The sequence below is a fragment of the Streptococcus azizii genome, from assembly GCF_001984715.1.
Classification (GTDB): domain Bacteria; phylum Bacillota; class Bacilli; order Lactobacillales; family Streptococcaceae; genus Streptococcus; species Streptococcus azizii.
Genome location: NZ_MSPR01000004.1, coordinates 1 through 57,671, shown reverse-complemented (window position 1 = coordinate 57,671; position 57,671 = coordinate 1). Strand labels below are relative to the sequence as shown.

Genomic DNA, 57,671 nt, shown 5'->3' with positions numbered 1-57,671 from the left:
ATTTTCCCGAGTGGAAGAAGCGGTAAATAGCAATCCTGCTGACACCATTCTCGCCTTTTTTGACCTCGGTAGCGCTCGCATGAATATGGAAATGGTGGCAGACTTTTCGGACAAGAATATTCACATCCAATCTGTTTCTGTCGTGGAAGGTAGCTACACCGCAGCAGCCCTTCTTCAGGCTGGTGCTTCCCTTGAAGCCACCCTTGAACAACTAGCGGCATTACAGATTACTAAATAAAAAGATACTGGATTCTTATCCAGCATCTTTTTATTTAGTGATTGGTTAGTATTTTCAGGGTTTCAAGCAACTGATCTGCATGGACTTCAACGCTATCTCCTGTTCCCTTGATTTTGACTTCAACAATACCATCTGCTGCCTTTTTCCCCACTGTCACCCGGACAGGCAAACCGATTAGATCGCTATCTGAGAATTTCACTCCCGCTCGCTCATTGCGGTCATCTGTCAAGACTTCATAACCAGCTGCGATCAGGTGATCCTCAATCGATTGGGTCAAACTCATCGTCACATCGTCCTTGACATTGACGGGAATCAGATGTACATCAAACGGCGCTAATTCTTTCGGGAAGTGAATCCCCCACGCAAAGCGATAATCGCCTTTAGGTGTTTTATTCACAAAAAGACGGGCATGCTGCTCTAAGACGGCAGATAAGAGGCGACTAACTCCAATACCATAGCAGCCCATAATAATTGGAACAGCGCGACCATTTTCATCCAAGACAGTCGCATTCATACTATCAGAATAACGCGTCCCCAATTTGAAAATATGGCCGATTTCAATGCCTCGGGCAAACTGTAATGTCCCTTTGCCATCTGGCGAAAGCTCTCCCTCTTTAACCTCACGAATATCAACATATTCTGTCACTTGATAATCACGACCAACATTGGCACCAGTATAGTGGAAGCCATCTTCATTGGCACCAACTATGGTATTTTTCAACCCCTCCACCTTGCTATCTGCAATGATGGTAATCTCTTCTTTCAGTCCGACCGGACCTAGTGAGCCAATGTTTGCCCCAAAGACCGCAAAGACCTCTTCTGGGGTTGCGACATCAAGAAAATCAGCTCCCAAATGATTTTTTAATTTTACATCATTGACCTGATCATTTCCGACAAGAAGCGCCACAACAGGCTTACCGTCTACCATAAAGAGCATGGTTTTAATCGTTTGCTCTTCTGGAACATCCAAGAAAGATACCACTTCATCGATCGTCTTGCTGTCTGGCGTTGCCACTTTCACCAAGTCTTCTTCTGCTACGACAAGGTTGCGCGGCTGATGCTTACTGGTGGCCATTTCAAGATTGGCTGCATAGCCCGACTCCGTTGAATAGACAATCGTATCTTCACCCGATACCAACCAAGCAGCCAGCTCTTCTTTGATGGCTACTAGGACATCTTCTGGAAGCTCCTCAAAGGAGGCGACTGATTTATCCAAAACGACCCAGCGCTCAAGCTCTGTACGATCTGGTGTAATCGCCATAAATTCCTGGCTATCTTTTCCTCCCATGGCACCACCGTCTCCAATGATTGCCTTAAATTCTAAGCCTGCACGAGTAAAGATTGCTTCATAGGCTGCCTTGTAATCGTCATAGGTTTGATCCAGACTATCATAGCTAGCATGGAAACTATAGCCATCTTTCATGATAAACTCACGACCACGGAGCAAGCCATTACGTGGTCGCTTCTCATCGCGGTATTTAGGCTGAATCTGATAGATATTGAGGGGTAATTGCTTATAAGATTGAATCGCCTCTCGAGCCAGCAGGGTAACGGTTTCTTCATGGGTAGGTCCCAAAATAAAGTCAGAACCTTCCCGATTTTTCAGTTTGTAAAGGTCATCACCATAGGTGTCGTAGCGTCCCGACTCACGCCAAATATCTGCCGATAAGAGAGCCGGCGCTAAAAATTCCACCGCACCAATCTTGTCAAATTCCTGGCGCATGATTTTTTTGGCTTTTTCAATCACACGGTTAGCAAGTGGCAAATAGCTGTAAATGCCTGCTGAGACCTGGCGGACGTAGCCTGCGCGCACCATCAAGGCATGGCTAATTACCTGCGCGTCAGAGGGCATTTCCCGTAGGGTTGGGATTATCATTTTGGACTGTTTCATAAAAATTTTTCTCTCCTTTCGCTCAATCTTTTAAAAAAAGACACGTAAAATATCATTCCAGGTGACCGCAATCATCAGAATGACCATAACGGCTACGCCTGCGAGGGTAATATAGGATTCTGTTTCTTGTTTGAGGGGCTTTCTACGAATGGCTTCGATGAGGTTGATAACAATTTTTCCACCATCAAGAGCAGGAATCGGAATGAGGTTAAAAATCCCCAGGTTAATCGACAGCATCGCAAGCAAACGCAAGACGGAACCCCATCCATTATCGGCTGCTTGAGAACTAATCTGATAAATAGCAACCGGGCCACCCAACTTGTTTAAATCAAACTGGGCAATGATATTTTTCAACGCCCGAACAACCAATAGACTGGTAGAAATGGTTTCCTTGAAGCCTCCAACAACTTTATCGACAAAGCCTGTCTTTAAGATTGGCGAAACTCCCAGATAGTAACGTCCATCCTGCTCTTGGGTCGTCACATGCACAGTCCTTTTTTCTTTCTCATGACTGACTTCAAGTGCTAAAGTCGGCGCCTCTTTTACATCCTGGCTGGCCTTTGCGATAGCAGTCGTAATCGCATCATAGTCGCTGACCTTTTCACCATTGATGGCAAGGATCTGATCTCCTGTAACAAGACCGGATTGCTGGGCAGCACTACCTTCTACGACGGTCACATGATTAGTCGTATAATCCGGCACCCCTCCTTGTAAGAAAAAAAAGAGAACGAAGGCGACAAATCCCAGGATGAAATTGTTCATCGGACCTGCAAAATTGGTTATCAAGCGCCCCCATATAGAAGCATTTTGATACTGGACATCCAGCGGCGCAATCCGAACTTCTGTCCCATCTTCTTCCACAATGGTCGCATCGTGATCTACTGAGAAGCTCTTACTTTCATCTAATACTAGACCTGTAATTTCGAGCCTTTCTTCAACATCATAGGCTGTCACATTCATCGGAAGCCCAGCATCATCTAAGATTTTTTGAGATAGATTGATTCGAGTGACAATCCCTTCTTTATCAAGACTGAGCGTGACTGGAGTCCCTGTCTTAATCTCTGTCTTATCTTCACCCCATCCTGCCATGCGAACATAGCCTCCTAGAGGAAGAATCCGAATGGTATAGGCTGTCCCATCCTTACCAATGTGGGCAAAAATTTTCGGCCCCATCCCAATCGCAAACTCACGGACAAGAATCCCTGATTTCTTAGCAAAATAGAAATGTCCGAACTCATGGACAATCACAATGACTCCAAAAATAAAAATAAACGCTATAATTCCCTTCATCATTCCTCCTTAGAACAAACCAAAAAAGTGCATGATTGGAAAGACAAAAATCAAACTATCAAAACGGTCTAAAATGCCCCCGTGTCCTGGAATGACTCTTCCAGAGTCCTTCACCCCGAAGCGACGTTTAATAGCACTTTCGACCAAGTCTCCAAACTGGGCAAAAATAGAAAAAAGAACCACTAAAACTAGCATGGTTACAAGTGAGTAACCCGATGTCACATCCTTATCTATCCAGATAAAGAGGGTCGAAACAATAAGAGCTGAGACAATCCCGCCGAGGCTTCCTTCTAGCGTCTTGTTCGGCGATACTCTAGGCATAAGTCTATGTCGCCCGATTCGACTACCGACCATATAAGCTCCTATATCTGTCGCCCAGACAATGAACAAGGCAAAGAGTACCTTATCTAAACCATTCATACGCGCTAAAATCAGATGATGAAAACCAATCCCGACATAAAAACTAGAAGCAATGGGAAAGGCAACTTCTGCATAGGAGTACTGGCGAATATTAAAAACCGTTGAAGCTAGTAAGCAAAGCACCACAATGGCATAGGCAGTATAATTCCCATCTGTCGGTAGGAAAGTCACGTAATTTTCCAGCGGTAAAGTCAAGACTACACTCCCTAGCATAGTCAATAGCCCTTCAATCGAATTGGGCAACAGACCATGCATTCTGATCAATTCAGCAGTCGCCATCATAGCTAACAGGCCAATAAAGAGTTGAAAAGGCACTCCTCCCTTTAGTAAAAAAGGAATAAAGATGGCTAGGGCCACTCCACCAAAAATTACTCGTTTCTGTAAATCCTTTGTCATAAATTCTCCCTTTTAGATACCACCGAAACGTCTGTGGCGTCTATTGTATTCTTTTATCGCTTCATGAAGCGCTTTTTCATCAAAATCAGGCCAGGCAATATCCGTAAAGTACAGTTCGCTATAAGCCGCTTGCCAAGGTAAAAAATTACTCAAGCGCAATTCACCACTCGTTCTAATCACTAGGTCAGGATCACGTAGACTAGCTGGCAACTTATTCGTATAGAGGTAATCAGCAATCAACTGTTCATCAATATCTCCAGGATTAAAAGCAGAGTTCAAGACGGCTTGTGCAATATCTTTGACCGCATGAGTCAGTTCAGCACGTCCTCCATAATTCAAGGCAAAGTTCAAAATCAAACCTGTATTATGCCTGGTCTTTTGCACTGCACGTTCCATCGCTTTTTTAGTCGCTTCTGGCAGACGTGAATGCTCCCCAATCATCTGGATTTTCACATTATTGGCATGGAGGTCAGGCACATACTTGTCATAAAATTCAACCGGCAAATTCATAATAAAGGTGACTTCTTTTTCCGGCCGAGTCCAATTTTCTGTCGAAAAAGCATAGACTGTCAGTACCTTGACTCCCATATCAGAAGCTGATTTCGTTATTTTTTGCAGGGCATCCATGCCAGCCTTGTGCCCCATGATACGTGGCTGCATACGTTTTTTGGCCCAACGACCATTGCCATCCATGATGATGGCAATGTGCTTAGGGACTTGAATAGCAGTTTCAATCATTTCTTTTTTCTTAAATGGAAAACGGAACATCTTTTATCCTCACATTATAATCAGTTCATTATATCATATTTTGCTAAAAATGCGAAAGTACGAGGGTTTTGTTCGTAAACACCATCTATTTACCGAAAAATAAGAAGCACCAAACGATGCTTCCTGTATGATTATTCTTCTATTACAGCAACTTCTTCCTTATCCGATTCTTCGCTCACTGCCTCCACTGCAGCTGTTTGGTTCACTCGACCACGAATCGCTGAACGTTCAAAAGTCAAATAGACACCATCTACATCCAAGACAACTGTTTGGTCATTGATTTCATCAACAATTCCATACAAACCACCAATCGTAATAATCTCATCCCCTTTTTTAATTTGGTTGAGCGTCTCCATACGATTCTTTTGTTGCTTGCGCTGAGAGAAAATCATAAACCCTAACATAGCCACCATCAACAGTGGAATTAAAAATTGACCCATAGTATCACTCCTTTTCAAATATAACCCATTATAACAAAAGATTCTTCAAAAAGAAAGATGTTGGAAATAAAATGATGGAGCGTCGCAGGCAGAACATTCCTGCACTTTATGGAAGAGATAGCAATAGTCCCTCCCCTGACTATTGCTACTTGGACCTAAAAACCACGGAATAAAGAGAGGCAGGGGAGCGACTATCTCTAACTGAGCTTAAAAACGAAAACAAGTTTCTAGTCCCCCCGCTGAATATTTGCCATCATAAATGTGGATTTCCAACCTCTCTACTGCGCTCTCATGTTGCTATGCGCAGGCTGAAACAGTTCACTGAACTGTTTCACTCCACTGGACTGAACCATCTGAAGATTTGCTAGCGCAATTAAGGATTTCCAACCTATCTACTGCGCCCTCATGTTGCTATGCGCAGGCTGAAACAGTTCACTGAACTGTTTCACTCCACTGGACTGTTTTAACCCCATACACTCTCTAAGATGTTGGTTTGTTCGCGGCCTGGGCCTACAGAGAAGGTTGAGATGCGAACGCCTACAAGTTCGCTGATACGGCGAACGTAGTTTCTAGCATTTTCTGGAAGGTCTTCTAGACTGCGAACACCTGTGATATCTTCTGACCAGCCTGGTAGTTCTTCATAAATTGGTTGGCAACGGTTGAGTTCTTCCAAACTCGCTGGATAGTGGTCAATACGCTTGCCATCTAGGTCATAGGCCACACATATTTTCACAGTTTCGAGTCCTGAAAGAACATCGATGGAGTTCAACGATAGATTGGTAATTCCTGATACGCGACGGCTATGGCGCATAACAACTGAATCAAACCAACCAACACGGCGCGGACGACCTGTCGTTGTCCCATACTCATGACCGACTTCACGGATGCGATCTCCGACTGCATCAAACAGTTCGGTTGGGAATGGCCCATCTCCTACACGGCTGGTGTAGGCCTTGCATACCCCGACCACCTTATCAATCTTACTTGGTCCAACACCGGAACCAATCGTCACACCACCTGCAACTGGATTTGATGAGGTCACAAATGGGTAGGTTCCTTGATCAATGTCCAGCATGACACCTTGGGCTCCCTCAAAGAGGACACGCTTACCTTGATCGAGAGCATCGTTCAAAATAACCGATGTATCTGTCACATATTGCTTGATTTGCTGACCATATTCGTAGTATTCTTCAAAAATGTCGTCAAACGCAATAGCTGTACTGTCGTACAATTTCTCAAATAGGCGATTTTTTTCTGCCAAATTGCGCTCCAAGCGCTCTTTGAAAATCTCACGATCGAGGAGATCTGCAATGCGGATTCCCACACGAGCAGCCTTATCCATATAAGCAGGCCCTATTCCTTTAATAGTCGTACCAATTTTATGATCGCCCTTTGCTTCTTCCTGCAACTGATCTAGTTTAATATGGTAGGGCAAAATCACATGCGCTCGGTCTGAAATCCGGAGGTTATCTGTCTTTACACCTTCTTCGTGCAAATAGTTCAACTCCTTGACCAAGGATTTAGGATTGACTACCATACCATTGCCAATGACAGAGATTTTTTCTGGAAAGAAAATTCCTGACGGAATCAAGTGTAGCTTGTATTTTTTCCCATCAATGACGATGGTATGACCTGCATTATCACCACCTTGGTAACGTGCAATCACTTCTGCATTAGCAGACAAAAAGTCTGTAATCTTTCCTTTACCTTCATCTCCCCACTGGGTTCCTACAACAACAACTGATGTCATATCTTTTACTTATCTCATAGCAGAGCAAGGTCTGCTTCCTTTCTTCACGCACGGCAGGATTCTCACCTACGAGTTTTTCTTACAATCCATTATAGCCGATTTTAACGAGTTTTTCAAGATTTGATCCCAGTATTGTCCGTAAACTCCTCGACTAGACTTTTAAAAAGAATCCTATTGTTTATAAAAGCTGAACAATCCGAAACTTCTCCAGCCATTGTCCCTTGATAACTCTTGGGCTACCTACTTGAAAAATAAGATACTCAATAAGCTCAAAATAGCCGGACCTCCCTGTTTCAATAGGATAGCCTTATTGGATGTAAACGCTCCATATACCGCTGCCCCGATGACATACAAAACAAAAATTGTCACGATTTCTAAATTGTGAGACAGGAAAATCCCATAGAGGAGAAAGAGGCCCAACAGACCATTATAAATCCCTTGATTTTTAAAAAGAGTCTGAACAGAACTACGGGTCAACTCTTCCTTATTCATATGAAAGGTCTGGCTAGTCTTATCCGATACTGTCGCAATCGTCTCAAGGTAGAAGATGTAAAGATGCTCAAGAGCAACAACTGTAGCTAAAATAGTCGTCATAAGTGACATAATCATTCCTTCTTTCTAGTCGTTATCAATCGCAATCGTTTCTAAACCGCTTATCAACTTCTCTAGCAAGTCTCTTAGGATGACACTTTCCTCAGGCGATAAGATCCCCTCCATCTGCTCCTTCACCAGCCTGTGGTGTTGTGGAGGAGAAATGATTAGCTGCTCTCTGGCAAAGTCGGTCAACTCAACCATGATCTCCCGCTGATTCTTAGGATTACGCTTCCTTGTAATATAGCCATTTTCTTCTAAAATCTTAAAATGGCGAGTTAAGGCAGCCTGATCAATTTTTAAGACTTCCTGCACTCGAATCTGGTTACAGGGAGCAAACTCAAGTAAAAATTGCAAGAGTTCATACCGCGTCAAGCTAATCCCCAAACGTTTTTCAAACAACTGAGTCATGGTCTGATCGGTGATGTGCAGTTGATAAAGTAGGTGGTCAATGGCAATCATAACGACTCCTTTTATAATTGACTTATCAATAGTTGATAAGTCAATTATAAAACTATCAAATGAAAAAATCAAGCCCTTAACTTGAATTTTTCATTTTCAAAAATCTGTATCACCTAGTGCTATTGGACGAGCGATTGGCATAGTAAGTCCAATCAATGCCACGAGCCCGGCACCAAGCCTCCACCGTAGGCGCTAGCACCAAATCGGTCTGGCGCAAGGAGGCTACATTACAAGCTCCAAGCAGGGCCATAATGGCTACAATACCCTCACAAAAAGCCTGAACTTCTTCAACTGCCTGGTCGACAGATTGCCTGTCTTTCACCACTTGTAAAAAGCGATTGGATAGTCCCACTGTGTCTGCTCCTAAAGCCAGCAATTTCACAATATCTAAAGGATTTTTGACCCCACCTGATGCAATGACTTGCGGACGACGATTAACAGGGAGGCTCATCGCCTCTACCATGGAAATGATGGTCGATTGCCCCCAGCCATATAGATAGTCGTAACTGTTTTTTGTGCGCCGGGCATCTTCGATCTTTGCAAAGTCTGTCCCCCCTACTCCAGAAATATCGACTGTCTCCACACCGATGGATGCCAGCTGCACAATGGTTTCCCGACTCATCCCAAATCCAACTTCTTTGACAATGACCGGCACCTCAAGATCACGGACCAGAATCTCTATATTTTTCAGCCACATGGAAAAATCGCGGTCTCCTTCTGGCATGACGATTTCTTGAGGGGCATTCAAATGAATCTGTAAGGCATCTGCCTCTAGTAAATCAACGGCTCTTTTAGCATTTTCTATATCATGGTGGGCTCCTAGATTAGCGAAAATGATGCCTCGGGGATTCTCCTTGCGCATAATGGAAAAGGTAGAAGCCACACTTGGATCTGTAAGAGCTGCACTGACCGATCCCGTCGCCACAGGAATATTGGTTTCATGACCAAGTATGCCTAGTAGCTGATTGATTTCACCAGTTTTCTTGCTTCCCCCAGTCATCGCATTGATGAAAAAGGGCATCGCACACTCTAGGCCCGCCACGGATGTCTTTAGACTAACATCTGCCACCTTTATCTCTGGAAGAGAGTGATGGATAAAACGAGTTTGCTCCATATCTCTGGCTGATTCTATTGTAAATTGTTGATTGGCCAAGGCGACATGCTGGTCTTTGCGATTTGGACCAACAACTTTTTTTCCCAACATGATTTCTCCTATTCTCTATAAGCGATCGCAAGCGGCAAGGGAACAATTCCTGCTCCTTCCCAAGCCCTTGCAATCCTTTCTTTTTGCGCAGGGGAGTCCACTATACAGATACCGCAATCACCACCACCAGCACCTGAGGACTTAGCAACAGCTCCTTCTTTTACGGCCAACTGACTCAGTCGGAGCAGGGACGGAGTTTCAATCACCATTCCCATGCCAACAGATAAATCTTGTAACTGTTGACGATTCAAGGCAATCGCTTCTCTGACCCTTCTCCCATCATCTTCTTGACAGGCATGGATCAGCTGCTCTAAACAAATACGATTTTCCTGTAAAAATCGACGGTGAACGGCGTCTTTTTCTTCTTGATTGAGTTGAGCTTGTATACTTGTCACCAGTTGGTCGGTTGAGGCCGCAGTTCCTGTCCAGCCAACCAATACATCCAGCCCAGCTGGCAACTCAAGCTCTTGGATTGCTAAATCTTTCCAGTCTTGCACTGTCAACTCAAGAATTGACAGACTAGCCATCTCTGTCTTGAGCCAGTGTCTATCCACAGAATAATAAGCTACCATGCCTCCAAAGCTAGAGGCTGCTAGGTCTCCAAACGATCCTACCATTCCGATTTTCAACTGGGCAAGCACTGCCAACTTGTAGACCAGCATCGGTGTCACCTCCTGCCGATAATAGGCTAGTAAGACCTTGACTACTGCAACTGTTACGGCTCCTGATGAACCGAGTCCATACTTAATACCGGACTGTTCATCATCTAAATCTGAGCGAATTTCAAGACGGTAGAGTCCATCAGCTGCCACACCTACGGCACGGACATAGTCTTCAACCACCTGCATACTACTGATAATCAAGCGATAGGGATTTGACGATTCCGCACAAATCTGATTGCCTAGGCGCGACCAAAGTACCTCAAGTTCAGGCTGCTGCGTCGAGTAAACACTCCCTGCCTCTGCCTGCTCTAGCTGCACAAACAAATACTGATTGACCGCTATGATGACTGCTGGATACCCCGCTTCAACGACTGCATATTCCCCCGCTAGATACAATTTCCCCGGTGCGCTTGCTTCAATCATGATGCTCACCCCTTGAAAAAGCAACTTGTGAGGCCTGCCAGTCTGCTTCTGATAAGATATAGGTACCAGGTCCCGAAAGGCTGGTCAAGACTTGCTCTGCTGGTAGATACTCTTTTAAGCCCTTGACTAGACGCCCCATATCACTCGCCCGGCACAAAACCTTGACATTGGGACCTGCGTCCATGGTCATATAAGCAGGTACCCCAAACTCTTCCCTCACCTGACGGACCGCTGCTTGCGCCTTCATGGTAGCTGCTGTCCAGTAAGTAAAGGGGGGATTGGCAGATAGGGTGGTCGCATGCATCTTCATTCCATTATGCTCGGTGATTTGTCCTAGTCTTTCAAAATCCTGCTGGATAATCGCAGCCTTCATCTCTTGTAAATCCTGGGCTGCCGTTTCTACCCACATAGGATAAAATGGAGATGTCTGCACAGTATGCTCCATCCCAACTCGGCTGGCAATCTTTTTCTTACCCGTATCCACTGCCAGAATGATCATCCCTATATTCCAAGCGGCATCATCAACTGGGTGCGCCATCGAGTCAGCTGAGCCAGTCCCCATATCCCATTCAACAAAGCCACCGAATAGGCTACGAGTACTAGAACCCGAACCTCGTCGGGCAAAGGTCGATAATTCCTCACGAGACATCTCTAGCCCCAAGGCAGTTGCAGTCGCTAAGGCCAAGGCCGCAAAGGCTGAGGCCGAACTAGCAAGACCTGCCGCCGTAGGTACAAAGTTCAAACTCTCGACGCAGACAAATCCCTTTTCACCTGTATATTCGCGAAATAAATCCAAAAATTGTGAAATCTTTTCAAGTTCTTTTGAAGATTGTTTTTCCTTATTTAGATAAAAAACATCTGCCGACAAGGAATCATCAAAAATGACCCTAGTATCTGTATAAAAAGCATCCAGTGTCAGTGATAAACTTGAGTTCATGGGCAAAAACAAGTCCCTGTCCCGCTTCCCCCAATATTTAATTAAGGCAATATTGGTATGGGCTCGTGCGATTCCTACTCTCTTACTCATCTCATTCTCCTAAGTATTGTGTCCATGTTTGGCTAGCACCCGCTCCTGCTAAGGCTTGGGCAATTTCTTTCGCTTCTTCCTTGGTATTTGCAAGAGCAATCATACAGCCGCCCCTGCCACCACCTGTTAACTTAGCTCCCAAGGCACCTGTTGCTCGGGCAATCTCTACTAGCCTATCCAAGCTCTCATCTGATACCCCCAAGTTTTGCAGATGGGTATGAGCTTGATTCATTACCTGCCCCAGCAATGCAGCCTGATTATGCACTAAGTAGTCTCTAGCACGATAGGTCAAGTCTCCGATAGCTTGCACCCAACTTTCTACCTCACTACGGCCTTGATAAAGCAATGCTACATCGGTGATGGCTTCAAGCGTATTTCCCGTTTTCCCTGTATCTGCGACGACCAGATAGGCATCTAAGGAGAGGTCAACTGGCTCAATCGCCTGTCCCTTGATGAAAAAGACGGGACCTGTCCCTGTCACTGTTGTTGCATCAATTCCTGATGGATTGCCGTGGGCAATTTTTTCAGATGTCTGGACAATATCCCACAAGTCCTCATCCGACAATGGTCTTTGATAGAAGGAAAATAGCGCCCGTGCCACCGCTGTAGCCACTGCTGCGCTTGACCCCATTCCCCGTTCTGCTGGAATGGTGGAGCTAATTTCTATATGAATAGCAGGATCTGTTGGAGCCCCAATCCGATAGAGGGAAAAGCGGATGGCATGTTTCAAACTTTCCCATATTTTTGGCATTTCATGAACCAACCCCTGGTAAAAATCACAACTAACTGAAAGAGCCTGCCCCTCTTTTCTAACCTCTGCTGTAATTTGGACAGCAGAAAAAGGCATGGCAATGGCTGGCTGACCGTACACCACCGCATGCTCTCCCATTAAAATAATCTTTCCTGTTGATGTTCCTATTGCAACCATGATTTCTCCTTTTGCAGCTTCTATTATACCATGTTTCAAGGAAAAGCTTCTACTATTTTACACCTCCCCTGTCAGCCAGTAGCTCGCTTATTCGTAGCAAAAATTTGTTTTTCAATTTTAAAATCGCTACAATATTAGTATTATATAGTCGTTTAGTTTATACCTAAAGGTAGCCACAGCTGTAATTGACTAAATCTGAAACAGCTGCGTCTCTTTTATTACTTCGACGAGTGAAAAGCTCCAGTGGAGGTTTTCACTCACCGAGACTCTTGACAAGGTATCCTTTTGATTTTTAAAGAGTATTAGATACGATGAGGAATCCAGTTATGCACATCAACCACTTATTACAACAAGCACCGAAAACCCTTCCCATTCTTCAGGCCTCTTTTGGACTAGAACGCGAGTCCTTACGCATGAATGCGGCACATCAGATTGCTCAAACTCCACATCCCAAAAAGCTCGGTTCTCGCAATTTCCATCCCTACATTCAAACGGATTACAGCGAGTCCCAACTAGAATTGATCACCCCTGTTAGCCCTTCAACACGGAAAGTCCGCCAAGTGCTGGGAGCCTGTACCGAAGTTGCCTACCGTTCAATGAATCCAGACGAATACCTCTGGCCCTTATCCATGCCCCCTTATGCTAGTGAGGATGACATCCGCATTGCCCGGCTAGAGGACGTCCACGAATACCAGTACCGAGAAGGACTCGGTCAACGCTATGGCAAGCTCCTTCAATCCATGTCTGGGATTCACTACAATATGGAATTGGGGGCAGGCCTCATCCAGCAATTATTTGAAGCAAGTACCTACAACTCGCTGATAGAATTTACCAACGATCTCTACCTTAAAGTCGCCCAACAATTCCTGCGTTTCCGCTGGTTGTTGACCTATCTATACGGCGCAAGTCCCATTGCTGAAAAGGGATTTTTAAAGGAAGACTTGGACCAGCCCGTACGCTCCCTGCGCAATAGTTCCTACGGTTATCGCAATGCCGATGATATTCACGTCTCCTTTGCCAGTTTGGAACACTACGTTTGCGATATTGAAGGCTATGTCGCAACAGGCCAACTTTCTGCCGAAAAAGAGTTTTACTCAGCCGTTCGTTTACGTGGTCACAAACACAATCGAGACTATCTCACAAAAGGGATTCGCTATTTAGAGTTTCGCTGCTTTGACCTAAATCCTTTTGATTTTCTCGCAATTAGTCAGGAGACGCTAGATACCGTCCATCTCTTTGTCCTTGCCTTGCTGTGGCTCGATAGCCCCGAAGATGTAGATGGAACCTTGACAACAGCCACAGCACTCAATGACCGAATTGCTCTATCCCACCCCCTTTCTCCCCTACCTACGGAGGCTGAAACCCAGACCATTCTTGAGGCAATGGAAGCTGTCACCTCTCATTTCCAGTTAGGCGAAACATACCGAGGGCTTGTAGACAAGGTCAAGCAACAAGTGTCCCAACCAGAATTGACCTTGTCAGGACAATTAGTAGGCCATCTAGCACACCACTCCTTGCAGGCTTTTGGTCGCAAGCAGGGACAGACCTTCCATGACTACGCCTGGACTGCACCCTATGCTCTCAAGGGGTTCGAACATATGGAACTCTCTACCCAGATGCTGATGTTTGATGCTATTCAAAAAGGAGTCAATCTGGAAATTCTTGACGAGGACGATCAATTCCTCAAACTCTGGCACAAAGACCATATCGAGTATGTCAAAAACGGAAACATGACATCTAAAGATAGCTACGTCGTCCCCCTTGCCATGGCCAACAAAACAGTTACGAAAAAAATCCTCGCAGCAGCAGGATTTCCTGTTCCAGCAGGAGCAGAATTTTCAAGCAAGAAGGAAGCCTTGCGCTACTATGGAGAGATTGAGAAGCAAGCCATTGTCGTCAAGCCAAAGTCAACCAACTTTGGTCTAGGAATTTCCATTTTTCAAGACGGACTCTGTCAAAAAGACTATGAAAAGGCTCTTGACATCGCCTTTGCCGAGGACAAGCAAGTTTTGGTCGAAGAATTTATCCAAGGGACCGAATATCGCTTCTTTGTTCTTGACGGAAAATGCGAGGCTGTATTGCTACGCGTCGCTGCAAATGTAGTTGGGGATGGGATTCATACAATCAGTGAATTGGTCGACCTCAAAAACCAGAACCCCTTGCGTGGTCGAGATCACCGTTCTCCGCTTGAAATCATCCATCTAGGTGACCTAGAAATCCTCATGCTTGACCAGCAAGGCTACAGACCAGACACCATTTTAAAAGCAGGTCAAAAAGCCGAATTGCGAGGTAACTCTAATATCTCAACAGGTGGCGACTCGATCGATGTGACTGAGCAAATGGATGATAGCTATAAACAACTGGCTGCTGAGATGGCAAGTGCTATCGGAGCCTGGGTGTGTGGGGTGGACTTAATTATTCCCGATTCTACAGTCCCCTCTAGTAAAGAGCAGCCCAACTGTACCTGTATCGAGCTGAATTTCAACCCGTCCATGTATATGCACACTTACTGCTATCAAGGACCTGGACAGGCCTTAACTCCAAAAATTATCGCCAAACTATTCCCTGAAATCACTGACGAGAGTGCAGAAACAGCACGCAACTAGAAGCAAGAGAGTTTCACACTAGGTATATACTCTACCGATTCGATAACCTAAAAACCAAATCATGACCATCCGTTTGACGGGTGGTCATAATTTCTAACATTAAGCTAACGAAAACCTGTAAAGAATGAGGCTGGTCTATTGACCCAGCCTCCCCTTCTTATCGCTACTCATTCATACCCCTCATCTTTTTCAAGCTGATTCCAAATCGGTCTATGATTGATTAAATCATCAATGGTCCCGATTTTATGACCTTTTGAGTAGTAGCCATCTAAAATGCCTAATTTTTGGAAAATCGTTTGTTTATAGGCAATTTCTGCATTCCATTCCACTGTATCCAGAATTTGAAGAGCCTTATTCAAGGCTTCTTCCCCATCAGCGCCCGAGGTTAAAATCAATACCCCGTGGCTATCTAATAGATATTCTTTTGGTAACTTTCCATCTGAATGCAGCAACTCTTGACGGACAATTTCTGCTAGCTCAGGGGTCGTATTAGGAGCAAAATCTAGCACCTTAATTCGTTCGACTTTCTGCGTTGACTCTGTCACATTTGGCATGTCCAGATGGCTCGTTGCCCAGAACATAGCATTTGGTGCATGCGCATGGAAAACACACTTGATGTCAGGATTTGTACGATAGCAAGCAAAGTGCATGTTAATCTCACGCGTTACTTTCCCCTCACCAGCAACGACTTCCTCTGTATCATAATCCACAACTAAGACTTGTGATGGACTAATCTTTCCATGGTAAGCCTCTGACATCATTGACGGTGTCATGATAATGTATTCCTTACCATTTTTATCAACTGTTTTGAAGGAGAAATTCCCTCCAGCTGTATTTGTATTCTTACGGTGATACGTTAAATATACCGCATCTGCGAGAGCCTTTCTTTCTTCTGAAAATAGAATTTTTCCACTCGTCATCTACTCTTCCCCTTTCTTTTTTCCTTGGCGTAAGGCAGCATAAATTTTTTCTGCTGTTTCACGTTTTTCTTTTTGACTGTCATCATATTCTTTAAATAATTCATCGTATCCTTTGCGATAGACAATAAAACTTAGCACAATCGCTACGAGATTATAGAGATAGTAACCCGTATTGAGACCAAGCAAGAACAAGATGACAGCAACCAACAATAGCATTAGCCAAAAGGCTTTTTTAGTTTTCATAACGTTTTGACGGTACTTCTTGTTGCACCATGGTTTTGTATAGCCATCCAAACAAGATGAGAAATAAGACCGCCCCTCCAATCGCAAATAGGTTGATATTAAAGGCCTCAGCAAACAGTATCCGAAGTTCTGGTGCCTCGATAGTAGACCATGTGATTAGTTTTCCTTTTTCGACATCAACGGCACCAGTCTGGTTTGCGAGACCTGTTAAAATCGGTGCAAAGTATGTTGCACTGTAAAGATAGAGTGGTAGGTAGATAACACCTAAAATCGTCATCCGTGCCAAATTACCACCGGTCAGCAAAAGTCCACCGACTGCGATAGAATAGTTTAATACACCTGCAATTGGTAATACCGTATTCCCCGGTAAAATCAACGAATAACCAATGAAGAATGGTACCATCAAGATAAGAGTTACCCAAACTTCTGAACGACCCGCGAGTAGCGGCCAGTCCATTCCGATATAGACTTCACGATCATTGAAGCGTTTTTTCATAAACTCAGACATAGCATCTGCAAGAGGCGAGAGCGACTGCATAAACAGCTTGCTGACCATTGGAAAGAGGGCCATCGCTGTTGCAACCTGAATCCCTAGATTCAAGGAATTAGAGACAGTATACGCTCCTGCAAAACCAAGACACACCCCGATAATGAAGCCCATCACAGAGTTTTCTGAGAAGATACCAATCTTCTTACGGAGAGAGTCCGTATCTGCTTTTTTATTCAAGAATGGAATTTTATCCATCAATTTATTCACTGGCAACATGAATACAGCCGATAAATTCATACAGTGTGTAACAGTCACCATTGGGATACCTGTCAAATCTTCAATATGTTTTTGGAACATATCGCCAAGTTTCAACTCAAGGACAACTTGGAGAGCTGCTACGAGGAAACTAGCCCACAATTTTCCACTCACATAATATACGAGGTAGCCCGTAAGAGCCTTGCCCCAAACGTTCCACATATCCACATTCAATGTTTTGGTCCAATTAAAGCTGAGCATTAAAATATTAATCGCAATTTGAACAGCAAAGAAGGTGAAGGCAAAGGTCCAAGACCATACAATACTAGCGGCACCTGTCCAACCCAAGTCCAAGGCTGGCAGAGAAATACCTGTATTCAAGGCGAGTGCTTCAGAGGCAGGCGATACCGCTCCAGACATGAATCCAATAATCATGCCCATTCCTGTAAAGGCAACCCCTAGCGTAATCGCTGAAATAAATGCTTTTTTAACTTTCATTCCAACCAATAATCCTAAAACTAGAATAATCAAGGGAACAAAGATAGCTGATCCTAAATTCAAAATCCATTGAATGACATCTTTAAAGATACTCATAATTTTTCACTCCTCTCCACGCATCATTTTTTTGTTGCGGCTACAATTTCTTCATAAACACCATCTACACCCATACCAGTTAAAAATGGTACACCCGGAAATACCGCTACACCTAGACGCTCTGCTTCTTCCAGAACCTCTATCTCTGGTTTGGCAATATAAACATAAATGCTGGCTTGAGGTAGCTCGTTTAAAATTGATTTGTAATCAACCGCTTCAACAGGATAGCTAATGTTATCATCTTCAAAGCGTGATTTAATTTTCTCTGCAATGGTAGTACTAGTTGCCACTCCACTACCGCATGCAACAATAAGTTTTTTAGCCATAACAATGGACTCCTTTATAAATAATGATTTACTAACTGATACATGTCCAAATCTGTTGTTGTTTGAACAAATTCCTGTACAAATGCTTCCTGTGAAAAAACTTCCATCAGCTTTGCAAGTAGACCTACCTGTCCTGTAGGATCTTTGATCCCTAGGAACATGAAATAGCAACACGTCATCTCGGAACTATCTCCCATTTGGAGCATATCGAGGGGGGTACTATTTTTTACAATAAAAATAAACGGTTTTTCAATCACCTGCGGATCGGTATGAGGAATTGCAATATTGACAAATTTTGTCTTTAGGCCTGTTGGAAACTGCTGTTCTCTCTCCAATAACGCCTCCACATACTGATCTGTTACATAGCCTTTTTCTTTTAACTCCTTTCCAATGAATCGAAACAGTTCAATATGGTTAGAAACATTACAATCCAACTTTACCAAATCAGCTTGCAACATATCTTTATACATTTTTCACCTCTTTTTATTAACATTTTGTTAAACTTTTGTTATAATTTGATTATAAGTTATTTTTTAGATGTTGTCAACGCTTTCAATGATGTTTTTTTGATTTCTTTGTTAAACTTTTGTTTTTTTAGAGAAAACATCTACCATACCATTTGTTTTTGTATCTAGTTTTTTTATGATATGATAGTCTTAAAGTGTCTGAATATAAGAAAGGAATAGAAACTATATGAAAGCCAATCGGCAGAAGGAAATCCTCGCAATAGTAGATAAATTTGAGATTATTTCTTACACAGCACTCGCTCAATCATTAGGGGTTTCCGTCATGACCATCCGTCGTGATATCAAGGAGCTCGTAAAAGAACAAAAGATTATCAAAGAACATGGTGGTGTACGAAAAGCCATTCGCATCAAACCAACTTATGAAAAGATGACGCTCTTTACAAAAGAAAAAGAGTATATCGCCGACCTTGCGGCCAATATGATACGCCCTAAAAGCGTTCTCTACTTAGGAGCTGGAACAACTGTTCTTGCTCTGGCAAAACATCTCCGTAATGATCACAAGCACATCATCACCAATAGTTTGATTACATTTAATTGGTTAATTGAAAACCACTTTGAAAACGTTCTACTAACTGGTGGAGAATTTTATGCAAAAACAGGAGAATTCCATGGACAACATGCCGAGCGACTGATTACTGATTTCTCAATCGACTACGCTTTCCTTGCAACAAATGGAATCACTGATGAAAACATGACCACTTTCTCCCCAACTGCAGGACGCTTGCAAGCAGTGGTTCTCAATCAGTCCAAGGAGACCTACCTATTAGCAGATCATTCAAAATTTGGCAGTAGCGATTCTTATATCTTTGGGAAATTAAACTGTTTGACTGCTATTATCACCGATGGAGCTATCTCAGACGAGATCAAAGACTATTACGGAGGGTATACAGAAATTATCAACTAATCCCTATTAAGAAAGGAAGCATGTATGGTCCTAATTGTTACCTTAAATCCATCTGTTGATCTACTTTATTTTGAAGAAAACTTCTCTCTTGCCGCCCATAATCGCTTTCAGCCTTCAACAATGATGGCCGCAGGCAAGGGCATTAACTGCTCACGTGCACTCTCCTATTTAGGCATAGAAGCAACTTCACTAGCACTTGTAGGCGGAAAGACTGGAAAGTTCTTTAAAGAATTACTCAAGACAGAACGTTTCCACCCCGTCTTTTTATCCATAGACGATGAAACCAGACACTCCATTACCATCATGCACAACAATGGAGTTCATACTGAGATTGTAGAAACAGGACCAAAAGTATCAAGCCCTGAGCTCAGAATGGAAATATTTGATACCATTATGAAACTCGCAACAAAAGAAAAACCACGAGTTATCTCGCTCAATGGCTCTGTTCATTCAGATGATCCTTACTTCTATAACGATTTAATTGCTCTTTTAAGACAAAAACTTCCGACAACTACGAAAATCTTTGCAGATTTCTCCAAAGAGTCGCTCCACCTCATCGTAAATGACTCGTTCTACAAACCTGATTTCATCAAACCAAATATAGATGAATTTTCCGAGCTGATCGGTCAGGTCGTACGTGATAAACAACAAGTGCTCGACTACTTAATAACCAATCCTATCCCTGTTCCATACACCTTGGTGTCCTGTGGCGAACAAGGAGCAATCGCCCAATTCAACGGCAAATTATACGACGTCACTGCGCCTAGTATCGAGCTCATCAATCCGACTGGTTCAGGCGATTCTACTGTTGCAGGAGCAATCTATGCTTTTGAACATGGAATGAGCGATGAAATGGTGATTCGCTACGCTATAGCTAGCGGTACAGCTAACGCCATGGAGCAAGGCGTAGGTATTGCAAAACATGAACTGGTATCACACCTACTTGATCAAGTCATCATCCAACCAGTTTCATAAAACAGTCAACCCACCGATGATGGCAATAAATGATTGAGCATAAAACCAAAAGCGACCAAGGACTGACTGCCTGCTAGACACACCGATACAGGCCTTGGTCGTTTTTTAGTTCATACTCCCTAATAAATATATCCGTTTACACGAACCATCTTCCCACTTTTAAAACAGTTTCAAATTCTATCCAACTGGCATTTTACCTTTGATGTGCTATAATAAGTCTTATGGACAAAATAATCAAAACAATTTCAGAAAACGGGCATTTCCGTGCCTTCGTATTAGATAGTACACAAACAGTTCAGATGGCTCAAAGAAAACACGAAACCATGGCCTCATCAACTGTTGCCTTGGGGCGTACCCTGATTGCCAACCAGATGCTGGCTGCAAACGAGAAGGGGGACACTAAGATTACTCTGAAAATCCTTGGCAATAGCTCTCTCGGTGCTATCATTAGCGTGGCCGATACCCACGGTCACGTCAAAGGCTACATCCAAAATCCAGACATCGATTTGAAAAAAACAGCAACTGGCGAAGTCATCGTAGGGCCTCTTGTCGGTCAAGGTCAATTTTTAGTCATTACAGATTATGGTATGGGACATCCCTATCACTCTATGACTCCCTTGATTTCGGGAGAAATTGGAGAAGATTTTGCCTACTTTTTGACCGAAAGCCAACAGACCCCATCAGCAGTTGGTCTCAATGTTTTATTGGATGAAGAAGACAAGGTTCAGGTGGCCGGTGGTTTTCTCCTACAAGTCTTGCCCGGCGCTACAGAAGCTGAAATCGCACAATTTGAACAGCGAATCCAGAGCATGCCACCTATCTCACAGCTGCTTGCATCAAACAATCCTATCGAAGCCCTTTTGGAAGCTATTTATGGTGATCAAGCCTTCAAACGCCTATCTGAGAATCCCCTTAACTTTACCTGCGATTGCTCAAAAGAGCGCTTCTTAAACGCGCTTGCTAGTCTACCAAAAAACGAGTTAACAAAAATGAAGGAAGAAGACAAGGGAGCCGCCATTACCTGCCAATTCTGCCAAACCCATTATCAATTTGACGAAAACGCTCTGGAGGAACTCATCAATGGCTAATCTCAATACCCCATTTAAGATAGGAAATGTCGAAATCCCCAATCGAACAGTTCTTGCTCCGATGGCTGGTGTGACCAACTCAGCCTTTCGTACAATCGCTAAGGAAATGGGAGCTGGGCTCGTGGTCATGGAGATGATTTCAGAAAAAGGGCTACTTTATAACAATGCAAAGACCCTACACATGCTACACATTGAAGAAAATGAAGCTCCAATGTCCATTCAGCTCTTTGGGGGAGATGCAGACGGACTGTCACGTGCCGCAGAATTTATCCAGAAAAATACCAAGGCAGACATCGTAGACATTAACATGGGTTGCCCCGTCAACAAGGTCATTAAAAACGAAGCAGGGGCCAAATGGCTGAAAGATCCTGATAACATTTACCACATTATCAAACAAGTCAGCTCTGTCCTTGATATTCCTTTGACTGTCAAGATGCGAACAGGATGGGCAGACCCTGCTCTAGCGATTGAAAATGCTTTAGCGGCAGAAAGCGCTGGAGTAGCAGCTCTTGCCATGCACGGTCGCACCCGAGAGCAAATGTATACGGGAACCGTCGACCTTGAGACCCTCAGTAAGGTAGCAAAAGCCCTCACTAAGATTCCGTTTATCGCAAACGGTGATATTCGCACAGTTCAAGACGCTCGCCAACGGATTGAAGAAGTCGGTGCAGATGCCGTCATGGTAGGCCGAACTGCTATGGGAAATCCCTACATTTTCGAGCAGATCAATCACTATCTTGAGACAGGTGAAATCCTTCCCGATTTGAGCTTCCATGATAAACTCAACATCGCCTTTGAACACCTGACACGTCTAGTCAATCTCAAGGGCGAAAGTATCGCTGTACGTGAATTTCGTGGGCTTGCTCCCCATTACCTTCGTGGAACAGCTGGTGCTGCGAAAATTCGTGGAGCTGTCGCTCGCGTCGAATCAGTGGAAGAGGTAGCGTCACTCTTTCATCAAGCACGTGAAGCCTATAAAAAATAAGAAGTTGGAAAATGCCAGCTTCTTATTTTGTCCCTCTAGAATCCTATAATCTCAAATACCGCTATACCTACTTCTGCAAATAGGGCTTCTACTAATGATATTGCAATTCATAAGGAAGCCCTATCCGTAACTCTTATTTTAAAGTAGCTTGTTGCACAACCTCCTGACTAGGAGTGATGGGAAATGCTAGCTTCCTTATGTTGGTTTGCAATAAAAAAGCGATTGATTTTTTTCGTAAAGTATTTTAGAATAGAATGGATGAGAAAACGTTTTCTTGCACTCGATAAAAAGCAAACTAGCCGAAGGTTTTACGGCGTACAGCAGGATGTGTAATAGAAAGTGCTTCGTCTACATTTTCCCAGCTTCTAAAAGGAGGACTATTAAGATGGTAACATACTATAACAAGATAAAAAATAGTCGGTTCGACCTTTATTTTATCCTTTTTATCCTCTTCATTTGGTCTATGGTTATTTGGATACCACCTAGTATTCATCTTCCTTTTGGTAATCATAGCATGTCCGTCCCTGATGCTATCTTTCGCTATTTTCTGCCAGCCAGCGGTTGGCTATCCATTCTAACCGCCCTTCTTTTCAAAAGAATAAAATTGTTCCTATTTGGCCTCCTCTGCTTGCAGCCAATCGTTGTGACACTAGCTCTCTCCTACCTCATTTTCGGGATATTTGGACTAGATGCTCGATAACGTATCCTAGCTACTATATAGTCGTATCAACCCTAGAATGGTCCGTTGATACGACTTTTTTTACGATGTATCCAAAATCTGGAAATAGTCCTCACCAAACAGCAAAAAACTAATACTGAAAGACTATGATAGAAGAGGCTAACCTAACGCTGAATATCAAAGTTCAATTTTCCAGCCTTTACGCCAATTTTCAGGGTGTCTCCTGCCTGCAATTCTCCACGCAGTAACATCTCAGCTAGTGGATCTTCCACTTTCGTTTGAATCAAACGGCGGAGCGGTCGTGCTCCCATCTCTCGATCATAGCCTTCTTGCGCCAACAATTTCAGGGCTGACGGTTGTATCTTAAATTGAATCCCCTTTTCAGCCATAACCGCTTGAAGTGGACGAATCATCACTTTCACGACTTCCTGCATATCTTGGTCGGTCAGACTATGGAAAACAATTTTCTCATCGATACGGTTAATAAATTCTGGTCGATAGGCTCTTTTCAATTCTTCAAAAATTCGTTTTTCAACATGTTCGTGACTGTGCGACAAATCGAGCGCCCCAAATCCAACAGTCTTATCATCCCGTAAGGCTGTCGCCCCAAGGTTTGAAGTCATGATGATGAGGGTATTGGAAAAATCAACTTTCCGTCCCTTACTATCTGTTAAGACACCATCATCCAAGACCTGTAAGAGAAGGTTAAAGGTATCCGGATGCGCTTTTTCCACCTCATCAAAGAGCAAAACGGCATACGGTTTGTTCCGAACTTTTTCTGTCAGTTCTCCCCCTTCTTCATAGCCGACATAGCCTGGAGGGGCACCATTTAAACGACTGGCCGCAAATTTTTCCATATATTCGCTCATATCAAAACGAATGAGGGCTGACTCATCATCAAATAAGACCTCTGCCAAGGCCTTGGCTAATTCTGTCTTTCCGACCCCAGTAGGCCCTAAAAACATGAAGGAGCCAATCGGACGATTGCCCGTCCGAATCCCTGATTGGTTGCGACGAATGGCACGGCTAACTGCCGAAATCGCTGCTTCTTGCCCTATCACTCGTTGATGCAAGGCAGCTTCTAAATTCAGATATTTCTTGACGGCTGTCTGGCTCAACTTAGCCACCGGAATACCTGACAGACGACTGAGCGTTAGTAACACATCCTCTTCTGTCACTTGCGCGTCACTTAGGATTTCCTTATCTTCTGCCTCTATTTCCTTTAACAACAACTGGCTGACTGTCTTATGCTTTCCAGCCATGAGTGCCTTATCTGCCACAGATAGTTCAGACTGCTTCCCACTTGCTTTTTGCTGATTTTGTACCGTTGCGCTCGCCTCATCCAACAAATCGATCGCTGAATCTGGTAAATTTTTACTGGTCAAATAGCGCTTAGCAAAGGTTACGGCAGTAATGACTGCTTCATCTGTAATATGGATTTTATGGTGGCGCTCGTAAGCCTTCTTTAGCCCTTGCAAAATAGCAATGCTGTCTGCCACACTTGGCTCTTCCACCGTTACCTTGGCAAAACGACGAGAAAGAGCCGCATCTTTTTCAATATGCTTTTGATACTCATCTTGGGTCGTTGCTCCAACTGTCCGCAAACTTCCACGTGCCAGAGCTGGCTTCAGGATATTAGCCGCATCCAAGGTAGAATCAATCCCACTACCTGACCCCATAATAGTATGGAGTTCATCAATAAAAAGGATTACTTGTCCGTCGTCTTCAATATCATTAATGATATTGTTCATCCGCTCTTCAAAATCCCCACGAAAACGGGTTCCGGCAACGACATTCATCAAGTCCAACTCCAAGACCCGCATCTTAGCAAGACTAGCCGGCACCTCACCGTCTACTACCCGCTGAGCCAAGCCCAGAGCAAGAGCAGTTTTACCGACCCCTGCCTCTCCAACCAAGACAGGATTATTCTTGGTTTTTCGAGAAAGAACTTGAATCATACGAGAAATCTCAGCTTCGCGACCAATGACTGGTTCAATCTGTCCTGCACGTGCTAGAGCTGTCAGGTCCCTTGTATAGTCTTCTAAACCACCTGTTTGCGGTGCTGGAGGCATCCCCATCATATTAGCCATGGTAGGTCGACTAGTTCTACCACCTTTCATGGTGCTTCGAATAGCCTTCAAATCTTCCTTGGTAAATCCAGCCTTTGCTTCTAAATTTTTCCGCAAATCAATAAAACGAATCTTGGTATCTGAATCCTCAAAATGAAAACCAACCTTATCCAAGATCTGTGAGGCAACTGAACGCTTGTCTAAGAGCATGGCCATGAAAAGATGTTCCGTCCCAACCTGTTTCGCTTTCACGACTTCGGCAATCCGATGCGCAAAACGCGCTACTGTATCGAGCCGCTTCGAGCTCTCTAGCAGGGTAAAGTCTTCTAATTCTTCACAATAGGTACGCTCTGTCACCAGATAGGTCGCCTGCTCATATTCCGCAACATCAAGTGGATAATCTGCCAAAACAGCACCCGCAATGGTATCTGGATTGATAACAAAAGCCAGCAATAGATGCCATGTCTCTAAATAATTGCACCTATAGCGTTGCCCGATTAACTGCGCATCCTCATAGGCACGCTGTAAGCCATTTGAAAATTTCATCCTAGTCCTCTTTCCTATCCAATCGTCGTAAAACCTGTCGCATCATCCGCACACGAATCGCACTCGCATCACTTCCTAACACCTCATCACTACCAGCCGAAAGTAGCAAATTACCTTCTCGTTCCGTCATCAACTGCTCATCAAATAACAGTTGCAAAATGTCTGCAAATACTGCACTAGACAATTCTGTCCCCATATTGTGCAACAAATCACGGATCAACTCATGCTTGTCTGAAAAAGTAATCCGACCAATTCGGATGTAACCTCCACCTCCACGTTTACTTTCTACAATATAACCACGGCTAGCTGTAAATCGTGTCTTCAGCACATAGTTAATCTGACTCGGTACCACCTCAAAGCGGCTGGCCAATTCACTTCTGCGCAATTCCGCCACACTCACCTGCTCTAAGATGGCCTTGATATGTTCTTCAATATAATCAGATGTATTTTTCATCGTCATAGAATCCACCTCTTTCTCTGACTATCTTTGACTATTATATCGTAAAACCATGACTTTGAAAAGCAAAAGACATACTATCAATGGCTCCCAACTGCAATAAAAAGGAGCCGCTCCCTATCAAAAGTCAAACGCTACCCTTGTTTCCTGATGTCATTAGACTCTAGTCCTATGGGCTATTAAGGGACATAGAGCTTGCAAGAGCAAGTGACTATCCTAGCGTCCAGCAAGACGGCACTTCATCGAGTTTGCAGAGAGTTTTAAAGAGTCGTATAGGACATTGACAGATACAATCACTTGCTTTTCTTATCAGCTTTTCCTATAATAGGGGAACAGAAAGGAGTTGCTATGATTACCCATTCATTTCAAGAACTCGTCCAAGATTTTATTCCCGTTTCAGTAGAAGAGGCTGAACGTCTGCTTTCCCAAAAAGAGCGGGCCATTCTCTTTCTAGGACGCGAAACCTGCCCGTATTGCCAGCGGTTTGTCCCAAAACTCCACAGTGTGGCACAGTCTACTGGGGCAAGTGTGTATTTTATTGATAGCAGCAATCCAGACCCACGATTACAGGACCTGCGTACTCGCTATCAGGTGGCTACCGTTCCAGCCCTCCTCTATGCAAAGCCAACAGGGGTTCAGGTACGCTGTGACAGCTCTATGACAGAAGACGAAATCCGTCAATTTTTAGAAGGCTAGCATGGAAGAAGTAGGAGTAATCTTTGCTGACAAACAGGCTACTGTTTACAGCAAGCATTTGTGTATTGGGAGTATTGATTTATGGGAAAATCCATATCACAATCAGCATACCTACCTACAGTTTAACTTGACTTCATACGATGAAAGGCTAGCAATCCCCCTTTTTCAAGCAATTCAACAACATATCAAGCGCCCCTTACAAGTGATGCTCTCTTCGGCAGACCATCGCCTCATCGCATTTTTAAAAGCAGGTGGCTTCCAGTGCAAGCGAAAATGCTATGAAATGGCCGTCAGCATGCAGGACTATCTTGGGATACATGAGCAGGCCTTATTTCAAATCGTAGAACAACCTCATGCTACCTATCATCATTGTTGCCAACGGATATTGGATTACTATCAAGAAACACATCGGGCAATCAGTCCATTTACAGGGAGTGAGGAAGATTTTTTTGAAAGGCTCCCCTCAACAGTTTACTATCAGGACCTACCAGATGACATCCAAAGTCTAGCCTTTATCAACAATCATGAGATAGCCTATCTGTGGAGTAAAAAACAAGAACACCTCCCTTTCTTCCTCCAACAAATAATTCCCCACCTCTTTAAGCAATATGATACCATCACATTTGAAGCAGATGACGTAGACCCCTGCGCCATGATGCTCAAATCACTTTTTACAAGCCGCACAGATGAACATTGGGATACCTATATCTTATCCTAATACTCAATCCATTCACATAAAAAGAGAGGATTTCTAGTCCTCTCTTTTACTTTTCTTTACTTATTTACCAAGAGCAGCAGCCATTGTTGCAGCGACTTCTGATTCAAAATCATTGGCTGCTTTTTCGATTCCCTCACCTACTTCAAAACGAGCGAATGCTACTACACTAGCATTTACTGAGTCGAGGTAAGCCTCAACTGTCTTACTATCATCCATGATGTATACTTGCGCTAGAAGGGTATAGGCTTGGTCAACTTTTGTGTTGTCAAGCATGAAACGATCCATTTTTCCAGGAAGGATTTTATCCCAGATTTTTTCTGGCTTACCTTCAGCTGCCAATTCTGCCTTGATGTCCTCTTCTGCTTGTGCAATGACAGCATCAGATAATTGAGCTTTTGAGCCATATTTCAAGAATGGAAGAGCTGGCTTACCAACCATTGCACGGCTTTCATTGTCTTGCTCAATCTTGTGGTTCAACTGCGCCAATTCATCCTTCACAAATTGCTCATCCAATTCCTTGTAGGAGAGAACTGTTGGCTTCATCGCAGCAATGTGCATTGATACTTGTTTTGCAAGTGCTTCATCGCCACCTTCAACAACAGAGATGACACCGATACGGCCACCATTGTGTTGGTAGGCACCAAATGCTTGTCCATCTGTTTTTTCAATCAAGGCAAAGCGACGGAATGAGATTTTTTCCCCGATAGTTGCAGTTGCGTTTACATAAGCAGCTTCAAGAGTTTCACCTGAAGGCATTGTAAGTGCAAGCGCTTCTTCATTATTAGCTGGTTTCCCTTCTGCAATGACCTTTGCTGTCTCGTTCACCAACTCAACAAATTGAGCATTTTTAGCAACGAAATCTGTCTCAGCATTGACTTCAACAACTGCTGCTACATTTCCATCCACGTAAACGCCTGTCAAGCCTTCTGCCGCCACACGGTCCGCTTTCTTAGCTGCTTTTGCCATCCCTTTTTCACGAAGCAATTCAATCGCTTTTTCGATGTCTCCATCTACTTCAACAAGGGCTTTTTTAGCGTCCATGACACCAGCACCCGATTTTTCACGCAATTCTTTTACAAGTTTTGCTGTAATTTCTGCCATTTTTATTCTCCTTTAAATTAAGATACGAGGACGTTTAATGCACACAGGAAAAATAGGAAATACGACGCAGAAGCAAAGGACGTTTGCTAAGGCAAACTCCTATTCCCCGCCTTCAAAGGTATGCCATACCTTTGAAGCTAGGAGTATTGATCTTTTTCACACAGTGCTTAGTCCGAGTTCAGTTACATAAGATACGAGAGCGTTTGATACGAGTAATACTCGTTTTATTTCCAACCTTCAACAATCTATTCCTAGACTGGTTGACACGAGTTCCACTCGTTTTATTTCCAACCTTCAACAGTCTATTCCTAGACTGTTGAAGCAACTCCTAGACAATCGAAGCGGGTTGTCTTGCAAGCAATGAGATTGGTCTTTTTTTCAGTGAGTTGTAGCTCGAGTTCAATTATAAGATACAAAGCCCGTAAAAAACTCAAAGCGAAAATAGGAAATCTGACGAAGAGTTGTTAGACTCTAGGAAGATTTGTCTTTTTCGCACAGAGTTTCGGGCGAATTCAATTAAAATACCACGACCGTAAACCACAAGGTTTTACTTTTTTCAAAAAAGAGGGAGGGCTGAGCCCCGCCCCTTAGGATGTTGTCTGAATGATTAGTTATTGTCACCTTCTACAACTTCAACGATTTCTTCAATAGAAGTCGCTTCTGTTTCAGTAGCTGCCAATTCAGCTTCTACTGATTCAACGCTATCTTCACCTTGACGACCTTCGATAATTGCATCAGCCATTTTCGCAGTGATCAATTTAACAGCGCGAATTGCATCATCGTTTGCTGGAATGATCACATCAATATCGTCTGGATCAGTATTGGTGTCCACCATCGCAACTACTGGGATTCCCAATTTTTTCGCTTCTTTCACGGCGATTTGCTCTTTGTGTGGATCAACAACATACATCACGTCTGGAATACGTGGCATATCTGCGATACCGCCTAAGAACTTTTCAAGACGAGCACGTTGTTTGTTCAACAATGCGACTTCCTTCTTAGGAAGAACCTCAAATGTTCCTTCTTCTTCCATACGGTTAATTTCTTTCAAACGAGCAATACGTTTTTGGATGGTTCCCCAGTTGGTAAGCGTTCCACCCAACCAACGGTGGTTGATGAAGTATTGACCTGCGCGGATAGCTTCGTCTTTCACTGCTTCTGCTGCTTGTTTCTTTGTACCAACAAACAAAATCACTGCATCGTTTGCTGCTGCATCGCGGATAAAATCGTATGCCTGATCAGCCAATTTTACAGTTTGCTGAAGGTCAATCACATGGATACCGTTACGTTCTGTAAAGATGTATTTTGCCATCTTAGGGTTCCAGCGACGAGTTTGGTGACCAAAGTGAACACCAGCCTCAAGAAGTTGTTTCATTGAAATTACTGCCATGAGTAATATCTCCTTTTTGTTTTTTCTCCTCTCTCAAACGTAAACTTGCAGTCCAACCTTCCGGCAACAGGTCCACAATGGATTTGAGATGAGTATTTGTTGCATACCGCAACCACTCTATCTTATCAAATTTCTAAGCATTTGGCAAGGGATTTATTATGCTTTGAATCTAAAAGTGGCTAAAAGAACGTACCAAAGAGAATCCAAAACACAGCTCCCGCATATTTCCCACTTGACCAATCGACTTTTTTTCGGTAGAATGTTATTTGTTATGGCGGTATAGCCAAGTGGTAAGGCACGGCTCTGCAAAAGCTTGATCGTCGGTTCAAATCCGTCTACCGCCTTGCAGTACCTGATGTATCAGGAATATTCCGAACGAAAAGCCCGTAAAATCGGGCTTTTTTGGTTTTATTGTTCACATAAATATTATTGTGTTATAGGTCACGGCACACCTATATCCTGTAAATTTTTAGGAATAGGATTGGACTTGCCCTCCTATGTGTTCCTTCTCGCCTTTCCTAGCTCCTGCATGGTCCGCTGCACCTCATAGTAATCCATCATGAGATGGTAGACAGCATCCTGAGATAGGACCCCTCTCGCCAGATTCTGGGGGAACTGTCCTTCCTCATCCATTCTATAGTGGCGCATCCATTCGTCACTCTCATAATATGCAAACAGAGTCATCAGCGACGGTAACAACTGTTCAAACTCTTCTAACGACTCTTCCAAGGCCATGAAAACAGTCTCCGCCCGATTTAAAATCTCTTCCATTTTTTGGATTTTTTTGACATCATTCATATCATTAGTATAACAAAAACACTAGCCATGTGACTAGTGTTCTAAGGAGATTATGAAAAATATTTAGGATTGACTCTAGTATACCCTTTCTTGGGTCAAATGAAATCAGTCTGTAGACCGATATTTTTAGAACCTGTATTCACCAGCAAAGTGCTTTTATATAAGGGTTCTCACCCTTACAACAGATAAGCAAGAACAGCAATAAGCCATAGATGAAGGGGATAAAAAAGATAGAAAAAGTATTTAGCCCCCGCCGTCTGTAAACCGCGCTCACCATTGTATAGATACATAAACGGCAAAACTGTAATAAAGAGCCAATCGGAATTATACAGTAGCATACCAAGGGTCTCCTGCCAGCTTGGGTAAGCCTGAAAACTCATCACGAATAAGGCTATACTCAGAGCAAGATAGGAAATATTGCGTAGGCCTTCTTTTTCATAAAAAATATAGGTCAAGACCATGAATGGAATCATAGGGATTCCTCCTTCTGTTAACAAAGAAGCAAGAATCCCGACAAGAACGGTCACAACAATCCGCACCCCCTTATGGGGAATAAGCTGCTGACCATCTCCCCAGGCTAGTTGTAGTACCAATACACCCCCTGCCAAAGTCATGAAAATATTATTACTAATAGATACTTCTTTACTTGCTAACAATACATTGAATAGACTGTTTCCAAGCAACATCAGCACTGAGAAGCCAAACAAGCGTCTCAGATAATGCCATCGACTATGCGTATAACGAAATCCCTCAACTGCCATAAAGGCAAACCAGACCCCTACACAACGGGTTAAGGCATGAAAAATACCTACCATCATCGGGCTTATGAAGCCCGGAATAACATGAATATGGTCTAACACCATTAGCAGAGCCATCCCCAGCTTCAGTTGAAAAGCATTGAACTGTTTCATTACTACCTCCATCATTTACTATCCTTATTCTAGCACCTCTATACCAGAGATTCCCTTACACTTTTGTAAGGCAAGTTTAAAAAGTTTCTTGTCAGAAACAAACGAAACAGGACCGATTGGATGTTGGTCAACTGATACTCCATAAAAATCAAAAGTAGACTAGGTTATGCAGATGTCAATAGAACTGAGGTCCAGCAATCCAAGCCCACTCTTCAAACCAGCTCAAACATCACCTTGCCGTACACTAGATAGTCATTGTTCCCGCACCTTCTCTTTCCCACCTTCTACTAGCTTTCTGTCCGCTCTTTGATTTTTATTGCATAGCAACAACGTCTGGGCTACTGTTCAAATGATTTATCGACATAAAAAGAGAGGACAAATCCTCTCTTTTTAGCCCAGACTACAATTCTGCAATCTGGCTTAGGTTAACCTCAGCAATCGTATCATTTCCAAACATGGAGATGACCATTTTTACCTTATTGTTATCAATTTCAGTAATTTTACCAGTATAGTCTGTAAACGCACCGTCGATAATACGAACAGTATCTCCAACCTTGACATCAATGTCAAATTCTTGAACAGTTTGCCCCATCGACACTAAGATTTGGCGAATCTCTTCTTCCAAAAGCGGGGTTGGTTTTGAACGATTCCCGTGCGAGCCAACAAAGCCTGTAACGTTTGGAGTATTCCGCACAACAAACCAAGCCTCGTCTGTCATGACCATTTCGACCAACACATATCCTGGGAAGCGGTTTTCCTCTACTTCTTTGACCTCACCATTCTTCTCTACTTGGACTGTCTGAGTCGGAATTTCTACACGAAGGATATTTTCCAACATATTGTAGGTATGGGCACGTTGCAGTAGGTTTTCTTTCACTTTGTTCTCATAGCCTGAGTAAGTTTGAAGTACAAACCAACCTTTATCAAAACTATCTAGCATAGCCTTCTTCCTTTCATAATAAAAAAGCCCGAAGGCTTTCCCTTTTCTTCATTATAGCACGGCGATTTTCGTCTTGCAAGTATTTTCTAGAAAAGATTGATGAGACTGATGAGCCCTTTAGACAACATCAAGTCAAAGAGATAAATAATCGCAACGAAAAAGATTGTGTATTGAATAACAGATACAAAATCTCTCCAGCTTTGCTTCTTGGTTGGCCAAGTCGTCTTTTTTAAAATCTGTACCGTATCGCTTAAAAATTTCACAACAAACTCCTATCTGGTCTCTTTGTGGACTGTATATCGTCCACAGTGTTTACAATATTTATTTACTTCCAATCGTGTCGGCTTGGGATTCCCTGAGAGTTTAATTGAATAATTTCGCAATCCACAAACTGCACACGCTAGGCTTGCCTTTTTAAGTGCCATAAAGCCCTCCATCTTCACTATTTTATCATGTTTACTAGAATTTAGCAACTACTCAAACCAACTCTTGAATCGATCCCAGAGGGTTTTAGCACGTTCTGGGAGTTTGGCATCAATAATCTCCTGTTTGGTTTGATCAATCAAGTTTTGAGCCCGTTCCTTAATATCCTTCATTTGGTCTTGATAATCCCTCGTCCCCTGTGTCGGTGCTGACTGAGCAGGAACTTCAATACCATTTTGCACATAGGCATTTTCTACGGAAAACTCCGTCCCAGCCGTATTGGGGAGGATGGCTGCCGCTACTGTTTGAAAGACATTCGGTGCCATCCAGGAATTTGTACCATCAATATAATGCTGCTCATCGGTTCTTTCAAATCCAACCCACTGGCTGATGACCAAATCCGGGGTGTAGCCGATAATCCACTGGTCATTGGTCAGATCAGGATTGAAACTTGTCTCTGTCGTCCCTGTTTTTCCAGCCAAGGTATAACCATAGACATCTGCATTAGTCCCCGTTCCGTTCGTAAAGGTCCCTAACATCATAGAGGTCATCTTATCAGCCACCGACTTGTCCATCACGCGCTTACTTTCTTCCTGACGTTTGACGAGTACCTTTCCACTTGCCGTCTCAATTCGCGTGATTAAATGCCCGTCTTTCATCACTCCATCATTGGCAAAGGCAGCGTAGGCTTGCGCCATTTCAAGAGGATTGGTCGATACACCACTTCCGATAGCCACTCCCAAGACCTGCTCTACCTGGTCCATATTGAGACCAAATTTCTTACCATATTCAAAGGCCTTGCCAATCCCAAGAGTATTGACAATCGAAACTGCCGGTAGGTTGTAGGACATGGCTAGGGCTTGATACATGGGAACTGTGTCGGAAGTTGAATAGTCAAAGTTGTGGAGTGTATAGGTCCCGTAAGTCTCGGTATGATTGTCCAAGTCCTGATTGATAGACCAGCCTGCTACAATAGCAGGTGTGTAGGCTACTAGAGGCTTGATAGCAGAACCTGGGCTACGCTTAGACTGAGTGGCAAAATTAAAGCTACGGAAGGTTGCATCTTCCGAACTATTGATACGTCCAACAAGGGCACGAACCCCTCCTGTTTTAGGATCTAGAGCAACGCTTGCAGACTGGGCATAGGAACCATCGTAGGCCGAGTTTGGGAAGAGCGATTCATCATTGTAAATCAACTGCATACTAGCTTGCGAATTTTGATCCAACTCCGTATAAATACGGTAGCCATTATTGATAATGTCGCTTTCCTTTAAACCATAGCGATCGATAGCTTCAGCCATCACCGCATCAAAATAGGATGGATAACTATAGTTACTCTGCCTACCTCCATAAGTATCGTTTAATTGACTAGCCAAATCAATCTGGGCATCCGCATCGGCTGTTGCCTGGTCAAGATAACCTGCATCCACCATCGCTTGAAGAACTGTATTTCTCCGATTGGTCGCGTATTCAATCGAGTAGTAAGGATTGTAAATCTCAGGACCTTTAAGCATTCCTGCAATCACTGCTGCCTGTTCAACTGTCAGCTGGCTAGCAGATGTCCCAAAGTATTTCTGACTGGCATCTTCTACTCCCCAAACACCATTTCCAAAATAAGCATTATTGAGATACATAGTCAAAATCTCTTCCTTGCTGTATTTTTTATTGATTTCAAGGGCTAGAAAATATTCTCTGGCCTTCCGACTAATGGTCTGTTCCTGCGTCAAAAAGGCATTTTTTGCCAGCTGCTGGGTAATCGTTGAACCTCCTCCTGAACGACCCAAGGTCAGAACAGCCAGAATGGTTCGCTTATAGTTGATGCCAGAATTTTTATAAAAAGTGCGATCCTCTGTCGCAATAACAGCCTGTTGCAAGTTGGGGCTAATCGCTTCTAGCTCAACATAGGTTCCTTTTTGCCCAGAAAGGGCTCCCGCCTCATTTCCATCCTTATCATAAATGACAGTCGTTGCTTTTAGTGCAGCCTGTAAATCACCGACATTAGCTGTTTTGGCTAGGAAAAAGAGATAGCCCCCTACCGTTAAGACAATCACTCCCATGAAAATCAACACAATCTTCGTCAGCTGGTATCTTTTCCAGAAACGGCGAATAGGCTCGGGAATGCGGGATTTCTTCTTGGGCTTTCGTTCATTTTCTGTAGCCTTCCGTCGGCTGCGGCGTCTCTGATGGCGGTCTTCAAGCCATTCCTGATCTTCTCTCAAATCATATTCGTCCATGGTACTTTCTCTTTCTATTGATGTGCTACCATTATACTACATTTTGCTGCATTCAGGCCATAAAAGCCTATCAGCGAGGCTCCCCAAGGAATCATCCGCCAAGAATGATAATACTGACCCTAAACAATCAGAAGCTCCGAGCAAGGAAAGCGAGTCCTTCATTTCATGCCTTGACCAAGTATCCTTTTGATGTTGAAAGAGTATAGGCATTACTCGTCTACAGATGTGGCACCTTGCTCATGTTATGCGACACTGCCTTTTCTACCCACCTGCTGTCAATGACCTATTTTCATAATTTTTTCATTTCAGCGATAGCGCCTAAATTATGGTAGAATAGAACTATTCTGATTGAAAAGAGGCATTTGAATGACTGAACTGTATGATATTACTATTATTGGGGGCGGTCCTGTAGGGTTATTCACCGCTTTTTATGCGCATTTGCGTCAGGCTAAAGTGAAGATAATTGACTCCCTTCCTCAGTTAGGTGGTCAGCCTGCCATTTTATATCCTGAAAAGACTATTTTGGATATTCCAGCCTTTCCTCATTTAACAGGCCAAGAGTTGACCGATAATCTCCTTGCCCAACTCGAACCTTTTACAACGACTATTTGCCTCAATGAGACGGTGATAGGAATTTCTCAGGACAAGCACTTTACCATTACAACATCAAAGGGAGAGCATACTTCAAGGGCCATTATCATCGCTATGGGAGGCGGCGCTTTTAAACCTCGTCCGCTTGAAATTGCTCAAGCAGATGAATTTGACAACATTCATTATCATGTGGCTAATATCCAGCAGTATGCAGATCAACACGTCGTCATCTTGGGAGGGGGAGATTCTGCGGTGGACTGGTCACTCGCCTTTGATGGACTAGCTAAAAGCACTCAGATTGTACATCGTAGGGACAGCTTCCGTGCCATGGAGCATAGCGTTGAAGCCCTAAAGGCCTCACAAGTCACCATACACACACCCTACATTCCCAAAGCCCTTCAAGAAGAAAATGGACGAGCGACAGCCATTGAATTGGCAAAGGTCAAAAGCGACGAAGAACTAACGATTCCCTTTGACCAGCTCTTTGTCAACTATGGGTTCAAGTCTTCCGTTGGCTCCTTAAAAGAATGGGGGATCAATATCCAACGTAATCGTATCCTCGTCAATAGCAAGCAAGAAACGTCTATTGCTGGCATCTATGCAGTAGGTGACTGCTGTTTCTACGAAGGAAAGGTAGACTTGATTGCGACAGGTCTAGGAGAAGCACCAACCGCCGTCAACAATGCCATGCATTTCATCAATCCAAGTGAAAGGGTGCAACCAAGGCACTCATCTAGTTTATAAACCTATGAAGTATACTATTACTATTCCTGAGCAATTCCCTACTATGACCGTCAAGAGAGGATTGGAAGAGTATTTCCTGATTCCTCGAAAAATTCGCCACTTCCTGCGTACTAAAAAGCATGTCCGCGTAAATGGTCACCTCATCAACTGGCAAAGTCCAATGCAAGCTGGTGATCAATTAGAACTCATCTTTGACGACGAGGACTATCCTCAAAAAACGATTCCCTGGGGGCAGAGCAGGCTGGTTACTGTGCTGTATGAGGATGAACACCTGATTGTTGTCAATAAGCCAGAAGGTATCAAAACCCATGGCAACGATCCCAGCGAAATCGCCCTCCTCAATCATGTAGCGGCCTATCTCCAACAGACTTGCTACGTCGTTCACCGTCTGGATAAAGAAACAAGTGGTGCCATCTTATTTGCTAAAAATCCCTTTGTCCTACCGATTCTGAATCGACTCTTGGAGGACAAGATGATTGCCCGCGAATACTTGGCTCTCTGTCAGGGAACATTCCCTCAAAAAACACGTAGCTTTACAGATAAAATCGGACGCCATCGCCACGATAGACGCAAACGGGTCGTTGACCCGCAGAAGGGGCAGGTGGCTAAAACCCAGGTGACCTGCCTAGAGCTCCTGAACAACACAAGTCTGGTTCAATGCCAACTAGAAACAGGACGTACACACCAAATTCGAGTTCACCTCGCTCATCACGGACACGCCATTATCGGAGACCCCCTCTACAGCACAGTCCCTGCCAGCAGGCTCATGCTCCATGCCCACAAACTCACTTTCACCCACCCTTTTACTCTGGAGACAATCTCGGTCCACGCAACATCTAGTAGTTTCAAAAAAGAACTGGAGAGAAGGTCGCTCCCTGCACACTCATAAGGAGAAAACATGTCCAGAAAAGCCTTGCACCAAATCTGTCTCTATAGCCTACTGTTACTGGTAGCAAATTGGGGCTTGAATGTTTTATCCTATTTTGTCACTGGAACTACCTACTATGTCATTAAGACAGGATTACTGGCTCTTATTTTCTACCTAGCTGGGCATCGCTTTCTGGCTCTAAAGATGCCCCTAAAAGCCCGCTTTGGCCTCGGAGAGCAGCTACGGGTCAACTGGCTCAATCTTGTCTATCTGTTTTTTATCTGCATTCCCCTGCTCATCTTTGGGCTTGTGGAACATCTAGACTATTTACCAATCGCTCTGGTAACGGCTCTAGGAGCTGGCTTTGTTGAAGAGTACATCTGTCGGGGCATTCTCCTACAAATCGCCTTTAAAGACGGACTACACTCCTATAAGAACGTCCTACAGGCCGCTCTCATCTCAAGTCTAGTCTTTGGACTAGCTCATCTGGGAAACTTACGTACACAAGCACTCGATGTCACTCTCTTTCAAGTCTACTATGCTATGGCGATCGGTCTCTACTTTGCTGCAGTTGTCATTCGTACACGCAGCCTGTGGTGGACTATCTTTATCCATTTTATGATTGACCTTGCTTCCTTTTTAGCCACTGCCGGCATAAACGCCACTTCCCAACCCACATTGGTTTCCGCTCTTAGCTGGCTCTCGGTCATCATCATCGCCCTCATTCTCATTCGCCCCAAACAAATTCAACGGTTACTAGACAAAAATATCTAATTTCATAAAAAAGGTGCGATTTCATCTTTCGGTTAAGAAAAGATTAAGGTTTTAGAGGTATACTTGAACCATCCTAAAAAACTTTTCTTTTTCATAAATCTCCTCAAACATCCTGATACTCTTCAGGATGTTTGTTTTTTCAACCTCTTCAGTCGCTTTCCTAACGCCCTTATATCTTATTTTTAAGGTCCTCACATCTTACTTGGACTTACAGAAGTAATACTCAATAAAAATCAAAAGCAGACTAGGAAACGAAGGCGAAGGTAGAACTCTGTTCCATCTTGTTTTAAGGGAACAGGCTGAAAACCTCCACTGGAGCTTTTCACTCACCGAGACAAGGTGACGACGTATCCTTTTGATTTTTAAAGAGTATAAGTTCCATCGTAAAGTATGGCAAAGGGAATCTTGAGCGGGTCCGAAAAGGTTTTTGCAGACCCGCAACTGCTATTTAAGACAAGATTAAGGTTTTAGAAGTATACTTGAATCATCCTAAAAAACTTTTCTTTTTCATAAATCTCCTCAAACATCCTGATACTCTTCAGGATGTTTGTTTTTTCAGCCTCTTCAGTCGCTTTCTCAACGCCCTCGTATCTTCTTAGTACACAGGTTGTAAAACACTACCTATACTTTACAGCTGGCAAATGGGTAATGTCCGATGTTAGCTTCCTAAGAGTAGAGCAGGCTGCTATCTCGACCAATCTCTTGCTTCCACACTTTATCTCCTTTGTGGTATAATAGGAAGATGAATAACTTTGTAATCACTATAGATAACAAACAAAAGGAGCAGATAAAAGCACAGTATCTTGCTTACCAACTGCCCAATAACAATCCCCATGTAGAAGCCTTTTTCAAGATAGACAATGTGAGTATCACCCTCTATCAGTCAGGAAAACTCCTATTTCAAGGGAAAGATGCACAGCAATATGCTCAAGAATGGGGAACCCCATCAGAAAATAGAAAGGCACAACCAAGCCTAACTCAGCAAGTCCCTATGATTGGAACAGACGAGGTCGGAAATGGTTCCTATTTTGGTGGGCTTGCTGTCGTGGCTAGCTTTGTCACTCCAGATGACCACGCCTTTCTCACATCACTGGGTGTTGAGGATTCCAAACGGTTGACCGATCAAAAAATCTGTCACATAGCCCCCCTGCTAAAGGAAAAAATCCCACATCAGGCGCTGCTACTCGCCCCACAAAAATATAACGAGGTCATCGAACGTGGCTATAACGCAGTATCCATCAAAGTAGCTCTGCATAACCAAGCGATTTTCTTGCTTTTGCAAAAAGGTTTCGCCCCCCAACAGATTGTTATCGATGCTTTTACAAGTAGCAAAAACTATAACCGCTATTTAGCAAATGAAACCAATCGCTTCTCGAATCCTATCACCTTAGAGGAAAAAGCTGAGGGCAAGTACTTGGCGGTTGCCGTTTCCTCCATTATTGCCCGAGCTATGTTTTTGGAAAATCTAAGCCAATTAGGCCAACAAATCGGCCACTCTCTACCATCGGGTGCTGGGAAACAGTCTGATCAAGTCGCTCGTGACATCCTTGCCCAGTACGGTATGGCAGGACTAGAAAAGACAGCCAAGTTGCACTTTGCCAATACCCAAAAGGCACAGGCACTTTTATCACATCGTAAATGAGGTGTTCTTTATGAAACAATTTTTGAAAGAATGGGGGCTTTTCTCCTTTATTCTCATCGTCATTCTCCTCTCCAGATTATTTATCTGGAACTTGGTCAGCGTTGAAGGGCATTCCATGGATCCCACTCTCCGTCACAAGGATGTGCTGGTCATGTTGAAAATTGGCAGCATCGACCGGTTTGACATCGTAGTTGCAACGGAAACAGACGAGAACGGAAAAGAAAAACAGATTGTCAAACGCTTGATTGGACTTCCTGGTGACACGATTCACTATGAAAACGATACGCTCTACATCAATGGCCAAGAAGTAAAAGAAGACTACCTTGAGGAATACAAGGCAGCCTTTGCTCAAGACAAACTCCAAGCTACCTATTCTTACAACCAAGCCTTTCAAGCCATTGCTCAAGAGGCAGCTGCCTTCACATTGGATGCACAAGGAAATCCTACCTTCACCATCGAAATCCCTGAGGATCAATACTATCTTCTAGGAGATGACCGACTGGTATCCCTAGACAGCCGAAGAGTCGGAAGTTTTAGAAAATCGGCTATCAAGGGAAAAATCATCTCCCGTCTCTATCCATTTAATCGTATTCAAGGCTTCTAAACCAAATCACAGGCTTATACTCTTTAAAAATCAAAAGAATAGGTTGTTAAGAGTCTCGGTGAACTGTAACTGAGTTCGGACTAAAAATGTGAGAAAAAAGATGAATCGGCTTGCTGACCTGAGTCACCTGCTCCGATTCCCTATTTTTCTTTACATTTTCTTAACGTCCTCACATCTTATGTAATTGAGTTCAGCCTAAAACCTCGGAAAAAAGATAGGCTTTCTTGTGTTCATCGAACACTGCGGCAGCCTCCTATTTTTCATTCGGTTTTTTGACGGCTTCACATCTTAACTGAACTCGCCCTAAACTCTGTGCGAAAAAGACAAATCTTCCTAGAATCTAACAACTCTTCGTCAGATTTCCTATTTTCGCTTTGAGTTTTTTACTGGCTTTGTATCTTACTAATTGAACACGGACTAAAAGCTCGGAAAATAGATAGGCAGCTGTTTTGGCTTTAACTGATTACAGATGAGAATCCCTTTGGGATCTAGCAATAGTCAGGGGAGTGACTATTGCTACCCGAGCTTGAAAACGAAAGAGCGAGGTTAGTGGTTGTCGGAGTCACCTGTCCCAATTCCCTATTTTTCATTCGGTTTTTTGACGGCTTCACATCTTAATGTAACTGGGGAGCCATTAGCCTGTGATGTTTCAAGTGCTTATAGAATGAGGAGCTGATATGAGTGAAGTTTATTTTATAGGAACCATCGATCGGATCATCTTTGAAAATCCGTCCAATTTTTACAAGATTCTGCTACTTGAAATCGACGAAACTGACAGTGACTATGATGACTATGAAATCATCGTAACTGGAACCATTGCTGATGTGATAGAAGGGGAGGACTACCAATTTTATGGCCACTTGGTCACCCATCCAAAGTATGGTCCACAGCTGCAAATCACGCGCTACGGGCGTAGCAAACCGACTTCTGCTGGCCTAGTAAAGTATTTTTCCAGCGATCAATTCAAGGGTATCGGTCGTAAGACAGCTGAAAAAATCGTTGAACTCTATGGAGAAAATCCCATTGATCACATTCTTGCCGAGCCTGAAAAACTAACCCAAATTAGGGGACTCTCCGCTAAACACCGCCAGTCTTTTATCGAAAAATTGCGCTTCAACTACGGAACAGAAGTCACTCTGACAAAACTGGCTGAATACGGGATTCCAAATAAACTCGCCTTTCAAATTCATGAAAAATACAAGGAAAAGACCCTCGATGTCATTGTAGAAAACCCTTATCAACTGGTAGAAGATATTCAAGGGCTAGGTTTTACCATTGCTGATAAGATAGCCGAGAACCTAGGAATTGCAAACGATGCTCCGCAACGTTTCCGAGCGGCCATGCTCTATAGTCTGATTCACCAATCCATGGAGACAGGCGACACCTATGTCGAAGCCCGCAATTTATTAGAGCATAGCTTAGAAGTTCTTGAAACTGCTCGCAAGATTGAACTTGATCCCGCTCTTGTTGCACAAGAGCTGACCGGATTGATCCAAGAGGGGAAGGTTCAGCAAGTGGATACCAAAATTTTTGATAATTCCCTCTTTTTTGCAGAACACGGAATCCACCAGCAAATCAAACGCTTATTAGACAAGCAGGAAACCCACACCTTTACGGCGGAGAAGATTGATGCAGCTATTAAGGAGGTTGAAGAACTCTCTGGCTTCCAATACGACATCATTCAAAAACAGGCCATTCACCAAGCCATCAACAATCCTCTCTTTATCCTAACAGGTGGGCCTGGAACTGGGAAAACAACCGTCATCAATGGCATCATTTCAATCTATGCGATGCTCCATGGAATCAATCTGACCAAGGCGACAGGAGATTGTCCCATTTTACTAGCAGCACCAACAGGTCGAGCTGCTAGGCGAATGAATGAATTGACGGGGCTTGCGAGCGCCACTATTCACCGACATCTGGGCCTAACAGAAGGCTCGGAAGAAAGCCATCGCGATGAGTATCTAGATGCTGAATTTATCATCATCGATGAGTTTTCCATGGTGGATACCTGGCTAGCCAACCAGCTCTTCCAGCACATTTCATCAACGACTCAGGTTCTTATCGTGGGCGATGCCTATCAGCTTCCTTCTGTCAGCCCCGGTCAAGTCCTCGCAGACCTGCTACAGATCTCTGCTATCCCAAGCATTAGCTTGGAAAAAGTTTTTCGCCAGTCTGACGATTCAACGATTGTCACCTTGGCCAACCATATCCGCCAAGGACAATTACCCCATGATTTCCGAGAGAAAAAGGCCGACCGTTCCTATTTTGAAGCCCAAAATGAACAGATTCCTGCACTGGTCGATCGCATTGTCAGTGCCGCCATTCAGTCTGGAATTAAAGCTCAAGAAGTCCAAATCCTTGCCCCCATGTATCGAGGGCAAGCCGGTATTGACCAGCTTAATATCACCACTCAAGCTCTCCTCAATCCGCTTGAGGAAGGGCAATTAGAATTTCTTCAAAATGAGACTCATTTCCGTCAGGGCGACCGTGTCATCCACTTAGTCAATGATACTGAAGCCAATGTCTTTAACGGAGATTTAGGCTACATCACAGACCTCCTGCCTGCTAAATATACCGATTCTAAGCAAGATGAACTCACGATTAACTTTGACGGCAGTGAGGTCATCTACCCTCGCAACGAATGGTATAAAATCACCCTAGCCTATGCCATGTCCATTCACAAATCACAGGGAAGTGAGTTTCAGGTGGTGATTCTACCTATTACACGGACTAGCTACCGCATGCTCCAGCGAAATCTGATTTACACAGCCATCACCCGTTCAAAGAGCAAGCTCATTCTCTTGGGAGATTACAGCGCCTTTGATTATGCCGTCAAAAACGCAGGCACACTCCGCAAAACCTATCTCAAGGAGCGCTTTGAGACGAAGGAAAACGAACGAGAACTAGACCTTGGCACTACATCACACACTCATCCAGATGAACAGACAACCGAGATTCACATTCTCACTAAAGAGAATCTCCTAACGATCGATCCCATGATTGGTATCAAAGAAGAAGATATTCTTCTATTTTTCAAGAATAGACCACAAGGATTGAGCTGAAAATAGCATCTATTTCCCTATCGGTGAACTGGTGTAACTGGTCACCCAGAAACAAGGACGTGACCACAGAAGCTAGAACCTAAAAACGAGAGAGTAAGGTTCACTAAGTATCTATCAAATACTACCTTATACTCTTTTTCGTTCGCTTTTCATACGCCCTTGGTAGCTTGAACTGGTATGGACAATACACCCCTGTAAGCTAATATATCTATAGTTTGAAATTCGATCTCACCATCTTCGACCGCCAGAAACAGCCTGTTTCTGGCGGTTTTGCTAGAGTATAGTCATGTTTAGTTTATACCTAAAGGTAGCCACAGCTGTCATTGACTAAAGCCGAAACAGCTGCCTATCCACTAAAGGGATTCTCAGCTGTAATCGGCTAAAGCCGAAACAGCTGCCTATCTTTTTTCCGAGCTTTTAGCCCGTGTTCAATTAAGATGTGAGGACGTTAAGAAAATGTAAAGAAAAATAGGGAATCGGAGTAGGTGAGTCTGATAACCACTAACCTCGCTATCTAATTTTTAGGCTCAGGTAGCAATAGTCACTTCCCTGACTATTGCTATCTTTTTTCTCACATTTTTAGTCCGAACTCAGTTACATAAGATACAAAGCACGTGAAACACTCAAAGCGAAAATAGGAAATTTGACGATCGAAAAGCTCCAGTGGAGGTTTTCGGCCTATTTCATAAGGGTAGCGGATAGGCTACCAAAGCAACTCCTATTTCCCGCCTTCAAAGGTATACCATACCTTTGAAGCTAGGAGTATTTATCCCAAAGGGATTCTCATCTGTAATCAGCTAAAGCTGAAACAGCTGCCTATCTTTTTCGCACAGAGTTTAGGGCGTGTTCAATTAAGATGTGAAGCCGTCAAAAAACCGAATGAAAAATAGGAGGCTGCCGCAGTGTTCGATGAACACAAGAAAGCCTATCTTTTTTCCGAGGTTTTAGGCTGAACTCAATTCCACAAGATACAAAGGGCGTGGAAAAAGCGACTGCAAAATAGGGAATTGGGACAGATGACTCCGACAACCACTAACCTCCCTCTTTCTCATTTTTTGAGGAAATACTGACTATAGTTTGAAAAAAACGAAGGATGACTATAGCTTAAACACTAGCCTGAGATGAAGTGTTGCACTGTGAATACAGATTCTTAAATTTGTCCACATATTCACCGATTAGCATTGACATTTTCAACTAATAGGTGTATATTTAATATATAATAAATTTTAACATATACTAAATTACATGCTATATTCAAAGTATAGCGCTTAGCAAAGGAGGGCCTGAGATGTATTTTCCCGTACCTGCTGTACTGACGGAGTTTCTCATTCTCGCGATTTTAGAGTCTACTGATTCCTACGGTTACGAGATTAGTCAAACGATTAAGCTGATTGCCAATATTAAGGAGTCTGCCCTTTATCCCATTTTAAAGAAAATGGAACAAAACGACTATTTGGCAACCTATTCTCGAGAATACCAAGGACGTACTCGAAAATATTACGGCTTGACCCAATTAGGACATGAGCAACTAATCAAATTAAAAGAAGATTGGGACATCTACACAACGACGATTAACGGTATCATAGAAGGGAGCATCCGTCATGACAAGAATTGAATATATGGAGCAGTTAGAAAAACATCTGAAAAAGCTGCCTCACAAAGAGTATCAGGCAGCCGTCAATTATTTTAACGAATATTTTGATGATGCTGGTCCCGAAGGAGAAGCTGCGCTAATCGAGGAGCTAGGCTCTCCAAAAGAAGCTGCTAGCGACATCATCAATAATATCCTTGACCGCCACATAGAAGAAGAAATGACCGCTGAACGCAAAAGCCAGACCAAGACCATCTGGCTCGCTGGACTTGCCCTCTTATCTCTCCCTATCGCTGTTCCGCTATTACTGTGTCTCATCGGGGCCTTACTTCTCATCATCTCCGGTGTGGCAGGGCTTATCCTCCTTGCCTTTGTCCTTGGACTAGGCCTCATCGTGACGGGCGGTTATTTTATCTGGGAAGCCTTTAGTCTCATTGGTCAATCCCTCCCTGCCTTTCTCATGGGATTTGGTACAGGAATCGGCCTCATTGGTGGAGCAGCCATCCTCTATGTGGTGACTGGATTCTTTGCCTACTGGTCTGGCCGTTTTGTCAAGACCCTCTTTCAATGGATTCTTAAGCGAGGTAAAACAGCATGAAAAAGAAAGTTACCCTTACCTTACTGACAGGCTTTGTCGCCTTAATTTTTGGTTTGATTCTCTGCGGCATCGGCTATTTCATGGGTGGTATTGAAGATCTCAAAACCATTGCTACCCCTCATTTAACAGAAGAAACCTATCAAGGTATTCGAGAAATCAAAATGGATGCTCAAGCAAGAGCCGTGCTGATTGATGAATCACCTGATGACAAATTCCATATCCGCTATGCCAATTTTGATAACTTCCGCTACCGTTCTCTTGTGGTTCAACAAGACAATCATACATTGACCATTAAAGGAAAAGACCCCAAATTCCATACGCAAGGAATCATGCAGTTCCTTGGTCAAGAATTGGCAGTCAATATGCAGGATAACCATGAACTAAAAGCCTTGACAATCCTCGTTCCGAAAGGAACCGTTCTTGAAAATGTATCTGGCTTATCGGGTTGGAACTACGGAGATTCGCTATCTTTAAACAGCGTACACATCAAAAACCTCGACTGGTCTGGCTACATTGATGGTGACAGGGTCAAGCTGGAAGGCGGAAAATTGACTGCCCTTAACAGCAATTCTATCTCCATTCGCAACTCTCACCTAAAAAATATGGTGATTGAGTCCCCTTCTGCATCACAATTCTACCACACCAGTACGCTTGAAAATGTTACGATAAAACAAGCTAGTAGCTTGAATTTGTTGAACACAAGCATTCTCGGAACCACGAGCCTAGAGACGACCAACTTATACCATTCAGAAATCAATGTAGAACTGTCCGATAAATCCAAAAAAGATACCCAGCTTGAAGCGACTGCCACCTATGACTGGGAAAAGCTAAGCGATACTTACTATCCTAACTACTCCAATGACTCCGAAACAGATGGAGAAGAGAGAAAGAAAGAATTCCAAAAAGAACAGTTAGAGCAAATGGGAATCCGATTGGGGAGTGGCTATAAAGACCTTACAGTGGACGAAACAACAGACGGTGCCAAACTGATTCATCGTCCAACAGATGCCCCCAACAAGCTCATTATCAAAACAATCAATGGAAAAATTAGCTTAGGAACATCTACGGACTGATACGTAACGATTGAACCGCCCTCCTCACGATGGTTAGTATTGGACTCACCAGTAGCAGTCTCTAGAGAACGGACATCTCAGTGAAAATTAGAAGGCGGCTTGTCTAGGAAGCGGGCATTACTTGCCAGACAATCTACTTCTACTCTTTAAAAATCAGTAGCCCACTTTGGACTACTGATTTTTAGTATTTTCAGAAATACTAGACAGGCTCTTTGCCAAGCCCTCAAGCGTCTCGCTGAATGGGACCTCAAGATTCGCCAACGTACCAGACGACAATTTTATGGTACAGATAGATGAACAATCAGCCCATCATCTGCTCCTTTTCGTTACAATTCTTCAACAATCACTTTTTCTAGTAACTCTTGATATTGAACCTTGTCAACCTCTGGAAAATATTGCAAGCAATTTGCCGCAGAAAATGCTGCCGCCTCACGGAGATAGATTTCAGGTGCTTCCTGTCGGCTCAAGCCCTTGACCAAGACACCCAAGTAGAAATCGCCTGAAGCAATCGGGTTAAGTGCTTCGACCCGCAGAGGGGCAATACGGAAGAAACGCTGACCAATTTTAGCCAAACTCCCCTTAGCACCCATGGTCACAATCATATTTTCATGGGGTGTTTTCTCTTTTAAAATCGCTAGTATCTGCTCGGGGCTATCCTCGTCCAGTTCTGAATAAATATCTTTCAGTTCTTCATTGTTGATCTTGACCAAACTCGGACGGGATTGATAGGCTGCACGTAAAGCTGCCCCACTCGTATCTACAATAGTATGCACATTGGGGTGACGATCGATCAACTGCTTGATATAGTCATCCGGCATCCCTTTCATTAGACTACCAGAAAAGACCAGCCAATCCCCATCTGACAGACTGCCTTCCAGTTGGTTGGTAAACTGCGCAAGTAGACTTTCCGTCAGGTCCAAGCCCTTTTCGTAAAACAGGGTGACATCACTCGTCTCCGTCTCTACGTAAATATTACAAGTGCGAGTGTTTTGCTGGTTTTCCACAACTTGCAAGGCATTGCCTTTATCTGCATTTAGGTCTTGAATATACTGTCCTATACGGCCTCCCAAAATAGTATGAATGACATAGTCAGACTCACCATTTTCCTTGAGGGCATAGGCAACATTAAAACTTTTTCCGCCAGGGTATTCCCTCACTTCGCTTGGTCGAAGGGGAATATTTTTCTCAATCCGATTAACCAGTAGTGTTCGATCTAAAGCGGGATTGGGACAAACTAAATGGATCATGGTATAAAATCCTCCTTGGGTGTTTTCTTTTATTGTACCACCTTTTTTATTCTTTGTATATATTTATTTGCACATATTCTCATTTTAATGTATCAAATGCACCTTGGCAGGTAGCAGTATCGCTTACACACTGCTGTATACTCTTCAAAAATCAAGGGGATATTGGGTCAAGAGCCTCGGGGAATTGTAACTGAGTTCGGACTAAGGTCTGTGTGAAAAAGACAATTCTTCCTAGCTTCAAAGGTATAGTATACCTTTGAAGGCGGGAAATAGAAGTTTGCCTTAGCAAACTCTCAGCACCCCTCTGCGTCAGAATTCCTATTTTCACTTAGACCTTTTAACGTCCTCACATCTTATGTAATTGACCACCTCCACTGGAGCTTTCTAGCCTGCTCCTTTCAAACAAATGGAATCAGAAAACAGGGGCTTTCCCCTTACTATCCACCCCAATTCGTCACTGTCACCCCCAATAAGCGGATCCCCTTATCCCAGTCCACAACCTGCTCTAAAATTTCTTCAACTCGCTGTTGGATAATCGGGGCTTGATCTGTGGCTTCAGCCATACTCACCCGCTTGGTCAAAGTGGTGAAATCAGCATAACGGATTTTAAGGACGATGGTTCGCCCTTTTTTGTCGTGACCTTGTAAACTCTTAGCGACCCGCTTGGCTAAATCAGCAAGCTCTTTCTTGGCATCTTCTTCTAGATAGAGGAGTTTGCGATAGGTACGCTCCTTGCCGATGGACTTGCGGACACGGTTGACCTTGACGGGTGAATTAGAAATCCCACGAGCCTTTCGGTACAAATCATAGCCAAAACGACCAAACGTATCAATTAGGGTCATTTCTGGAATCTCCAATAAATCTGCTCCTACATAGACTCCCATTTCATGCAGTTTTTCGACCGTCTTCTTACCGACCCCATAAAATTGCTCCACAGGCAATGTTGACAAGATAGCAATGGCTTCATCGGGTAAAATCACTGTTAGACCATGAGGCTTTTCCATATCTGAAGCAATCTTGGCCAAAAATTTATTATAAGATACACCTGCAGAGGCTGTCAGGTGCAGTTCATTCCAAATATCATGCTGAATGAGCTTTGCAATCTTGACAGCAGAAGTCAATCCTTTTTTATTCTTCGTTACATCAAGATAGGCCTCATCGATGCTCATCGGTTCTACCACATCCGTGTAGCGATGAAAAATCTCCCTAACCTGCTGTCCCACCGCTTGGTATTTTTCATAGTTTCCTGAGATAAAGATAGCCTGGGGACAACGCTCATAGGCCTCCTTGCTACTCATAGCAGAATGCACACCAAAAGCCCGCGCCTCATAATTACAGGTCGATACAACCCCACGTCCACCAGACAAGCGTGGATCCTGCCCAATAATGACAGGTTTTCCTTTCAAACTTGGATTGTCTCGCATTTCAATAGCTGCAAAAAAGGCATCCATGTCCATGTGAATGATTTTTCTTGATGTGTCGTTGATTAAAGGAAAAATCAGCATCGTTTGACCTCCTCTTATCTCTAGTATAGCTTAACTTTTCCATTTATGCCAAAAATCGCCATAGGATGTGAAAATAGATGAAAAATTGTAAACTCATTGCAAGTTTTTTCATTTGATTTTCAAGTATTTCTCCCTTGTATAAAGTGGTTGCAAGTGGTATAATGAGAAGCATAAGGATGCATTGCGTCTAAATATAAAAGGAGAACCCTCATGTCAACAAAGGTTAAAACAAAAAATGTAACTGAAGACATTTTCGCTCAGGCTTGGGAAGGCTTCAAAGGTGATGATTGGCAAGAAAAAGCTAGCGTAACTCGCTTTGTTCAAGCTAACTATACGCCATACGATGGAGACGAAAGTTTCCTTGCAGGCCCAACAGAACGCTCTCTTCATATCAAGAAAATCATCGAAGAAACAAAAGCAGGGTACGAAGACACTCGTTTCCCAATGGACGTTGATCGTGCAACTTCAATTGCTGACATCCCAGCTGGTTTCATCGACAAAGAAAACGAAGTCATCTTCGGTATCCAAAATGATGAATTGTTTAAATTAAACTTCATGCCACGTGGTGGTATCCGTATGGCTGAGACAACATTGATTGAAAACGGCTATACTCCTGATCCGCTTCTCCATGAAATTTACACAAAGCATGCTACAACTGTAAATGACGGTATCTTCCGTGCTTATACATCTGATATTCGTCGTGCTCGTCACTCTCACCATGTTTCTGGTCTTCCAGATGCTTACTCACGTGGACGTATCATCGGTATGTACGCTCGTCTTGCCCTTTACGGAGCAGACTACTTAATGGAAGAAAAGGTTGCTGACTGGAATTCTATCCGTGAAATTGATGAAGAGTCCATCCGTCTTCGCGAAGAAATCAACTTGCAATACCAAGCGTTGCAACAAGTTGTTCGTTTAGGTGACCACTACGGTGTAGATGTTCGTCGTCCTGCCTTGAATACAAAAGAAGCTATCCAATGGACAAACATCGCTTTCATGGCTGTCTGCCGTGTGATTAACGGTGCTGCAACTTCACTTGGACGTGTGCCAATCGTTCTTGACATTTATGCAGAACGCGACTTAGCTCGTGGTACATTCACTGAATCAGAAATCCAAGAATTCGTAGATGACTTCGTCTTGAAACTTCGTACTGTTAAGTTTGCTCGTACAAAAGCATTTGACGAAATCTACTCAGGAGATCCAACCTTCCTTACAACTTCTATGGCAGGTATGGGGAACGACGGACGTCACCGTGTTACAAAGATGGATTACCGCTTCTTGAACACACTTGACAACATCGGTAACTCTCCAGAGCCAAACTTGACCGTTCTTTGGTCTGAACAACTTCCATATTCATTCCGTCGCTACTGTATGGCAATGAGCCACAAACACTCTTCTATCCAATACGAAGGTGTGACAACAATGGCGAAAGATGGATACGGAGAAATGAGCTGTATCTCTTGCTGTGTATCTCCGCTTGACCCTGAAAGTGAAGACAAACGCCACAATATCCAATACTTTGGTGCTCGTGTAAACGTCCTTAAAGCCCTTCTTTCAAGCTGGAACAATGGGTATGACGATGTCCATAAAGACTACAAGGTATTTGATTGCGTAGAGCCAAACACCTCTGAAGTATTTGAATTCGATGAAGTCGTGGCAAACTTTGAAAAAGCCCTCGATTGGTTGACTGATACCTATGTAGATGCGATGAACATCATCCACTACATGACAGACAAATACAACTACGAAGCTGTCCAAATGGCCTTCTTGCCAACCTTCCTTCGTGCAAACATGGGATTCGGTATCTGTGGATTTGCCAACACCGTTGACTCACTTTCTGCGATTAAATACGCACAAGTAAAACCAATCCGTGACGAAGATGGCTTCATCTACGACTACGAAGTGACTGGAGACTTCCCACGTTATGGTGAAGATGATGACCGTGTAGACGACATTGCAAAATGGCTCATGGAAGCATTCTTCTCTCGCTTGAACAAACATAAATTGTATAAGAATGCAGAAGCTACCGTTTCCATCTTGACAATTACTTCTAACGTTGCTTACTCTAAACAGACAGCAAACTCTCCTGTTCACCGTGGAGTATTCCTCAATGAAGATGGCTCTGTCAACACTTCTAAAGTGGAATTCTTCCCACCAGGAGCAAACCCAACATCTAAATCTCGCGGTGGCTGGTTGCAAAACTTGAACTCGTTGTCTAAGCTAAACTTCAAACACGCTAATGACGGAATTTCATTGACAACTCAAGTATCACCGAAAGCGCTCGGCAAGACCTTTGATGAGCAAGTAAACAACTTGGTAACAATCCTTGATGGTTACTTTGAAAATGGTGGACAACACGTCAACTTGAACGTTATGGATCTTCAAGACGTCTACGACAAGATTATGAATGGCGAAGATGTCATCGTGCGGATTTCAGGTTACTGTGTCAACACCAAATACCTCACTAAAGAACAAAAAACTGAATTGACACAACGTGTCTTCCACGAAGTGCTTTCAATGGATGACCATGCCGCAGAAATTGCAGGTAACTAAAACAAAAAGTAGTTCTGATTGTTCAGAACTACTTTTATTCTTGCTTATGCTCTTTAACAGTCAAGAAGCAAAAAAAGGTAGGGAGTACAATAATCTAGAGGAGTGATACTGTTCGGGGGACTATTTCAGCTGCTCACCCAAAACAAGAAATAACGGCAGAAGCCCGAACCTAGAAACAGGAGTTGGTATTGGCAAATTCTCCGTTAACTTCGTCCCGTTTCCTATTTGGTCTAGGAGTTGCTCTAGAGGTTCATTAAGGAATATCAATGGTTTCCTCCAGAGCGGTCACGATAACCTGATAGAGTTCTTTACGCTTTTCAATCCACAAGGGACGATTATCCTCATAATAGGTACGATTGGTGAGAAAAACCGCTGCTAGCTGTCGCACGGGATTCACCAAAAGAAATGGACCTGTATAACCAGTATGATCTAGCCAGCCACCAGCTTCAAGATTCCAGACAACTGAGCGTGGTTTTGAGGGACTGATATTTTCAAGCAACTTGCTGGCAAAGTCTCCTTCTAGGTAATGGTGAAGAAAACCTTTCAAGTCTGCCAGAGTTGAAAACAAGCCTGCCGAGCCACAATGCACTCCCAATACCTTGGCCTTGGGATCATGAACAACTCCTGCCTGCTCCCCCCTGACAGTTGGAACAGCCATCTTGACTGGTCCAAATTGCGTTTCTGTCATCCCCCAAGGCAGGAAAAGACGATCCCGTAAAATAAGGTCTAGGGGCTGCCCCAGCATCTCTTCCATCAGAAAACCAAGTAAAATCAGGTTAATATCTGTGTAGCGAAAGGTCTTATCCGCTGTTACACGAATCGCTTCAATGGCTTCTTTAAGCCCATTAAAGTCCAAGCTATCCCGATTGGGAATATAAGGATCAATACCTGTTGTATGAGTGACTAGCTGGCGGATAGTGACACTGTCATCATGGAATCTAGGATAATAAGCCTTTAAGGGCTGATCCAGCTGAATCTTCCCTTCTTCTAGTAAAAAAATCAGGACTGTGCCTACTCCGACAACCTTTGAAACAGATGCCAAATCGTAGGATAGTCCCGCTTGTGTAGCTCGTTTTTCTTCACTGTAGCCTAAATAATGCTCCTCCCACTTACCATGGTGATAGAGGGCTAGACTCGCTCCTTGGTACAATCTTTCAGCCATTTGCTGATGCACTTTTTCTAAGACTGCCTTCATTTTTCAAACCACAATTCCATATTGTTCACATCAACTGTCTGTAAAAAGCGCTCTTTCCTGTCCTTAAAGAAGGGAGCTTGTAACTGTTCTTCTAACATCGACCAGTTCATATCTGCCGGAACAGGAATACGCAAACTATCCAAATCCCATGTAGAATCGTTAGCAGCAAGTAAATCTTCTCCTAGCACCTCACGAAAGGCTAGCAACTGCTGTCCTGGCAATATTTGCTCATAAAAATGACGACTTTTTTCAGCCTGTGGCGTATTGATGATTATTTTCTCAACAGAAAAAGCGGTCAGTTTCTCAAACCCTTCAAGAGTATGAAAAGCTACTGGTGGCAAAATTTCCACAAGTTGTGATACCTCTTCCTCTGCATGAAGTAAAAAGCAATCGTTTTCTGGCGAGACACTTTCAAAGGCATAGCCATTTGCACCCTTATACAGTTTGGTGAATACTGCACCACGTGCCAACAGGGCTTCAATTTCGACAGGATTATCCACTCGAATGATGATTTTGTGGAGCTTTTTCACACCTTTGACAGCACGGGTCCGCATGCTAGGTGACTCCACCAAGACCAACTTGGTCTCTGAGCTTCTTCCATCTCCAAATTCTACAAAGGCCGCATCTTCCAAATAGGTCTTAAACCCAAGATTCCCCTCCAAAAATCGCTGATTGACTCCTCGATTATTGATCCGAATAATTGGAATTATCTTTTTTACGTTCATTCTATCCATTTCCCTTATTTCAATACTTCTCTATTGTAATGGAAAACAGTAAAATTTACAAATAATTGACTGTAGGTCTAGCATAAAATCTTTTTACCGAGTATGCAAAAGAGGCTCCTCAAAGAACCCCTTTTACTCTTATCCATAGATAAGTTTATACAATGCTACAGCACTGATACCAGCTATAATTGGAGCAACTACTGGTACCCATGCATACCACCATTTTGAATCAGCCTTCGCTTGACCCAGAACAGATTGTGGTAGTAATTGGTGCAAGATACGCGGTCCCAAATCACGAGCAGGATTGAGGGCAGGTCCAGTTGGTCCACCCACTGCTGCAACAAGAGCCATGACCAAGAAACCAAGTGCTAAGTGAGCGACATTTAAACCTGGGTTTAAGAAATTGCTCACCTGAAGTTTAACGGCTGAATCAGATAGGTCAGCCCCTTGTTTTGCAACGAAATCAAGCACTTCTGCACCAAAGTAATGTTTAGTAATCGCCATTGCACCGAAGAATAGGACAAATGAACCGAAAAACTCGTTTAAGAACCCGTTAATCCAAGATGCCTTACGGCTTGCTACTGTACCATCATCAAGGGCTGAAATTGTTGAGAATGACCCCAAAATATGATTTGGATTTTCTGTTTTCACAAAGTATGGACGATAAATACCCACCACTACTGCCTGACCAGCAATCGCACCGAGCATTTGTGCTGCGATATAACCTGGGACCATTGCCCAATCAAAGTAACCTGATACTGCTAAACCAAGGGTAAAAGCTGGGTTAATGTGATTTCCAGAAACATTTCCAAACATCAAAGCTGGCATCATGACTGCCAAACCATAACCGATAGCAATCAAGATCCAACCTGAGTTGTTCCCCTTAGTGCCTTTCAAGTCAACATTAGCCACTGTACCATTACCCAAAATCACAAGTAGGGCTGTGGCAAGAAATTCTGTAATGTACTTAATATGTACTGCTACATCCATTTTTTCATATCCTCCAATAATTTTTAGACAAAGACTAGTATATCAGCTATAATAGGTAATGTAAAGACTATTTTATTATTTTTAGGAGAATGTATGCGTTTTAATCAATTTTCTTATATCCAAACACCTCTAGACACCATGCTAGAGGAACTGACAGACTTGGGTTTTCCACTTCAGACCGAGGCGAGCGACAAGGAAAACTTAGAACGATTTGTCCGAAAGGTTTTCTTTTTAACAGCCAATACTGACCTGGTCCTCTCCAATCTCATCGCCGACTGGGATACCGACTTGTTGAGCTTTTTTCAATCAGAGAGCGAAGTATCAGCAGCAACATTCTATCAGGTAGCTTTCCAGCTACTCGGATTTGTACCGGGAGTAGACTATACAGATGTCATGGCCTTTGTCTCAGACAGCCACTTTCCGATAACCTACCATCATCTGATTGAAAATCTCTACCAGCTCCTAGCAACGCGTACTAAGTCTGGTAATACCTTAATCGATCAACTGGTCAGCGACGGTTTGATAGCAGAAGACCAAACCCATCATTTTTTCAATGGAAAGGCTCTTGCTACCTTTTCAAGCAATAGACTGATCCGAGAGGTGGTCTATGTCGAAACACCCGTTGACACAAGCCACTCTGGTCAGACAGACTTGGTGAAAATTTCGATCTTACGCCCTGACTTTAGAGGGCGGATTCCTGCCATTATCACCAATAGCCCTTACCATCAAGGCGTCAATGAAGCAGCCAGCGACAAGGCTCTCCATAAAATGGAAGGGGAGCTAGCTATTAAAGAAGTCCAAAAGATTACAGTAGAACAAGCAACTGTCCAGACCCTGGCTACTGATAGGCGCCCACTCCCTAGTAGCAAAGCAACTGAAAAAGTAGGTCATATCGGTTCCTACTCGCTCAATGATTATTTCTTAGCCCGCGGTTTTGCTAGCATTCATGTCTCAGGAGTAGGGACTCTTGGATCGACAGGCATGATGACCTCAGGAGATTACCAGCAAGTATATAGCTTTAAGGCTGTGATTGATTGGCTCAACGGTCGCGCAAGAGCCTATACAGACCATACTCGTTCGCTCATCGTACTGGCTGATTGGGCAAACGGCAAGGTAGCCACAACGGGTCTTTCCTATCTAGGAACCATGTCAAATGCTCTGGCTACAACAGGTGTGGAAGGGCTAGAGGTCATTATTGCTGAGGCTGGCATTTCTTCTTGGTATGACTATTATCGGGAAAACGGGCTGGTAACAAGCCCCGGAGGCTATCCCGGTGAGGACTTGGATAGTCTGACCGCCTTGACCTACTCGAAAAGCCTACAGGCAGGTGATTTCCTACGGAACAAAATGCAATACCAGGCAGCACTTGAGGCAGAGAGACAGGCACTCGATCGCACATCTGGTGACTACAATTCCTACTGGCATAATCGCAACTATCTTCTGCATGCCGACAAGGTGAAGTGTGAAGTCGTGTTTACTCACGGATCACAGGACTGGAATGTCAAGCCAATCCATGTCTGGAACATGTTCCACGCCTTGCCAAAAGGAGTCCGCAAACACCTCTTCTTCCACAATGGTGCCCATGTATACATGAACAACTGGCAGTCCATTGACTTTAGAGAGTCAATGAATGCCTTACTGACTCAAAAATTGTTGGGGCAAGACAACCACTATCAACTCCCTCACATCATCTGGCAAGATAATAGCCGAGAACAATCTTGGATAGAACTGGAGCAGTTTGGCGCTTCCAAAAAGCAGCTATTTTCTCTGGGAAATGATAGCTGTACCATTCAAAATCAATACCCAGAAGAAACCTTCTCTCAATATGGTCAATCTTATCCACGTTTTCTAAAAGACCTCTTTGAGGACAAGGCCCAGCAGATTACGATTGATCTCCCTCTCACAAAAGACTTGCACGTAAATGGGCGAATACGCCTCAATCTCCGTGTCAAATCAAGCCTGGGAAAAGGACTCTTATCTGCACAGATTTTAGATGTAGGTTGCACCAAGCGCCTCGCCCCACTTCCTAGCATGAAAGCTCGAGCGAGTATTGACAACGGTCGCTTTTACGCTACAGAAAATCTGATGGAACTCCCATTTGTCGAAAGTCCTCACCGTGTCATTACAAAAGGCTACCTCAATCTACAAAATCGCACCAATCTCTTAACAGTTGAAGCCGTTCCCATCAATGAATGGATGGATATTGAATGGGAATTACAACCGACAATTTACAAGTTGAACAAAGAAAACACCCTCCGCATCGTTCTGTATACAACAGACTTTGAATGCACCATTCGCGATAATAGCAACTGGCAAATCGAAGTAGATTTGAAGCACTCGACAGTGACTATACCGCATGAATAAACCAATAACCTTTAACACATGACGTGCTATATCGTTCAGCTGAATAGCTAGAGGCTGGGCAAAAACTAGCTTCTCACAATAAAAAAACGAGCAATTCCAATTAGGAGTTGCTCGTTTTCCATTTCATGCTTTATAATTATAATAACCACAAAACAACTAGAAAGGCATGAAAATGTA

The 57,671-nt window shown here is 43.5% G+C and carries 52 protein-coding genes and 1 tRNA gene (1 of these 53 running past the window's edge); 21 read left to right on the top strand and 32 right to left on the bottom strand.

Annotated features, from left to right (window positions below; all coding sequences use genetic code 11):
* Positions 1 to 238, top strand: partial view of a dihydroxyacetone kinase phosphoryl donor subunit DhaM gene (gene dhaM, locus BVE84_RS03340; RefSeq protein WP_076995677.1) — the 3' portion only. The gene continues 140 nt to the left of window position 1, outside the view; only the last 238 of its 378 coding nucleotides appear in the window; its start codon lies off the left edge, out of view; it ends in the stop codon at positions 236 to 238.
* A gap of 34 nt (positions 239 to 272) precedes the next feature.
* Here dhaM and BVE84_RS03335 read toward each other — a convergent pair whose 3' ends face one another.
* The 12 genes from BVE84_RS03335 to mvk all read right to left on the bottom strand — a co-directional run bounded on the left by BVE84_RS03335 (position 273) and on the right by mvk (position 12,490).
* Entirely contained in the window at positions 273 to 2,129 is a 1,857-nt protein-coding gene (locus tag BVE84_RS03335) for a proline--tRNA ligase (RefSeq protein WP_076995676.1), read from the bottom strand.
* Positions 2,130 to 2,159: 30 nt separating this feature from the next.
* Positions 2,160 to 3,419 carry an RIP metalloprotease RseP gene (gene rseP, locus BVE84_RS03330; RefSeq protein WP_076995675.1) on the bottom strand — a complete coding sequence of 420 codons (1,260 nt, stop codon included), beginning with the start codon at positions 3,417 to 3,419 and terminating at the stop codon, positions 2,160 to 2,162.
* Positions 3,420 to 3,428: 9 nt separating this feature from the next.
* Positions 3,429 to 4,235, bottom strand: a complete 807-nt coding sequence (locus BVE84_RS03325; RefSeq protein ID WP_076995674.1) for a phosphatidate cytidylyltransferase — start codon at positions 4,233 to 4,235, stop codon at positions 3,429 to 3,431.
* A gap of 12 nt (positions 4,236 to 4,247) precedes the next feature.
* Positions 4,248 to 5,003, bottom strand: a complete 756-nt coding sequence (locus BVE84_RS03320) for an isoprenyl transferase (RefSeq protein WP_076995673.1) — start codon at positions 5,001 to 5,003, stop codon at positions 4,248 to 4,250.
* 131 nt (positions 5,004 to 5,134) lie between these two features.
* Positions 5,135 to 5,443 carry a preprotein translocase subunit YajC gene (gene yajC / locus BVE84_RS03315; RefSeq protein WP_076995672.1) on the bottom strand — a complete coding sequence of 103 codons (309 nt, stop codon included), beginning with the start codon at positions 5,441 to 5,443 and terminating at the stop codon, positions 5,135 to 5,137.
* Positions 5,444 to 5,906: 463 nt separating this feature from the next.
* Positions 5,907 to 7,193, bottom strand: a complete 1,287-nt coding sequence (locus BVE84_RS03310) for an adenylosuccinate synthase (protein WP_076995671.1) — start codon at positions 7,191 to 7,193, stop codon at positions 5,907 to 5,909.
* Between the two features lie 240 nt (positions 7,194 to 7,433).
* Complete coding sequence (locus tag BVE84_RS03305) at positions 7,434 to 7,796, bottom strand: DUF1304 domain-containing protein (protein ID WP_076995670.1); 363 nt, start codon at positions 7,794 to 7,796, stop codon at positions 7,434 to 7,436.
* A 15-nt stretch (positions 7,797 to 7,811) separates the two neighbouring features.
* Positions 7,812 to 8,246 carry a MarR family winged helix-turn-helix transcriptional regulator gene (locus BVE84_RS03300; protein WP_076995669.1) on the bottom strand — a complete coding sequence of 145 codons (435 nt, stop codon included), beginning with the start codon at positions 8,244 to 8,246 and terminating at the stop codon, positions 7,812 to 7,814.
* Between the two features lie 109 nt (positions 8,247 to 8,355).
* Complete coding sequence (fni, locus tag BVE84_RS03295) at positions 8,356 to 9,450, bottom strand: type 2 isopentenyl-diphosphate Delta-isomerase (RefSeq protein WP_076995668.1); 1,095 nt, start codon at positions 9,448 to 9,450, stop codon at positions 8,356 to 8,358.
* An 8-nt stretch (positions 9,451 to 9,458) separates the two neighbouring features.
* Positions 9,459 to 10,535, bottom strand: coding sequence for a phosphomevalonate kinase (locus BVE84_RS03290; RefSeq protein WP_076995667.1), 1,077 nt, complete (start codon positions 10,533 to 10,535; stop codon positions 9,459 to 9,461).
* Complete coding sequence (gene mvaD, locus BVE84_RS03285; RefSeq protein WP_076995666.1) at positions 10,528 to 11,562, bottom strand: diphosphomevalonate decarboxylase; 1,035 nt, start codon at positions 11,560 to 11,562, stop codon at positions 10,528 to 10,530. Before mvaD ends, BVE84_RS03290 begins: the two co-directional genes overlap by 8 nt.
* 1 nt (position 11,563) lies before the next feature.
* A complete protein-coding gene (gene mvk, locus BVE84_RS03280; protein WP_076995665.1) occupies positions 11,564 to 12,490 on the bottom strand; it encodes a mevalonate kinase in 927 nt (308 codons plus the stop codon).
* Between the two features lie 326 nt (positions 12,491 to 12,816).
* On the opposite strand from mvk, the gene gshAB reads away from it, so the two are divergent.
* Positions 12,817 to 15,096: a bifunctional glutamate--cysteine ligase GshA/glutathione synthetase GshB gene (gshAB, locus tag BVE84_RS03275; protein WP_076995664.1), complete on the top strand. Its 2,280-nt coding sequence runs from the start codon at positions 12,817 to 12,819 to the stop codon at positions 15,094 to 15,096.
* A 167-nt stretch (positions 15,097 to 15,263) separates the two neighbouring features.
* On the opposite strand, the gene BVE84_RS03270 is transcribed toward gshAB, so the two are convergent.
* From BVE84_RS03270 to BVE84_RS03250, 5 genes are read right to left on the bottom strand one after another with little or no spacing between them, the layout of a single operon-like run.
* Complete coding sequence (locus tag BVE84_RS03270; protein WP_076995663.1) at positions 15,264 to 16,016, bottom strand: class II aldolase/adducin family protein; 753 nt, start codon at positions 16,014 to 16,016, stop codon at positions 15,264 to 15,266.
* Positions 16,017 to 16,259: a hypothetical protein gene (locus tag BVE84_RS03265; protein WP_075104985.1), complete on the bottom strand. Its 243-nt coding sequence runs from the start codon at positions 16,257 to 16,259 to the stop codon at positions 16,017 to 16,019. It lies immediately after the preceding gene.
* Complete coding sequence (locus BVE84_RS03260; protein ID WP_076995662.1) at positions 16,249 to 17,598, bottom strand: PTS galactitol transporter subunit IIC; 1,350 nt, start codon at positions 17,596 to 17,598, stop codon at positions 16,249 to 16,251. The genes BVE84_RS03265 and BVE84_RS03260 overlap by 11 nt, the downstream gene beginning before the upstream one ends.
* A 23-nt stretch (positions 17,599 to 17,621) precedes the next feature.
* Entirely contained in the window at positions 17,622 to 17,924 is a 303-nt protein-coding gene (locus tag BVE84_RS03255) for a PTS sugar transporter subunit IIB (RefSeq protein WP_076995661.1), read from the bottom strand.
* A gap of 14 nt (positions 17,925 to 17,938) precedes the next feature.
* Entirely contained in the window at positions 17,939 to 18,394 is a 456-nt protein-coding gene (locus BVE84_RS03250) for a PTS sugar transporter subunit IIA (protein ID WP_076995660.1), read from the bottom strand.
* 223 nt (positions 18,395 to 18,617) lie between these two features.
* Between BVE84_RS03250 and BVE84_RS03245 the strand changes: the two genes are divergently transcribed.
* The 5 genes from BVE84_RS03245 (at position 18,618) to BVE84_RS03225 (ending at position 23,103) form a co-directional block, all read left to right on the top strand.
* Positions 18,618 to 19,355 (top strand): DeoR/GlpR family DNA-binding transcription regulator, encoded by a 738-nt coding sequence (locus tag BVE84_RS03245; RefSeq protein ID WP_076995659.1) that lies wholly within the window; start codon positions 18,618 to 18,620, stop codon positions 19,353 to 19,355.
* Positions 19,356 to 19,379: 24 nt separating this feature from the next.
* Positions 19,380 to 20,330, top strand: coding sequence for a 1-phosphofructokinase family hexose kinase (locus BVE84_RS03240; protein ID WP_076995658.1), 951 nt, complete (start codon positions 19,380 to 19,382; stop codon positions 20,328 to 20,330).
* A gap of 221 nt (positions 20,331 to 20,551) precedes the next feature.
* Positions 20,552 to 21,418 (top strand): Hsp33 family molecular chaperone HslO, encoded by an 867-nt coding sequence (gene hslO, locus BVE84_RS03235; protein ID WP_076995657.1) that lies wholly within the window; start codon positions 20,552 to 20,554, stop codon positions 21,416 to 21,418.
* Positions 21,411 to 22,403, top strand: coding sequence for a tRNA dihydrouridine synthase DusB (gene dusB / locus BVE84_RS03230; protein ID WP_076995656.1), 993 nt, complete (start codon positions 21,411 to 21,413; stop codon positions 22,401 to 22,403). Before hslO ends, dusB begins: the two co-directional genes overlap by 8 nt.
* 385 nt (positions 22,404 to 22,788) lie before the next feature.
* On the top strand, positions 22,789 to 23,103 hold the full coding sequence (locus BVE84_RS03225; protein ID WP_076995655.1) for a hypothetical protein: 315 nt from the start codon (positions 22,789 to 22,791) through the stop codon (positions 23,101 to 23,103).
* Positions 23,104 to 23,246: 143 nt separating this feature from the next.
* Here the strand turns inward: BVE84_RS03225 and BVE84_RS03220 are convergent, their stop codons facing one another.
* Positions 23,247 to 25,697, bottom strand: a complete 2,451-nt coding sequence (locus BVE84_RS03220) for an ATP-dependent Clp protease ATP-binding subunit (protein WP_076995654.1) — start codon at positions 25,695 to 25,697, stop codon at positions 23,247 to 23,249.
* Position 25,698: 1 nt separating this feature from the next.
* On the bottom strand, positions 25,699 to 26,157 hold the full coding sequence (locus tag BVE84_RS03215) for a CtsR family transcriptional regulator (RefSeq protein ID WP_076995653.1): 459 nt from the start codon (positions 26,155 to 26,157) through the stop codon (positions 25,699 to 25,701).
* A gap of 345 nt (positions 26,158 to 26,502) precedes the next feature.
* Between BVE84_RS03215 and BVE84_RS03210 the strand changes: the two genes are divergently transcribed.
* Both BVE84_RS03210 and BVE84_RS03205 read left to right on the top strand, forming a co-directional pair.
* Positions 26,503 to 26,850, top strand: coding sequence for a DUF6568 family protein (locus BVE84_RS03210; RefSeq protein WP_076995652.1), 348 nt, complete (start codon positions 26,503 to 26,505; stop codon positions 26,848 to 26,850).
* A gap of 1 nt (position 26,851) precedes the next feature.
* On the top strand, positions 26,852 to 27,568 hold the full coding sequence (locus BVE84_RS03205) for a hypothetical protein (protein WP_083708204.1): 717 nt from the start codon (positions 26,852 to 26,854) through the stop codon (positions 27,566 to 27,568).
* 60 nt (positions 27,569 to 27,628) lie between these two features.
* Here BVE84_RS03205 and tsf read toward each other — a convergent pair whose 3' ends face one another.
* Both tsf and rpsB read right to left on the bottom strand, forming a co-directional pair.
* Positions 27,629 to 28,669 carry a translation elongation factor Ts gene (tsf, locus tag BVE84_RS03200; RefSeq protein ID WP_076995651.1) on the bottom strand — a complete coding sequence of 347 codons (1,041 nt, stop codon included), beginning with the start codon at positions 28,667 to 28,669 and terminating at the stop codon, positions 27,629 to 27,631.
* Positions 28,670 to 29,276: 607 nt separating this feature from the next.
* Positions 29,277 to 30,059 carry a 30S ribosomal protein S2 gene (gene rpsB / locus BVE84_RS03195; RefSeq protein ID WP_076995650.1) on the bottom strand — a complete coding sequence of 261 codons (783 nt, stop codon included), beginning with the start codon at positions 30,057 to 30,059 and terminating at the stop codon, positions 29,277 to 29,279.
* Positions 30,060 to 30,332: 273 nt separating this feature from the next.
* Between rpsB and BVE84_RS03190 the strand changes: the two genes are divergently transcribed.
* Positions 30,333 to 30,403, top strand: a tRNA-Cys gene (locus tag BVE84_RS03190).
* Positions 30,404 to 30,554: 151 nt separating this feature from the next.
* On the opposite strand, the gene BVE84_RS03185 is transcribed toward BVE84_RS03190, so the two are convergent.
* The 6 genes from BVE84_RS03185 to pbp2a form a co-directional block, all read right to left on the bottom strand.
* On the bottom strand, positions 30,555 to 30,830 hold the full coding sequence (locus BVE84_RS03185) for a DUF4298 domain-containing protein (protein ID WP_158071997.1): 276 nt from the start codon (positions 30,828 to 30,830) through the stop codon (positions 30,555 to 30,557).
* A 203-nt stretch (positions 30,831 to 31,033) separates the two neighbouring features.
* On the bottom strand, positions 31,034 to 31,768 hold the full coding sequence (locus tag BVE84_RS03180) for a TraX family protein (RefSeq protein ID WP_076995648.1): 735 nt from the start codon (positions 31,766 to 31,768) through the stop codon (positions 31,034 to 31,036).
* A 400-nt stretch (positions 31,769 to 32,168) separates the two neighbouring features.
* Positions 32,169 to 32,708, bottom strand: coding sequence for a transcription termination/antitermination protein NusG (gene nusG / locus BVE84_RS03175; RefSeq protein WP_075104967.1), 540 nt, complete (start codon positions 32,706 to 32,708; stop codon positions 32,169 to 32,171).
* An 86-nt stretch (positions 32,709 to 32,794) separates the two neighbouring features.
* Complete coding sequence (secE, locus tag BVE84_RS03170; RefSeq protein ID WP_076995647.1) at positions 32,795 to 32,971, bottom strand: preprotein translocase subunit SecE; 177 nt, start codon at positions 32,969 to 32,971, stop codon at positions 32,795 to 32,797.
* Between the two features lie 9 nt (positions 32,972 to 32,980).
* Positions 32,981 to 33,133: a 50S ribosomal protein L33 gene (gene rpmG, locus BVE84_RS03165; RefSeq protein ID WP_076995646.1), complete on the bottom strand. Its 153-nt coding sequence runs from the start codon at positions 33,131 to 33,133 to the stop codon at positions 32,981 to 32,983.
* A 48-nt stretch (positions 33,134 to 33,181) separates the two neighbouring features.
* The gene (pbp2a, locus tag BVE84_RS03160) at positions 33,182 to 35,365 is read right to left on the bottom strand and encodes a penicillin-binding protein PBP2A (protein ID WP_076995645.1); all 2,184 of its coding nucleotides are present in this window, start codon (positions 35,363 to 35,365) and stop codon (positions 33,182 to 33,184) included.
* A 366-nt stretch (positions 35,366 to 35,731) separates the two neighbouring features.
* Between pbp2a and BVE84_RS03155 the strand changes: the two genes are divergently transcribed.
* The 9 genes from BVE84_RS03155 (at position 35,732) to BVE84_RS03115 (ending at position 46,915) form a co-directional block, all read left to right on the top strand.
* The gene (locus tag BVE84_RS03155; RefSeq protein ID WP_076995644.1) at positions 35,732 to 36,700 is read left to right on the top strand and encodes an NAD(P)/FAD-dependent oxidoreductase; all 969 of its coding nucleotides are present in this window, start codon (positions 35,732 to 35,734) and stop codon (positions 36,698 to 36,700) included.
* Between the two features lie 4 nt (positions 36,701 to 36,704).
* Positions 36,705 to 37,589, top strand: a complete 885-nt coding sequence (locus tag BVE84_RS03150; protein ID WP_076995643.1) for an RluA family pseudouridine synthase — start codon at positions 36,705 to 36,707, stop codon at positions 37,587 to 37,589.
* 9 nt (positions 37,590 to 37,598) lie between these two features.
* Positions 37,599 to 38,342, top strand: coding sequence for a CPBP family intramembrane glutamic endopeptidase (locus BVE84_RS03145; protein WP_076995642.1), 744 nt, complete (start codon positions 37,599 to 37,601; stop codon positions 38,340 to 38,342).
* 742 nt (positions 38,343 to 39,084) lie between these two features.
* A complete protein-coding gene (rnhC, locus tag BVE84_RS03140; RefSeq protein WP_076995641.1) occupies positions 39,085 to 39,984 on the top strand; it encodes a ribonuclease HIII in 900 nt (299 codons plus the stop codon).
* Positions 39,985 to 39,994: 10 nt separating this feature from the next.
* Positions 39,995 to 40,588 (top strand): signal peptidase I, encoded by a 594-nt coding sequence (lepB, locus tag BVE84_RS03135; protein ID WP_076995640.1) that lies wholly within the window; start codon positions 39,995 to 39,997, stop codon positions 40,586 to 40,588.
* Between the two features lie 677 nt (positions 40,589 to 41,265).
* A complete protein-coding gene (recD2, locus tag BVE84_RS03130; RefSeq protein ID WP_076995639.1) occupies positions 41,266 to 43,653 on the top strand; it encodes an SF1B family DNA helicase RecD2 in 2,388 nt (795 codons plus the stop codon).
* Positions 43,654 to 44,941: 1,288 nt separating this feature from the next.
* Positions 44,942 to 45,268: a PadR family transcriptional regulator gene (locus tag BVE84_RS03125; protein ID WP_076995638.1), complete on the top strand. Its 327-nt coding sequence runs from the start codon at positions 44,942 to 44,944 to the stop codon at positions 45,266 to 45,268.
* A complete protein-coding gene (locus tag BVE84_RS03120; RefSeq protein WP_076995637.1) occupies positions 45,255 to 45,842 on the top strand; it encodes a DUF1700 domain-containing protein in 588 nt (195 codons plus the stop codon). Before BVE84_RS03125 ends, BVE84_RS03120 begins: the two co-directional genes overlap by 14 nt.
* Complete coding sequence (locus tag BVE84_RS03115) at positions 45,839 to 46,915, top strand: DUF4097 family beta strand repeat-containing protein (protein ID WP_076995636.1); 1,077 nt, start codon at positions 45,839 to 45,841, stop codon at positions 46,913 to 46,915. The genes BVE84_RS03120 and BVE84_RS03115 overlap by 4 nt, the downstream gene beginning before the upstream one ends.
* A 326-nt stretch (positions 46,916 to 47,241) precedes the next feature.
* Here BVE84_RS03115 and BVE84_RS03110 read toward each other — a convergent pair whose 3' ends face one another.
* Both BVE84_RS03110 and dinB read right to left on the bottom strand, forming a co-directional pair.
* Positions 47,242 to 48,162 carry a 1-phosphofructokinase family hexose kinase gene (locus BVE84_RS03110; RefSeq protein ID WP_076995635.1) on the bottom strand — a complete coding sequence of 307 codons (921 nt, stop codon included), beginning with the start codon at positions 48,160 to 48,162 and terminating at the stop codon, positions 47,242 to 47,244.
* Between the two features lie 437 nt (positions 48,163 to 48,599).
* A complete protein-coding gene (dinB, locus tag BVE84_RS03105) occupies positions 48,600 to 49,667 on the bottom strand; it encodes a DNA polymerase IV (protein ID WP_076995634.1) in 1,068 nt (355 codons plus the stop codon).
* A gap of 210 nt (positions 49,668 to 49,877) precedes the next feature.
* Between dinB and pflB the strand changes: the two genes are divergently transcribed.
* Positions 49,878 to 52,220: a formate C-acetyltransferase gene (pflB, locus tag BVE84_RS03100; RefSeq protein ID WP_076995633.1), complete on the top strand. Its 2,343-nt coding sequence runs from the start codon at positions 49,878 to 49,880 to the stop codon at positions 52,218 to 52,220.
* 253 nt (positions 52,221 to 52,473) lie between these two features.
* On the opposite strand, the gene BVE84_RS03095 is transcribed toward pflB, so the two are convergent.
* The 3 genes from BVE84_RS03095 to gla all read right to left on the bottom strand — a co-directional run bounded on the left by BVE84_RS03095 (position 52,474) and on the right by gla (position 55,130).
* A complete protein-coding gene (locus tag BVE84_RS03095; RefSeq protein WP_076995632.1) occupies positions 52,474 to 53,415 on the bottom strand; it encodes a serine hydrolase domain-containing protein in 942 nt (313 codons plus the stop codon).
* Positions 53,412 to 54,140: a CppA family protein gene (locus BVE84_RS03090; RefSeq protein ID WP_228062184.1), complete on the bottom strand. Its 729-nt coding sequence runs from the start codon at positions 54,138 to 54,140 to the stop codon at positions 53,412 to 53,414. The genes BVE84_RS03095 and BVE84_RS03090 overlap by 4 nt, the downstream gene beginning before the upstream one ends.
* A 138-nt stretch (positions 54,141 to 54,278) precedes the next feature.
* Entirely contained in the window at positions 54,279 to 55,130 is an 852-nt protein-coding gene (gene gla / locus BVE84_RS03085; protein WP_076995630.1) for an aquaglyceroporin Gla, read from the bottom strand.
* Between the two features lie 93 nt (positions 55,131 to 55,223).
* Between gla and BVE84_RS03080 the strand changes: the two genes are divergently transcribed.
* Entirely contained in the window at positions 55,224 to 57,494 is a 2,271-nt protein-coding gene (locus tag BVE84_RS03080) for a Xaa-Pro dipeptidyl-peptidase (protein ID WP_076995629.1), read from the top strand.
* Positions 57,495 to 57,671: the final 177 nt, after the last annotated feature.

Bases quoted from the DNA above. Each gene is read 5' to 3' on its own strand.
- nusG (WP_075104967.1), bottom strand. From the start codon at position 32,708: ATGCTAGATAGTTTTGATAAAGGTTGGTTTGTACTTCAAACTTACTCA.
- BVE84_RS03310 (WP_076995671.1), bottom strand. From the start codon at position 7,193: ATGACATCAGTTGTTGTTGTAGGAACCCAGTGGGGAGATGAAGGTAAA.
- fni (WP_076995668.1), bottom strand. From the start codon at position 9,450: ATGTTGGGAAAAAAAGTTGTTGGTCCAAATCGCAAAGACCAGCATGTC.
- BVE84_RS03185 (WP_158071997.1), bottom strand. From the start codon at position 30,830: ATGGAAGAGATTTTAAATCGGGCGGAGACTGTTTTCATGGCCTTGGAA.
- dusB (WP_076995656.1), top strand. From the start codon at position 21,411: ATGGCTAATCTCAATACCCCATTTAAGATAGGAAATGTCGAAATCCCC.
- pflB (WP_076995633.1), top strand. From the start codon at position 49,878: ATGTCAACAAAGGTTAAAACAAAAAATGTAACTGAAGACATTTTCGCT.
- yajC (WP_076995672.1), bottom strand. From the start codon at position 5,443: ATGGGTCAATTTTTAATTCCACTGTTGATGGTGGCTATGTTAGGGTTT.
- BVE84_RS03115 (WP_076995636.1), top strand. From the start codon at position 45,839: ATGAAAAAGAAAGTTACCCTTACCTTACTGACAGGCTTTGTCGCCTTA.
- BVE84_RS03300 (WP_076995669.1), bottom strand. From the start codon at position 8,246: ATGATTGCCATTGACCACCTACTTTATCAACTGCACATCACCGATCAG.
- BVE84_RS03225 (WP_076995655.1), top strand. From the start codon at position 22,789: ATGGTAACATACTATAACAAGATAAAAAATAGTCGGTTCGACCTTTAT.
- BVE84_RS03240 (WP_076995658.1), top strand. From the start codon at position 19,380: ATGGTCCTAATTGTTACCTTAAATCCATCTGTTGATCTACTTTATTTT.
- BVE84_RS03110 (WP_076995635.1), bottom strand. From the start codon at position 48,162: ATGATCCATTTAGTTTGTCCCAATCCCGCTTTAGATCGAACACTACTG.
- tsf (WP_076995651.1), bottom strand. From the start codon at position 28,669: ATGGCAGAAATTACAGCAAAACTTGTAAAAGAATTGCGTGAAAAATCG.
- BVE84_RS03265 (WP_075104985.1), bottom strand. From the start codon at position 16,259: ATGAAAACTAAAAAAGCCTTTTGGCTAATGCTATTGTTGGTTGCTGTC.
- BVE84_RS03325 (WP_076995674.1), bottom strand. From the start codon at position 4,235: ATGACAAAGGATTTACAGAAACGAGTAATTTTTGGTGGAGTGGCCCTA.
- gla (WP_076995630.1), bottom strand. From the start codon at position 55,130: ATGGATGTAGCAGTACATATTAAGTACATTACAGAATTTCTTGCCACA.
- mvk (WP_076995665.1), bottom strand. From the start codon at position 12,490: ATGGTTGCAATAGGAACATCAACAGGAAAGATTATTTTAATGGGAGAG.
- lepB (WP_076995640.1), top strand. From the start codon at position 39,995: ATGAAACAATTTTTGAAAGAATGGGGGCTTTTCTCCTTTATTCTCATC.
- rnhC (WP_076995641.1), top strand. From the start codon at position 39,085: ATGAATAACTTTGTAATCACTATAGATAACAAACAAAAGGAGCAGATA.
- BVE84_RS03090 (WP_228062184.1), bottom strand. From the start codon at position 54,140: ATGAACGTAAAAAAGATAATTCCAATTATTCGGATCAATAATCGAGGA.
- gshAB (WP_076995664.1), top strand. From the start codon at position 12,817: ATGCACATCAACCACTTATTACAACAAGCACCGAAAACCCTTCCCATT.
- BVE84_RS03255 (WP_076995661.1), bottom strand. From the start codon at position 17,924: ATGGCTAAAAAACTTATTGTTGCATGCGGTAGTGGAGTGGCAACTAGT.
- BVE84_RS03215 (WP_076995653.1), bottom strand. From the start codon at position 26,157: ATGACGATGAAAAATACATCTGATTATATTGAAGAACATATCAAGGCC.
- BVE84_RS03260 (WP_076995662.1), bottom strand. From the start codon at position 17,598: ATGAGTATCTTTAAAGATGTCATTCAATGGATTTTGAATTTAGGATCA.
- BVE84_RS03335 (WP_076995676.1), bottom strand. From the start codon at position 2,129: ATGAAACAGTCCAAAATGATAATCCCAACCCTACGGGAAATGCCCTCT.
- BVE84_RS03270 (WP_076995663.1), bottom strand. From the start codon at position 16,016: ATGACGAGTGGAAAAATTCTATTTTCAGAAGAAAGAAAGGCTCTCGCA.
- BVE84_RS03145 (WP_076995642.1), top strand. From the start codon at position 37,599: ATGTCCAGAAAAGCCTTGCACCAAATCTGTCTCTATAGCCTACTGTTA.
- BVE84_RS03155 (WP_076995644.1), top strand. From the start codon at position 35,732: ATGACTGAACTGTATGATATTACTATTATTGGGGGCGGTCCTGTAGGG.
- rpmG (WP_076995646.1), bottom strand. From the start codon at position 33,133: ATGGCACTTAAAAAGGCAAGCCTAGCGTGTGCAGTTTGTGGATTGCGA.
- hslO (WP_076995657.1), top strand. From the start codon at position 20,552: ATGGACAAAATAATCAAAACAATTTCAGAAAACGGGCATTTCCGTGCC.
- dinB (WP_076995634.1), bottom strand. From the start codon at position 49,667: ATGCTGATTTTTCCTTTAATCAACGACACATCAAGAAAAATCATTCAC.
- BVE84_RS03095 (WP_076995632.1), bottom strand. From the start codon at position 53,415: ATGAAGGCAGTCTTAGAAAAAGTGCATCAGCAAATGGCTGAAAGATTG.
- BVE84_RS03210 (WP_076995652.1), top strand. From the start codon at position 26,503: ATGATTACCCATTCATTTCAAGAACTCGTCCAAGATTTTATTCCCGTT.
- BVE84_RS03150 (WP_076995643.1), top strand. From the start codon at position 36,705: ATGAAGTATACTATTACTATTCCTGAGCAATTCCCTACTATGACCGTC.
- BVE84_RS03205 (WP_083708204.1), top strand. From the start codon at position 26,852: ATGGAAGAAGTAGGAGTAATCTTTGCTGACAAACAGGCTACTGTTTAC.
- BVE84_RS03120 (WP_076995637.1), top strand. From the start codon at position 45,255: ATGACAAGAATTGAATATATGGAGCAGTTAGAAAAACATCTGAAAAAG.
- BVE84_RS03245 (WP_076995659.1), top strand. From the start codon at position 18,618: ATGAAAGCCAATCGGCAGAAGGAAATCCTCGCAATAGTAGATAAATTT.
- BVE84_RS03305 (WP_076995670.1), bottom strand. From the start codon at position 7,796: ATGTCACTTATGACGACTATTTTAGCTACAGTTGTTGCTCTTGAGCAT.
- BVE84_RS03250 (WP_076995660.1), bottom strand. From the start codon at position 18,394: ATGTATAAAGATATGTTGCAAGCTGATTTGGTAAAGTTGGATTGTAAT.
- BVE84_RS03080 (WP_076995629.1), top strand. From the start codon at position 55,224: ATGCGTTTTAATCAATTTTCTTATATCCAAACACCTCTAGACACCATG.
- BVE84_RS03220 (WP_076995654.1), bottom strand. From the start codon at position 25,697: ATGAAATTTTCAAATGGCTTACAGCGTGCCTATGAGGATGCGCAGTTA.
- BVE84_RS03320 (WP_076995673.1), bottom strand. From the start codon at position 5,003: ATGTTCCGTTTTCCATTTAAGAAAAAAGAAATGATTGAAACTGCTATT.
- BVE84_RS03180 (WP_076995648.1), bottom strand. From the start codon at position 31,768: ATGAAACAGTTCAATGCTTTTCAACTGAAGCTGGGGATGGCTCTGCTA.
- mvaD (WP_076995666.1), bottom strand. From the start codon at position 11,562: ATGAGTAAGAGAGTAGGAATCGCACGAGCCCATACCAATATTGCCTTA.
- BVE84_RS03290 (WP_076995667.1), bottom strand. From the start codon at position 10,535: ATGATTGAAGCAAGCGCACCGGGGAAATTGTATCTAGCGGGGGAATAT.
- rpsB (WP_076995650.1), bottom strand. From the start codon at position 30,059: ATGGCAGTAATTTCAATGAAACAACTTCTTGAGGCTGGTGTTCACTTT.
- recD2 (WP_076995639.1), top strand. From the start codon at position 41,266: ATGAGTGAAGTTTATTTTATAGGAACCATCGATCGGATCATCTTTGAA.
- rseP (WP_076995675.1), bottom strand. From the start codon at position 3,419: ATGAAGGGAATTATAGCGTTTATTTTTATTTTTGGAGTCATTGTGATT.
- BVE84_RS03125 (WP_076995638.1), top strand. From the start codon at position 44,942: ATGTATTTTCCCGTACCTGCTGTACTGACGGAGTTTCTCATTCTCGCG.
- pbp2a (WP_076995645.1), bottom strand. From the start codon at position 35,365: ATGGACGAATATGATTTGAGAGAAGATCAGGAATGGCTTGAAGACCGC.